This is a genomic window from Cytobacillus sp. FSL R7-0696 (genome assembly GCF_038006865.1).
Taxonomy (GTDB): domain Bacteria; phylum Bacillota; class Bacilli; order Bacillales; family Cytobacillaceae; genus Cytobacillus; species Cytobacillus kochii.
On record NZ_JBBOWA010000001.1, the window covers coordinates 1,441,789 to 1,499,459 of the forward strand.

45 protein-coding genes, 8 tRNA genes, 2 rRNA genes and 10 pseudogenes are annotated in these 57,671 nt (G+C 36.4%); 14 read left to right on the plus strand and 51 right to left on the minus strand.

Annotated elements, in window-relative coordinates; translation table 11 throughout:
* Window positions 1-209 precede the first annotated feature (209 nt).
* From MKX29_RS07570 to MKX29_RS07585, 4 genes and pseudogenes are all read right to left on the minus strand, one after another.
* A complete protein-coding gene (locus tag MKX29_RS07570; RefSeq protein WP_341104937.1) occupies window positions 210-1,040 on the minus strand; it encodes a nucleotidyltransferase domain-containing protein in 831 nt (276 codons plus the stop codon).
* 437 nt (window positions 1,041-1,477) lie between these two features.
* A pseudogene (locus tag MKX29_RS07575) lies at window positions 1,478-1,926 on the minus strand (hypothetical protein).
* A gap of 45 nt (window positions 1,927-1,971) precedes the next feature.
* Window positions 1,972-2,997, minus strand: coding sequence for a DUF3231 family protein (locus MKX29_RS07580; protein ID WP_341099387.1), 1,026 nt, complete (start codon window positions 2,995-2,997; stop codon window positions 1,972-1,974).
* A 376-nt stretch (window positions 2,998-3,373) separates the two neighbouring features.
* Window positions 3,374-4,111 carry a membrane lipoprotein lipid attachment site-containing protein gene (locus MKX29_RS07585; RefSeq protein ID WP_224938899.1) on the minus strand — a complete coding sequence of 246 codons (738 nt, stop codon included), beginning with the start codon at window positions 4,109-4,111 and terminating at the stop codon, window positions 3,374-3,376.
* A 628-nt stretch (window positions 4,112-4,739) separates the two neighbouring features.
* Between MKX29_RS07585 and MKX29_RS07590 the strand changes: the two genes are divergently transcribed.
* The gene (locus MKX29_RS07590; protein ID WP_341104939.1) at window positions 4,740-5,369 is read left to right on the plus strand and encodes a hypothetical protein; all 630 of its coding nucleotides are present in this window, start codon (window positions 4,740-4,742) and stop codon (window positions 5,367-5,369) included.
* Window positions 5,370-5,665: 296 nt separating this feature from the next.
* Here MKX29_RS07590 and MKX29_RS07595 read toward each other — a convergent pair whose 3' ends face one another.
* The 5 genes from MKX29_RS07595 to MKX29_RS07615 all read right to left on the minus strand — a co-directional run bounded on the left by MKX29_RS07595 (window position 5,666) and on the right by MKX29_RS07615 (window position 8,854).
* On the minus strand, window positions 5,666-6,454 hold the full coding sequence (locus MKX29_RS07595; RefSeq protein ID WP_340978788.1) for a hypothetical protein: 789 nt from the start codon (window positions 6,452-6,454) through the stop codon (window positions 5,666-5,668).
* A 228-nt stretch (window positions 6,455-6,682) separates the two neighbouring features.
* Window positions 6,683-6,850 (minus strand): heavy metal-binding domain-containing protein, encoded by a 168-nt coding sequence (locus MKX29_RS07600; protein WP_340978790.1) that lies wholly within the window; start codon window positions 6,848-6,850, stop codon window positions 6,683-6,685.
* A gap of 283 nt (window positions 6,851-7,133) precedes the next feature.
* Window positions 7,134-7,595 carry a VOC family protein gene (locus tag MKX29_RS07605; RefSeq protein WP_061792571.1) on the minus strand — a complete coding sequence of 154 codons (462 nt, stop codon included), beginning with the start codon at window positions 7,593-7,595 and terminating at the stop codon, window positions 7,134-7,136.
* Window positions 7,596-7,764: 169 nt separating this feature from the next.
* A complete protein-coding gene (locus MKX29_RS07610; RefSeq protein ID WP_136381325.1) occupies window positions 7,765-8,151 on the minus strand; it encodes a DUF6262 family protein in 387 nt (128 codons plus the stop codon).
* A complete protein-coding gene (locus MKX29_RS07615; RefSeq protein WP_340978798.1) occupies window positions 8,141-8,854 on the minus strand; it encodes a tyrosine-type recombinase/integrase in 714 nt (237 codons plus the stop codon). Before MKX29_RS07615 ends, MKX29_RS07610 begins: the two co-directional genes overlap by 11 nt.
* 4 nt (window positions 8,855-8,858) lie before the next feature.
* Between MKX29_RS07615 and MKX29_RS07620 the strand changes: the two are divergent.
* Window positions 8,859-9,056: pseudogene (locus tag MKX29_RS07620) on the plus strand (transposase); the annotation flags it as partial.
* Window positions 9,057-9,230: 174 nt separating this feature from the next.
* On the opposite strand, the gene MKX29_RS07625 reads toward MKX29_RS07620, so the two are convergent.
* The 3 genes and pseudogenes from MKX29_RS07625 to MKX29_RS07635 form a co-directional block, all read right to left on the minus strand.
* A complete protein-coding gene (locus MKX29_RS07625) occupies window positions 9,231-9,914 on the minus strand; it encodes a hypothetical protein (protein WP_340978799.1) in 684 nt (227 codons plus the stop codon).
* A 96-nt stretch (window positions 9,915-10,010) separates the two neighbouring features.
* On the minus strand, window positions 10,011-10,295 hold the full coding sequence (locus tag MKX29_RS07630; protein WP_340978801.1) for a hypothetical protein: 285 nt from the start codon (window positions 10,293-10,295) through the stop codon (window positions 10,011-10,013).
* Between the two features lie 204 nt (window positions 10,296-10,499).
* Window positions 10,500-10,910: pseudogene (locus MKX29_RS07635) on the minus strand (Tn3 family transposase); the annotation flags it as partial.
* A gap of 184 nt (window positions 10,911-11,094) precedes the next feature.
* On the opposite strand from MKX29_RS07635, the gene MKX29_RS07640 reads away from it, so the two are divergent.
* From MKX29_RS07640 to MKX29_RS07650, 3 genes are all read left to right on the plus strand, one after another.
* On the plus strand, window positions 11,095-11,703 hold the full coding sequence (locus tag MKX29_RS07640; RefSeq protein WP_340978803.1) for a TetR/AcrR family transcriptional regulator: 609 nt from the start codon (window positions 11,095-11,097) through the stop codon (window positions 11,701-11,703).
* Window positions 11,704-11,874: 171 nt separating this feature from the next.
* A complete protein-coding gene (locus MKX29_RS07645; protein ID WP_341104942.1) occupies window positions 11,875-12,549 on the plus strand; it encodes a YqeB family protein in 675 nt (224 codons plus the stop codon).
* A 53-nt stretch (window positions 12,550-12,602) separates the two neighbouring features.
* Entirely contained in the window at window positions 12,603-13,718 is a 1,116-nt protein-coding gene (locus MKX29_RS07650; protein WP_340978807.1) for a DUF418 domain-containing protein, read from the plus strand.
* A 983-nt stretch (window positions 13,719-14,701) separates the two neighbouring features.
* Here the strand turns inward: MKX29_RS07650 and MKX29_RS07655 are convergent.
* The 4 genes from MKX29_RS07655 to MKX29_RS07670 all read right to left on the minus strand — a co-directional run bounded on the left by MKX29_RS07655 (window position 14,702) and on the right by MKX29_RS07670 (window position 15,960).
* Window positions 14,702-14,914 carry a hypothetical protein gene (locus MKX29_RS07655; protein WP_095371110.1) on the minus strand — a complete coding sequence of 71 codons (213 nt, stop codon included), beginning with the start codon at window positions 14,912-14,914 and terminating at the stop codon, window positions 14,702-14,704.
* Window positions 14,915-15,052: 138 nt separating this feature from the next.
* Window positions 15,053-15,235, minus strand: coding sequence for a hypothetical protein (locus MKX29_RS07660; protein ID WP_066194368.1), 183 nt, complete (start codon window positions 15,233-15,235; stop codon window positions 15,053-15,055).
* Between the two features lie 94 nt (window positions 15,236-15,329).
* On the minus strand, window positions 15,330-15,647 hold the full coding sequence (locus MKX29_RS07665) for a hypothetical protein (protein WP_340978811.1): 318 nt from the start codon (window positions 15,645-15,647) through the stop codon (window positions 15,330-15,332).
* Window positions 15,648-15,807: 160 nt separating this feature from the next.
* Window positions 15,808-15,960, minus strand: coding sequence for a hypothetical protein (locus tag MKX29_RS07670; RefSeq protein WP_340978813.1), 153 nt, complete (start codon window positions 15,958-15,960; stop codon window positions 15,808-15,810).
* A 119-nt stretch (window positions 15,961-16,079) separates the two neighbouring features.
* Between MKX29_RS07670 and MKX29_RS07675 the strand changes: the two genes are divergently transcribed.
* Complete coding sequence (locus MKX29_RS07675; protein WP_326134924.1) at window positions 16,080-16,364, plus strand: AbrB/MazE/SpoVT family DNA-binding domain-containing protein; 285 nt, start codon at window positions 16,080-16,082, stop codon at window positions 16,362-16,364.
* Between the two features lie 94 nt (window positions 16,365-16,458).
* Here the strand turns inward: MKX29_RS07675 and MKX29_RS07680 are convergent.
* The 3 genes and pseudogenes from MKX29_RS07680 to MKX29_RS07690 form a co-directional block, all read right to left on the minus strand.
* A protein-coding gene (locus tag MKX29_RS07680) for an IS3 family transposase (RefSeq protein ID WP_224935613.1) occupies window positions 16,459-17,807 on the minus strand; the annotation gives its coding sequence in 2 pieces (ribosomal slippage) (window positions 16,459-17,363 and window positions 17,363-17,807; 1,350 coding nt in all).
* A 110-nt stretch (window positions 17,808-17,917) separates the two neighbouring features.
* Window positions 17,918-19,272: pseudogene (locus MKX29_RS07685) on the minus strand (IS1182 family transposase).
* 119 nt (window positions 19,273-19,391) lie between these two features.
* Complete coding sequence (locus MKX29_RS07690) at window positions 19,392-19,961, minus strand: recombinase family protein (protein WP_341104944.1); 570 nt, start codon at window positions 19,959-19,961, stop codon at window positions 19,392-19,394.
* A gap of 809 nt (window positions 19,962-20,770) precedes the next feature.
* Here MKX29_RS07690 and MKX29_RS07695 point away from each other — a divergent pair.
* Genes MKX29_RS07695 through MKX29_RS07705 form a run of 3 tightly spaced genes read left to right on the plus strand, consistent with a single transcriptional unit; the run spans window position 20,771 to window position 24,630 of the window.
* Complete coding sequence (locus MKX29_RS07695) at window positions 20,771-22,336, plus strand: spore germination protein (protein WP_095373807.1); 1,566 nt, start codon at window positions 20,771-20,773, stop codon at window positions 22,334-22,336.
* A complete protein-coding gene (locus MKX29_RS07700; RefSeq protein WP_341104058.1) occupies window positions 22,336-23,526 on the plus strand; it encodes a Ger(x)C family spore germination protein in 1,191 nt (396 codons plus the stop codon). The genes MKX29_RS07695 and MKX29_RS07700 overlap by 1 nt, the downstream gene beginning before the upstream one ends.
* 33 nt (window positions 23,527-23,559) lie before the next feature.
* Complete coding sequence (locus MKX29_RS07705; protein WP_281203336.1) at window positions 23,560-24,630, plus strand: GerAB/ArcD/ProY family transporter; 1,071 nt, start codon at window positions 23,560-23,562, stop codon at window positions 24,628-24,630.
* Between the two features lie 144 nt (window positions 24,631-24,774).
* On the opposite strand, the pseudogene MKX29_RS24475 reads toward MKX29_RS07705, so the two are convergent.
* The 3 genes and pseudogenes from MKX29_RS24475 to MKX29_RS07715 all read right to left on the minus strand — a co-directional run.
* A pseudogene (locus tag MKX29_RS24475) lies at window positions 24,775-24,891 on the minus strand (tyrosine-type recombinase/integrase); the annotation flags it as partial.
* A 56-nt stretch (window positions 24,892-24,947) separates the two neighbouring features.
* Window positions 24,948-26,705: pseudogene (locus tag MKX29_RS07710) on the minus strand (Tn3 family transposase); the annotation flags it as partial.
* Between the two features lie 186 nt (window positions 26,706-26,891).
* Window positions 26,892-27,305: a carboxymuconolactone decarboxylase family protein gene (locus tag MKX29_RS07715; RefSeq protein WP_116354206.1), complete on the minus strand. Its 414-nt coding sequence runs from the start codon at window positions 27,303-27,305 to the stop codon at window positions 26,892-26,894.
* Between the two features lie 132 nt (window positions 27,306-27,437).
* Between MKX29_RS07715 and MKX29_RS07720 the strand changes: the two genes are divergently transcribed.
* On the plus strand, window positions 27,438-27,878 hold the full coding sequence (locus tag MKX29_RS07720) for an Lrp/AsnC family transcriptional regulator (protein ID WP_116354207.1): 441 nt from the start codon (window positions 27,438-27,440) through the stop codon (window positions 27,876-27,878).
* Between the two features lie 171 nt (window positions 27,879-28,049).
* Here the strand turns inward: MKX29_RS07720 and MKX29_RS07725 are convergent, their stop codons facing one another.
* On the minus strand, window positions 28,050-28,619 hold the full coding sequence (locus MKX29_RS07725) for a cupin domain-containing protein (RefSeq protein ID WP_223254522.1): 570 nt from the start codon (window positions 28,617-28,619) through the stop codon (window positions 28,050-28,052).
* 198 nt (window positions 28,620-28,817) lie between these two features.
* Window positions 28,818-30,083: pseudogene (locus MKX29_RS07730) on the minus strand (DUF4158 domain-containing protein); the annotation flags it as partial.
* 285 nt (window positions 30,084-30,368) lie between these two features.
* On the opposite strand from MKX29_RS07730, the gene MKX29_RS07735 reads away from it, so the two are divergent.
* Complete coding sequence (locus MKX29_RS07735) at window positions 30,369-31,214, plus strand: AraC family transcriptional regulator (RefSeq protein ID WP_010731423.1); 846 nt, start codon at window positions 30,369-30,371, stop codon at window positions 31,212-31,214.
* A 139-nt stretch (window positions 31,215-31,353) separates the two neighbouring features.
* Window positions 31,354-31,689 (plus strand): annotated as a pseudogene (locus MKX29_RS07740) (recombinase family protein); the annotation flags it as partial.
* 276 nt (window positions 31,690-31,965) lie between these two features.
* On the opposite strand, the gene MKX29_RS07745 reads toward MKX29_RS07740, so the two are convergent.
* Entirely contained in the window at window positions 31,966-32,229 is a 264-nt protein-coding gene (locus tag MKX29_RS07745; RefSeq protein ID WP_373370967.1) for an AbrB/MazE/SpoVT family DNA-binding domain-containing protein, read from the minus strand.
* A gap of 270 nt (window positions 32,230-32,499) precedes the next feature.
* Here MKX29_RS07745 and MKX29_RS07750 point away from each other — a divergent pair.
* Window positions 32,500-32,871, plus strand: a pseudogene (locus tag MKX29_RS07750) (glutathione-dependent formaldehyde dehydrogenase); the annotation flags it as partial.
* A 283-nt stretch (window positions 32,872-33,154) separates the two neighbouring features.
* Here the strand turns inward: MKX29_RS07750 and MKX29_RS07755 are convergent.
* The 15 genes and pseudogenes from MKX29_RS07755 to sigW all read right to left on the minus strand — a co-directional run bounded on the left by MKX29_RS07755 (window position 33,155) and on the right by sigW (window position 51,814).
* Window positions 33,155-34,135 (minus strand): SDR family oxidoreductase, encoded by a 981-nt coding sequence (locus MKX29_RS07755; RefSeq protein ID WP_341104947.1) that lies wholly within the window; start codon window positions 34,133-34,135, stop codon window positions 33,155-33,157.
* Window positions 34,136-34,525: 390 nt separating this feature from the next.
* Window positions 34,526-34,690, minus strand: a complete 165-nt coding sequence (locus tag MKX29_RS07760) for a hypothetical protein (RefSeq protein ID WP_002006642.1) — start codon at window positions 34,688-34,690, stop codon at window positions 34,526-34,528.
* Between the two features lie 239 nt (window positions 34,691-34,929).
* A complete protein-coding gene (locus MKX29_RS07765; protein ID WP_000649059.1) occupies window positions 34,930-36,063 on the minus strand; it encodes a zinc-dependent alcohol dehydrogenase in 1,134 nt (377 codons plus the stop codon).
* A 263-nt stretch (window positions 36,064-36,326) separates the two neighbouring features.
* The gene (locus tag MKX29_RS07770; RefSeq protein WP_000043576.1) at window positions 36,327-37,859 is read right to left on the minus strand and encodes a Tn7-like element transposition protein TnsE; all 1,533 of its coding nucleotides are present in this window, start codon (window positions 37,857-37,859) and stop codon (window positions 36,327-36,329) included.
* A complete protein-coding gene (locus tag MKX29_RS07775; protein ID WP_000936538.1) occupies window positions 37,840-39,708 on the minus strand; it encodes a TnsD family Tn7-like transposition protein in 1,869 nt (622 codons plus the stop codon). The genes MKX29_RS07770 and MKX29_RS07775 overlap by 20 nt, the downstream gene beginning before the upstream one ends.
* An 11-nt stretch (window positions 39,709-39,719) precedes the next feature.
* Entirely contained in the window at window positions 39,720-41,411 is a 1,692-nt protein-coding gene (locus MKX29_RS07780; RefSeq protein ID WP_341104950.1) for an ATP-binding protein, read from the minus strand.
* Window positions 41,386-43,542, minus strand: coding sequence for a Mu transposase C-terminal domain-containing protein (locus tag MKX29_RS07785; RefSeq protein WP_000639389.1), 2,157 nt, complete (start codon window positions 43,540-43,542; stop codon window positions 41,386-41,388). The genes MKX29_RS07780 and MKX29_RS07785 overlap by 26 nt, the downstream gene beginning before the upstream one ends.
* Window positions 43,539-44,183, minus strand: coding sequence for a TnsA endonuclease N-terminal domain-containing protein (locus MKX29_RS07790; protein ID WP_227494627.1), 645 nt, complete (start codon window positions 44,181-44,183; stop codon window positions 43,539-43,541). The genes MKX29_RS07785 and MKX29_RS07790 overlap by 4 nt, the downstream gene beginning before the upstream one ends.
* A 52-nt stretch (window positions 44,184-44,235) precedes the next feature.
* A pseudogene (locus MKX29_RS07795) lies at window positions 44,236-44,378 on the minus strand (hypothetical protein).
* A 151-nt stretch (window positions 44,379-44,529) separates the two neighbouring features.
* On the minus strand, window positions 44,530-46,329 hold the full coding sequence (glmS, locus tag MKX29_RS07800; protein ID WP_341104954.1) for a glutamine--fructose-6-phosphate transaminase (isomerizing): 1,800 nt from the start codon (window positions 46,327-46,329) through the stop codon (window positions 44,530-44,532).
* Between the two features lie 487 nt (window positions 46,330-46,816).
* Window positions 46,817-48,163: a phosphoglucosamine mutase gene (gene glmM / locus MKX29_RS07805; RefSeq protein ID WP_251163618.1), complete on the minus strand. Its 1,347-nt coding sequence runs from the start codon at window positions 48,161-48,163 to the stop codon at window positions 46,817-46,819.
* Window positions 48,164-48,199: 36 nt separating this feature from the next.
* Entirely contained in the window at window positions 48,200-49,528 is a 1,329-nt protein-coding gene (locus tag MKX29_RS07810) for a CdaR family protein (protein ID WP_251163617.1), read from the minus strand.
* Window positions 49,521-50,363, minus strand: a complete 843-nt coding sequence (gene cdaA, locus MKX29_RS07815) for a diadenylate cyclase CdaA (RefSeq protein WP_095371070.1) — start codon at window positions 50,361-50,363, stop codon at window positions 49,521-49,523. Before cdaA ends, MKX29_RS07810 begins: the two co-directional genes overlap by 8 nt.
* Before the next feature lie 244 nt (window positions 50,364-50,607).
* Complete coding sequence (locus MKX29_RS07820) at window positions 50,608-51,237, minus strand: anti-sigma factor family protein (RefSeq protein ID WP_095371071.1); 630 nt, start codon at window positions 51,235-51,237, stop codon at window positions 50,608-50,610.
* 13 nt (window positions 51,238-51,250) lie between these two features.
* Window positions 51,251-51,814, minus strand: a complete 564-nt coding sequence (gene sigW, locus MKX29_RS07825) for an RNA polymerase sigma factor SigW (protein ID WP_095371072.1) — start codon at window positions 51,812-51,814, stop codon at window positions 51,251-51,253.
* 321 nt (window positions 51,815-52,135) lie between these two features.
* Between sigW and MKX29_RS07830 the strand changes: the two genes are divergently transcribed.
* Window positions 52,136-52,300, plus strand: coding sequence for an aspartyl-phosphate phosphatase Spo0E family protein (locus MKX29_RS07830; protein WP_095371073.1), 165 nt, complete (start codon window positions 52,136-52,138; stop codon window positions 52,298-52,300).
* 24 nt (window positions 52,301-52,324) lie between these two features.
* Here the strand turns inward: MKX29_RS07830 and rocF are convergent, their stop codons facing one another.
* The 11 genes from rocF to MKX29_RS07885 form a co-directional block, all read right to left on the minus strand.
* On the minus strand, window positions 52,325-53,221 hold the full coding sequence (gene rocF, locus MKX29_RS07835; RefSeq protein ID WP_224938864.1) for an arginase: 897 nt from the start codon (window positions 53,219-53,221) through the stop codon (window positions 52,325-52,327).
* Window positions 53,222-53,634: 413 nt separating this feature from the next.
* A tRNA-Lys gene (locus tag MKX29_RS07840) sits at window positions 53,635-53,707 on the minus strand.
* A gap of 5 nt (window positions 53,708-53,712) precedes the next feature.
* Window positions 53,713-53,787, minus strand: a tRNA-Gln gene (locus MKX29_RS07845).
* 79 nt (window positions 53,788-53,866) lie between these two features.
* Window positions 53,867-53,950 (minus strand) — tRNA-Tyr (locus tag MKX29_RS07850).
* An 18-nt stretch (window positions 53,951-53,968) separates the two neighbouring features.
* Window positions 53,969-54,044: transfer RNA gene (locus MKX29_RS07855), tRNA-Thr, on the minus strand.
* Between the two features lie 20 nt (window positions 54,045-54,064).
* Window positions 54,065-54,140: transfer RNA gene (locus tag MKX29_RS07860), tRNA-Val, on the minus strand.
* A 4-nt stretch (window positions 54,141-54,144) separates the two neighbouring features.
* Window positions 54,145-54,219, minus strand: a tRNA-Glu gene (locus tag MKX29_RS07865).
* Window positions 54,220-54,243: 24 nt separating this feature from the next.
* Window positions 54,244-54,316, minus strand: a tRNA-Thr gene (locus MKX29_RS07870).
* Window positions 54,317-54,347: 31 nt separating this feature from the next.
* Window positions 54,348-54,422, minus strand: a tRNA-Asn gene (locus MKX29_RS07875).
* Between the two features lie 19 nt (window positions 54,423-54,441).
* Window positions 54,442-54,558 (minus strand): 5S ribosomal RNA (gene rrf, locus MKX29_RS07880).
* 116 nt (window positions 54,559-54,674) lie between these two features.
* A 23S ribosomal RNA gene (locus MKX29_RS07885) occupies window positions 54,675-57,607 on the minus strand.
* Window positions 57,608-57,671 lie beyond the last annotated feature (64 nt).

Genomic DNA, 57,671 nt, shown 5'->3' on the forward strand with positions numbered 1-57,671 from the left:
AACAGGGAGATAAATTCTGTAGCTTTGAAATAAAGTTTGAGCAAAAAGATCTCGCAAATCCTTATTTTACGATAAATAAGAAGAATCCATTTGAAAAAAAGATTAATCAAAAAGGATTCTTCTTTAGCAGATTTAAGTTTGGTTTTTATAAAAAAGTTTGATCATTTTCTACCTGTGTTGCTCAACAATCGCGCCCGTTTGCGGAAGATTTATAATGCTTCAGTTTCATAAATTAATTCTTTTAAGTTGTCTACAGCTTGGTTTATTTTATCTTTATCCGTTGAAAGAAGGGAAACAATTTCATCAATACGTTTTTTATAGTTTATAGGTTTTATTGAAAAATCTTGAATCATGTCTACGGCCTTCTTTTCGTTGATGCAATACACCTTGTTTTTTGAAAAGATAACTTGATTCAAGCAAGAAATACTCCGAAAACAATGCCCCATCACGTATGAAATGTCGTTTTTATTCGCATTGGCTTCCATAAACATCAGGGAAAAAGAAGCTTCAAAGGAAAAGTATTGAATCATCGCTTCTTGAAATTTCTCGGGATAAGGTTCCGTTTTCTTTTTTAATTCACTTAACGTGCCTTCAGGGTAAGATAAAACATTACAAACAGCTAATTCCCCCATGTACATGGCATTCAAATAACCGTGAGGATGTCCTGTTTGATAATGAATGGATACTAGACCTGATAAACAATCGTCAATAACTTTACTGACTCGTTTAATATCACGAAAGATAAGATCTACATGATAACCCTGTATAACTAACCAGCCACCTCCATCTATCCAATCACCCCATTCACCTAAAGAAGTAATTAAATGCTCTTTTTTATCGTCATTAAGATTAAACGCTGCTTTTTCTATATCATTGGTATTAAACCCTTTTGATTCATCATAGTAAATTCCAATATCTATATCAGAATCTGGACTATGAGTTCCTCTTGCCCTAGACCCACCTAATACAACTCCTACTACACCTGGCAGTCCATCTAGTTCCTCTTTTATGTCTTGAATTATATTATCGACAGTTGCCATTATATTTCACTCCAATTTTATTCAATAATCTAGCCCTAATATGGCACACGCTTGTTCCGGAATTGCGCCCGATTGAGGAAGATCATTGCTGATTTTTAAATTTACAGAAAACCCTTCGGCAGTTGAATAATAATATTACGTGGTAGACCAAAACTGCAATTTAAAAAGGTAAGCATATGCTCACCTTTTTTTCAATGAGAAGTAGATTTTATTTTACTTATTACTTATATCAAAGAAGGTGTTCTTAATGAGTTTTTAAAATGAAAATTATTTGAACTTATTAAGAATGCCTTTCTAACTATAAAAAGTAAAATATGAAACAAGCGAATAAGGATATTCAAAGTACATCCCTCCACATTGAGTTTAGTGTTTTAACAACACTACAGTTAATTTTCACGAACCTACCTAAGATTATTAATAATACTTTTAAAACATTATTAAATCCTTTTATAACGGGTTAATACAATTCTTATAAATAAGCCAATGCTTATTCCTGGAATCAAAAACAGCATAGGTAAAAAAACAGGTCCGAGTAGTACCCCAAATATTTTTAAAGTTGAGGAATAGATTAATCCTACAGTTACGAAATAAGCACTAAAGACAAACGGGAGAAATGAATAAGATTTTGTTCCTCCTCCTTCATCTTTAAGGGCATCACATATTGCAAAAAAATATAAACACGGATAAAACATTAACCATTGATAATCAGTTTCTTGAATCGCTGTTGAAATGTCCCCTTGAAAACTAGAGATAATCGCTACATTAAAATTCGCTTGTATATTGATTAGAAATTCTAAGACTAATAACACGATACCCTTTACATATTTACCGTTTAATAATTGACCTAAGCTTGAAGAGCAATGCTCCAAAGCAATTTCCATTTCATTCTTATTACTCCTACATTTCAAATTGTTATTAGAATGAAGGCTAATTATTCCAGAGTATCTTTTTTCTTTGTTAATTGGTCCTTATCTTTTGTGGTAGGTGGCTGCTCCATCCATGCATTTTTAATCATTAGGTCGGCTCCATCTTTAGTATATTGAGCGATTTCAAGTGATAAGCGTTCATAATTTAGAATAAGGTCACTTCTTTGACTTGCAGCTGCTGCGGTTGCATAATTTCCCGTTCCTGCTGCGCTCATAAAACTCATGTGAAACATTGTTAACTTATCCGAAAATGGAGGTGTAGTTGAATCAGTAATAGCAATATCTGACGAAACAGGAGGCTGAATATCGTTATCAAGAAGTGATTTTGTAAATAAATCGACATGTTTTTTTGAAATATCTCTCCCTCTTAGCATCCATTGTTGAATTTCTTTTCTTGATGATGTTTGAGCAAAACTAATGGCTAACTTTGCTCCCATAATATTGGTTTGAATATTCATAAACAAATGGGATATTTCAACCGCATTTAGTGGCCTTTTGTTAGAAAATGGATTTAGCCCACTTAAATATTTTTTAGTGTCTATATAGTCTGTTTTACTTGGATAGGCAATATATGGCGCTCTAACAAATAATCCTTTTGAAAGAGCAATTTTTGAACTGCGCTCATACAATTCTGATGTTTCATTAAGACCTTCTCTATAATAGGCCCTTATATCATCTCTAGCACTCATAGAAACAAATCCACTGTAACCGAGCATTCCAATCTTAGCCATATGGTTGATATAGGTTAGCATAAAAGGGTCTGTATAGAGACGAGGTGCGTTCATATTCACATCATCATCATAAGTAAATCCTTTCGGCGTTGGAATCTGTTCCTCTTGAAATATGGTTGTTAGCTTTTCTATATGAGTAGATGAAAGGTCATAAGAAAATTGGACAATAGACCTAATTTCTTCATCTTCAACATGTTCTAAAAAATAACCTAAAACACATTTGGACATACTATCTTGAGTATAGCTAGTCCAAATTGAAGCAATTTCAGAAGCAGTTAGTTTAGTGTGATGTTCAGTCATATTGCATTACCTCCAAAGAATATTTTTATGGCATAGATTTATTCTTTGTAAGTAACCGTATATTATGACAAAGCTAAGGAGCATTATCCTTGGCTTTTTTATTCAGTTAACCTACATATATTAGTTTAAGAACAAACTTCACAACCTCTTCTCACTATGATTATAAATCCATTTTTCTTTAGGCTACTCCACAATATGGCCCGATTGTTGAATATCGTCATGTTATTTTTTACCATAAAATCCCTCTTCGGACAATGCATATTCAAAGGGGTAAATCTTCGCATCTTTTTTATAAATATCGCAACTTTGTTTTAAACATCGCATCTTTTTTACAAACGTCGCGATTTTATTTTAAATCCACACCTAGTCCTCCTTATTATTCTTGATTTTGTTCGTCAACGCTCGGATAGGGTCCCTCATATTGTCCGAAATTATATATTTTTTTATAAATGCCTTCTTTGTTTGAGAAGTCCATTTCTAGCAAAGATGATGCTTTAACCATCCAATAAATAGACGGCTGACTATAATTTTCACCTGGTAATCGTTCGTTGAATAATCGAATTTGATAAGTAAATTGTCTTTCAAGTCCTTTATCTCTCAATTGTTCTTCCGTTAAAATCAAATTACTTTCTTTCAGATAATGAATAAAGTCTATCATTTCCATTCTCATATCTACATTATTATCAATGACTAAATCAAAGTTAAATTGATTGTTGAAAAAAACCACTTCTTCTTTTCCATCTATTTCATAATTAAACCCACGCTTTTCATTATCTGGTTCAAAAATATGCTTCATTAAATCTATTTTTGTTTTCGTATCCTCATAATAATAACGGTCTTTTCCGTATATCGTTTCTACCGCTTCCAGTATCGTTTCCGCTTTCGGCATCGCTTCGATATCATGCCAGTGATACGCTGTTATCACTCTACCGTCTTCGGTTTCCCCTTCAATTGATTTTGTATCAGGTTTGATTTCTTTACTTTCGGTATTTTCAGGTTGGGACACTTCGGTGACGACTTCTTCACCCGCTTCTACTTTCTTTTTTTTTCCTTCCTCATCTCCGCACCCCGTTAACAAAAATAAAGCAACTGTAATAAATATAGCTTTTTTCACTTTTCTAATCCCCTTATCCTTTTAATCTACCTATCTGTTTTTAATTTCATTATAGCTTAAAGGTCTAATTAAAAAGGATAATTTCTTGACAAATAAATATACAGCACCCATACATTTTAGTAGACATAACTGCTTATTATCGGCAATTGCAAAAAGCCAGAATCCTTGTGGGAACTGGCTTTTCGTTTGCGCTTTTGTTGGCCATGAAATATACATTCAAAAATTCATTGATAAAGCACGATTTGTTCTTTTTAAAGAATGAATGGAAACATGCATAATTCCTCGCCAACTTCCCTTATTGCCGACCTTTTTCTTAAGAAAAAAACCACCTTAAGGTGGCGGTCATTAACGAAAGGATTGCTGTTTATTTTGCTTTTTTTGTTTTCTTCGGTTTCAATGGAATACCATGTTTTTTACTATTCTCACGTATTTTTTTCGCTAACTCTTCTGCTTCTTTTTTGGTCAATTCCATTCGGCTTTTCCTCCCTAAATCTCTTTTACTAAAAGTTTGGTCAACAATGAATCTTTTTAAACATACCTCCTCTCTATCTCTCATATACATGAAATAAATCTAGAACACTATGACACTGTTCTAAAGCAAACCAAGCGAAAAGAGGGGATTGTTTTGTTGAAAGAAGGGGAGAAAAAGAAAAGACAAACACGTTCAGATAAAAAAAGAGATATCAAACCGACGATTTCCATTGACTTAAAAAATTGTATTTATCAATTGTCTTATATCACCAATCAACCAGTAAAAGATATTGTAGAAATACTTTGTGAGAAAGGTTTGCAGTCGAGAAAAGTCATGGAATACTTGTCTCAATATTTCAGAAGAGATTACCAGTTTTTCAAAACTAGGTTCTTTGGACAACTCGAAAGGGAGTCGCTACAAAGAAAGTATCAATCGCCTAAAAATGAACGGGTCTCGGTTCGATTCACGCAATTGACGTATGAGGACATTCGCAAGCTGTCTGACGCCTTAGACGTCACACCATCCAAAGCAACCGCTTTATTACTAGATGCCAGCGTACGGAATGCGAACTTATTGAATGCCATGGTGAAATTATTCTTGCATGAGCAACTCGATCCCTCACGTATGGATGAATTAAAACGTGTTATGAAGTATGTAAATAAGAATAATCCTTACAACGAAGAAATATCGTGGTTCAATCTATTGTCCTTTATTTTTGACGAGGTAAAAGATACAACCACGAATGTAAAAGTAGCCATTAATAATTGGTTGAACAAAAAAGAGTAAATTACACTACAATTTTTAGTTATTTAACCTACCTTCTTACTATTAACAAAGCAATAATTAATGAAGTATGAATTAATAAGACACTTAAAAGAGCTATTGCATACATAATATCAGTTGATACATTCAAAAAAAACGATATTAAAAAAAATAGGACAGCCGACATGATTAAGACTAAAGAAAAATTCACAAAAACTAACTTCATAAATTCACCACCAATTCAGATTTATGACAATATTATAACCCTTTCAAAACAAATCAAAAATAGGTCTGAGAACCGTATTCTCAGACCTATTTTCTTAATACTTAACAGTTAGAGCATATGAAACTGTATCTACTGTAGAACCAGGGGTAATACCCAAACCTGGAGGATATACTCCCACAGTTGGTGTGCCTGATACACGCTTATGCCCATACTCTACTTTAATATTCATAGTACCATTTTTAGATTTAGGTACATAAACATACTGGCTCATAAAGCCTTTATGTTTTGTATTACTAGTAGAAGCTCTTAAATCAAATGAACCCGCTACTCCTGAACTCGCTGCCCAATCACTAGGTGCTGTTTTTAATGCATAATCAATCCATCTTCCATTACCTTGTTGATCTTGAGAATATCTATGTTGATGCTGTGTCACCTTTCCACTACTAGTTGGTAAATAAAACCCTGCGCTTGAAGGAAAGCCAAAAGTCATTTTGTCTACAAGATTATTCGATGGAGTTTTAAGCCATTTAAAATTACCATAAATAAAAAATTTATCATCATTTGTTCGGTCACTAGTTACCTTGTAAGCAGTTGCATATAAGGTCATTGTTTTAGATGGGATAGTACCCGCAACATCAAAGTCTGCGTCCACTGCTCCTTTATCTTCAATAGTAGCCTCATCCTGAACAAGTTGTTTAGCTACCTCAATCGGCAATTCATTTATTTCTTCTGATGTATGTCCAATTTGTAATAAGTAATTAAATTCTTCTGTAGTTAGTATCTCAGGTTCAACATCTGGAATAACCTCTGGTTCTTCAGCAAGAACAGCATTGCCGATAAATAGGATAGAAAAAAACATGAAAACACTAAACAACTTTTTCAAATAGTACCACTCTCCCTTAAAATAATTAACCACAAAATTACTTTAATGGAATTGGTTTTATTTATCAAAACATTTTTTGTATTTTGAATATAAAAAATAAAAAGAAATTAACTACGCTTCAGATTGGCTCTGAGACGAAATTAATTTCTTTCAAACGGGATAATATCTTTAAATTTAAATGATTTTTGATTTAAAAATAATAAAGCAGCCATTAAGGCTGCTTCGTGGTTATTGATCAATCAATTTAATTACAGTTCCATATCCTGTAACCATAACATTTTTATCTTGATTAAAAAATTTAGTATCATAACGAAGATGGATAATCCCATTTCCTCCTATGTTTTCAGCGTATTCTATCAAATTTAAATTAACTTTATCCAAAGCTTTTATAATCATGTCGTCTTTTTCCTTTGTAAACCTGATGAATCTTTTATCTTCTATAGGAGATGTAGCATAAGTATAGTAAACATTTAATATCTCATATTTTTCTTTAATATCTCCTGTTGGGGTAGCGTCAGAAAAATGCGGTTATCTTAACTTAGATGTGAGAACTATTAGAATATCAATGGTTCTCACATCATTTACATATATTCGATGTAAAGGTTTAAATAAGTTTGATTATTTATGATGTCTTATAAAAATAAATTAACGCCACCGGTAGCTTGAAAAACTACTTTTTCTATTTATTTGTATTTAATTTTTCCCACTCACTTAAATACATCCGTTTTGTTATTTTATTAGGATTTTCGAGTTTACAAATCAATTCCAAACTATTACCATCAGGGTCATTAAAATGAATTTTAGCGTGAGCATAGTTATCATGTGCCATTACAAAAGGTTCTACTGGCTCAAAGCCAAAAGCCTCCCTTGGTTCACATCCTTTACTTTTGAGCCAACTAACCGAATTTTTTAATCCTTCTAACGATACTTGAAATGCTATGTGTCTTATTGAAGGATGATATTCAAGTTCTACCTTATCGGTTTCCCATAAGCCCAACCAGCTTTTATTTTTTTCAATCCATAAAAATGCCAAACTATCCTCTACGCTGTGGTCAAACTCTAAACCAAGTTCTTTATAAAATTCGATAGACCTTTTCAAATTACTTACTGGTAAATGTGCTTCGTATAATCCTTTAATCATTAATAAAACCCCCTTGTATTAATAATACAACCATATAAATTTATTACTTCAGAGAATAGTTATAAATTCTCTACAACTTTATATGTAGAATAAAGAATGATTATATTTTACTCTACAAACATCCATTAGCACACTAAGGAAAACCGATACAATAGTAAAGTTCTTATTCTTAAAATTTGTCATAGACCATACCACGTAATTTCAATAATTCATCCTTCAGACGTTTGTTTTCTTCTTCAAGTTTTTTTATTCGATTATTTTTAGCTACGATAAGCGAATCTTTATTGGCATCCGTCATATTACGTTTTATGGTTTGCGGTGTATTTAACCCTTCTTGCTGCTTTCGTAATCTTTCTATTCGGTTCCGTATTTCTTGATTGTTATAGAGAAAAGCCTTAGATACACCTGATTCCATGGCAACTTGATTAAAGTTAATTTTAGCCTTCGTTTTGATAAGACTTTGAATAGCCTTGTCTACCTTTTGAGCCGCCTCTTGGCTTTTCATCTGGGCATGTTTTTTTACACCTTCGGTATTTCTAATATGCTTACTTCTCATGAGTGCGTTCCTCTCCAATATATTCGCGACCTTTTTTCCCGGCAAAATGATGAGTTGTACCATTTTTCAAAGTTTCTAGAATAGGCTCTAGTTGATCTAGAGTGGTTTGATTCTTATCTATCCATACTTGTCGCCCTAAAGCCCTGCCTCGCTCAATTACATTTTTAACTTCCGTAATTTCCATTTCAAATTGGGGAATGAATTCGGGTGTAGTACAGAAATTACGACAAGACAGACATGGGTTCGCTTGAGTGGGACATGGCTGCTTAATAGGTTTCATACAATAGCCAAGCTCCATCTTCACAGCGTCTAAATTATGGCGTATATATTCCCATTCAATGATATCTTCATTCTCAATATCCGAAAGTTCAATTTTAACTGGACGTTTACTTTCAATGTCAACCCGAAAAATACCTTGTTTTGTAGCTTCTTCCCAAGAATTACGCATGGTAGTATCGAGAATTTTTGCATAATGCAAGGTCATTTCTGGGGAAGCGTGTGCCATCCATTTTTGAACATGCAATATGTTCATTCCGTTATTAAGAAGCTCTACACCCTTGGTATGCCGAAAGGCATGATTTTTGATAAAAAAGGGCTTTCCTGAATCGTCAACTATTTTTTGTTCTCCAGTAAAGCGCTTCAAACTTCTGCGAATGTCATAATAATTATAGGGTCGTCCTCTTCGGATACCTTCTAGCTGCACAAATCGCCTATCTAAGGCAGGAAAAATGCTTTATAAATACAGAAAAGAAAAAGTGGAGCGAAGCTTTGCAGATTCAAAAGAACTGCATGGGCTTCGCTACTGCCGGTTGAGGGGTAAGGCTAATGTGAGCGAACAAGTGTTACTCACAGCAGCCTGCCAGAACATGAAGAAGATTGCCACACACCTAGCCCGGCTGGGCTAGGTGTGTGAGAACCTTTTTCTCTATGGTTAACGGTAGATTTATATCAAAAGTTTGACCCAAGAAAAAAAGCTTGTAGAGAAAAACATAGGGTTTCTCTACAAGCTGGAGCCGATTAATCGGCTCTTTTTTGTGTTATGACCGTCTAGGAGTCTTTTTGGAATTGAAAATAAATATCTATCGTGCTGCTCTAAAGAAGCTATTATTTACTTTATCTAAAGGTTGACTAACTTTAATAGAACGCAAATCTGTTCTTCCTGCATTTCTATATATGTTAGTTACCTGCTTATAAATTGTTCTTTTGTAATACGCACTATAGCTAGCAAGATAATAAGTACTTGTATAATCTGGTCCCGCAGTATCAACGACAGCAGCAGCAACCACACCGGAGAAAGCCCCAGTAATAGCAGCCGTTGTTGTGTCTTGAGATAAAACCAATCCTCCCAATGCTACGAGCGAGCCGACAGCAGCAGCAATAGAATATTTTACAGAATTATAGACATTGTGTGCAAAGTAATTATTATAAGTCCCACCCCAACGCCCGCCAGAGCCTTGATCGGGGATAACAAAAGGTGTAAACACATTCTCGTTCTTACTAGATTCCACTAAACTATCTGCCTGTTTAACAGCTTCTTCTAAATAACCAGGATCAGCGTTATACTGTTCTGCGCCACCTACAAATTCAACTTCAACACCATCAATTTCCAAGAAAACACTATTATCATCAATAACAACAGTTTTCTCTTGGGTGTCTACTTCAATTGGCTGATCATTCGATACAACATTTTCACTCGCATTAGCCGGAATTGCTAGACTTAAAACCATAACAGTTGAAAGCCCTAAACTTAAAAGTTTCTTCATAATTCCCCTACTATTTTTTATATTCTATATTTTCTGAATATAATTAACATTTTACTAGTAAAATAGGAAAAAAACTACATTTTTATAAATATTTTTTTATTTTGGAAAAATCTCAAAACCAAAATCTAAAATTAAGTATGTAACGAATACTATTCCTAAAAGTGCTAATGACGCTTTATTCTTTTTGAAATAACTATTTAAACCAACGAAAATTAGAGATAATATTAAAAACAATCTGAAGTAATTAAAAGATAAATTTTCACTAAGATCAAATTGATAAATAAGCCCAACCACTACAAAAGCAATAGTGAAAATACCCCCTAGCACTTTTACTATTTTCAAAAAGTGGTTAGAAGTAGGTAATTCGCTTTTTTGTTGCATAATATCTCCTCCTTTATAAATACACGTTTTTAATTATAGCACAAAATATCGATTTCCCAGTTTTTTACTTTTCATCACTATAGCTTTAATTATCCCCCTCGAAGTCCACAAAGGTACACGTTTTCAGACAGGGGTAGCGTCAGGAAAATGCGGATTTACAACGCTAAGCACATTTCCAAGACGATTCCCCCATTTTTAACAACGTTAAGACAGTTTTAGTGGTCTTAGAGAATCTAACGCAACCATTTTTTCAGAATTAAAACGGTACTCTCCTAGTAAATTGATATGCTCCCAGCCTAAAGGAGACATATGATGTAACAAGTCTTCATTAAAATTACCTAACCCCTTTTGGTATTCAACTGCTTTTGTCAGATGTAGAGTATTCCAGACACTAATGGCGTTGATAATTATGTTTAAAGCACTGGCTCTTTGCAATTGATGCTGTATGGTTCGTTCCCTAAGCTCTCCTTGTTTTCCGAAGAAAATAGCTCTTGCCAGTCCATTCATGGCTTCTCCTTTATTCAATCCTTTTTGTATTTTTCTTCTTAATGATTCATCCGAAATATAATTCAAAATGAAGATTGTTTTTTCTATTCGGCCCATCTCACGTAAAGCTCTAACTGTTATATGGTAAATATCTAAATTCATAATTAGGTGATTTTAACTCTATATTGACCAACGAAACATTTGGCGAATCACTTTGGTGTTGACAGGAATAAGAAATATGTGTGAAAATAAAATTGATTGAACGACCAATTTTAAAAACGAACAATCAATATAATTTTAGGTGGAGATTCTATTGGGAGACAAACAATCTTTTATTGCTGAAGCACGAAAAGAACAGATTATTCAAGCTTGCATTGACACACTTGAGGAACTCGGTTATACAAATGTCAGTTTAACTAAAATAGCTAAAAAAGCAAAAGTGAGTACAGGATTAATTTCATATCATTTTTCTGACAAAATGGATTTGATCAGTCAAACTTTACTGTACTTGCTTAACAAAAAATTGGATTTTATTAGCAGAAAGGTGGTTCAAGAAGAAACACCTATTTCGCAATTAGAAGCATATATTGAAGCTAGTTTGGCTTATCAAGTAGCTAACTATAAAAATAATATCGCATTAATTGAAATTGTCTTTAATGCTCAAAATGAAGAAGGGATTCCTTACTATAGGGTAGATAATGAGGAAGAAGAGGATCCATTAAATACATTTATCAAAGAGATTTTAATTGAGGGACAACAGAAACAAGAATTTTCTAATGAATTCGATGCTGAAATGATCTGTGTCCTAATTCAAGGAGCAATTGAAGAAAGTATGCTTAAACATAAGAATTCCTTTAATTTTGAGAAGTATAAGGATGAGTTGATTAAAATAGTAACAAAAATAGTCATGATACATAAATAGAGCCAAGTCTGCAAATTAAAGGCTATACATTTTAAAGTTTAATTGGCTATTAGAACAATTTATTACTTTATCTAAACTTGATTCTATGTCATGAATAATTTCTTGTTGCAAATGTCAAAATACCGTACAAATCTTAGGTTAAATATTAAAATGTTGGAGGTAACAACCTTAATGAAAAATACAACAACAATTGGTATGGGTTTCTTGGAAAAATTGATTACCGTATTATTTCCTATTGTGTTAGGAATGATAGGGTGGTTCCTTCCAAAGTTGCTGGAATTCATAAAAAGAATACCTATCTTTTCCGATCAAAAAGTCATTGAGTTTTTACTTTCATTCAACCTTTTCTGGGTATCTATTATCTTGATGTCCGTAGGTGGAATTATAGGTGTTCTATTATCACTAACGGTCTATAGTGAAGCGTTGAAAATGATCGTAGGAGATCAAGAAATACTGATCAATAAAGATGATAAAGAAAAGAAAATTAGAAAATCTGAGATAAAAAATATCTTTATGGAGGCTAATACAGTCGTCATTACGGGTAATAAAGGCCAAGAACTTTTGAGTGAAAAGACAGACGTTAAGAAGGAAAAAATACGAGATATTTTCCTGAACCATCACTACCCTTGGAGTGAACAGGACCCATATGTAGATCAATTCAATCTTTGGACTCTAGAAGATCATACATTTGGAAAAAACGCCTATGATATCTTATATGATCGTAGAAATGCAATTAGAGAAGGAGATAAGAAAAAGGCAAAAAATTTAAAAATGGACTTAAATGAGTTAGGAATAATTGTGAAAGATCAGGGTGAGGATCAATATGTACGAAAGATTCAAGGCTAAACAAGTATTTATAAAAGACAAAAGAAGATTTAGTGTAAATGTAGGTGGATTATATGGATAAAAATCGTTACTTAGCACCGGACATTGGCCGTGGCTTTATGCTGTTGCTAATCGCTGTAGCTCATGCCCCTCTTTTTCACAAATTGAAAGAGGGAGCTAATGAACCTTCAATCTTAGATCAATTCTTTAAGGCGTTTGTAGTGACCTTTGTCGATGGTAGAGCGTTTGTTATGTTTTCTTTACTATTTGGGTTTGGAATAGCACTAATGGTTAAACGTCAACTAGATAAAGGGTTGTCTGTAAATGAGTCAAAGCGTTTATTGCGTAGACGCTCTCTCTTCATGATCCTATTTGGCTTCATACATCTAGTATTTATCGGTGGAGCAGATATTATTGCTTTTTATGGACTAGCTGGACTATTAATAGAAGGGTTGATTTTTAAATCGGAAAGATTTAAGAAAAAAGCTCTTTTTGTTATTGGTGTACTGTCGTTTCTAACCATTTCAGTTGGATGGTGGTTTCTCTCTTTGTCTCAGGAGTTATCACTTGAAGAAGCAAATGTTAATTACTTAGAGATGGTGATAGAAAATGCTATTGCATTTCCAATTACTGTTCTCGTTCAACTATTATTTTTTCCCTTCCTTTTTGTTATCCTTTTAGGCGTGCTAGTAGAGAGAAAGACATGGATTTCTCACCCAGAACAACATAAATTGAAATTGAGAAGGATCGCTTTAACCGGTATTCTCATTTCAGTAATTGGGGCCAGTCCTTTAGCTGCTACTACTGTTGGTTTATTGAATATGTCTGATGAATTACTTGCAGCATTGCATATTTTGCAAATAGTAACAGGTATAGCTGGTGGCATTGGATATGCCTCCTTAATTGCACTATTTGGCATAGCCGCACCAAAATTAATACCTAAAATAACTAACTGGCTTACTACTGTTGGAAGAAGGTCACTAACCTTTTATTTGTATCAAGAAGCCTTGTTAGTACTTCTATTATCTCCAGTAGCATTTGGATTAGGTAGTAAGCTAGGATATACTGAAATCATCATTACTGCGATAGTAATTTGGATAACTGGTGTGATTATTGCCTCATTCTTAGAAAATAAAAGAGTACCGGGTCCAGCAGATGCGTTATTAAGAAGGTTGGTAAATCGTTTTTAAAGGAAGATTGTTTGTTTATTAATGAATAAAGTAAAATATTGAATTGGAGGAATTGGAACATTATTTGTTACCTCTAGATTAAATTCTTGCCCCATCTTAAAAAAGCGATCAGTAATTATGGCCCTTAAACAACAAATACGAGGGCTATAAGATGCTATGAAAAATGTGGATTTCAAAGAGTGAAAATATTCCATCTCGTGAGCTTCACGAAAGGTGAGTATTAAGACTAATGGTTGATGTATATCGAAATAAAGTTTCTCCTTGAAACGAACAGCTTTTTAATTCCATTAATATAGATCTTCCACAAAAGGGCGCTTTAATGGAGCAATGAAAGCCTAATTTCTTCACTTTAAATTGAGAAATTAGGCTTTTAATATTGAAAATTTCCTTAACGTTGTAAATCCGCATTTTCCCCAATAGGAGCAGTCAACTTAGGAGTGGAAGCTCTGCCTTTTTCATATACTTTGATTTTTGTTAAACACTTTATAAGCGAGTGATGCCCAACCACCCTGCTGAGGCAAAATTCCTGTAATGTCTACACCATAATTATTCTTTTAAGACACTTCCAACCTGATCCATCCCGCCCTCCAACAAAATACGATTTTAAGAAGTATAACACAATTCCGAAATCTTTTTTCATTTGTTCATCTTTACACCAAAAAACGCCCCAACTTTTTAAGTAGAGACGTTAATTTAGAAGTATTCATTTGAACTAAGGTAGGTCACCTTACAATGTCAGCTAGAATTTATTGATTTTGATTGGTAAAACAAATTGAATTGTAGCTTTGAAATAAAGTTTGAGCAAAAATATCTCGTAAATCCTTATTTTACGATAAATAAGAAGAATCCATTTTAAAAAAAGATTGATCAAAAAGGATTCTTCTTTAGCAGATTTAAGTTTGGTTTTTATAAACAAGTTTGATCATTTTCTACCTGTGTTGCTCAACAATCGCGCCCGTTTGTTGAGCAAAGTTTAATACTATTTAATCTTTTTTATCTTGATTAAGTGTTTTAATTACTTCAGTAAGTTTCTCGTTTCTTTCACGGTCTAATTTGGTCTTTTCATTCATGAACTTAATTACTTTAATTACAAAATAAATGGCAAAAACAATAGCAATTAGATAAAAAACAATAGGTAAAAAAGTTAAAAGAGCAAACATACTATCTGATGCAAACAATGTATGACCCACATCCATATTAATCCCTCCTAAACAGTTAGCTAGATATTAAATATCATACAGTATCTTCTTCACAAAATGGCCCTAAAATGAAAAATGAGCGCTTATCCTTGTGCTAGAATAGCGCCCGTTTGCTTAAATGTCCCAAGAGTCATTTTACAGTTTATTCTTTTGTCTTTCCTTTCCAAATAAGTGAAAAAAACTGATTTCAAATATAATAAACGCTACAACAAGACCACCAAGGTATGGGTACGGAGAATCGATTGTTAAGAATAAGACCAAAGCCAAAACAAAAGCTATGATACCAATAACTACTGAGTATTTGACATATTTACTCAAGTCATAGACCTCCTTTCGTATCAGAACATCTGACTAAAAAGTATTCATGTTATACAGGTTATTCCAAACTGCACCCTTTTCAGGAAGACAGTTATTACGAATGACTCTCTTCTTTTTTGCTATAAATTTCATACGCAAAATAACCAAATAAAAAACCTATTCCAGGTCCCCAAGTCATTGCAGATAGTAAGGAAATTGGTGAAAATATACTTAAAAATATAGCAATAGCAAAACCAATCATCATTCCGAATGGTATTAAGCTATCCAATAAATTTTGAGGGTCTTTCGTTTTTTTCTTACCCAGGGTGCCTTTCTCATATTTATGCTTCATTCTCAGAATTACAAATACTGCAATCCCACCCACTATTACAAGAGGCAATATGGCACGCGCAATATCCAATGCTAAACCCATATTATAATCCCCCTTTCTTATGCTTTTAAATTGATTCAATTTTAACCTAGTTCATTCAATTAAATGGCCCGATTGCGGAATGAAAAATTCCTGCATTGATACAGGAATTTTAATCAAACTTTATTATAAATTATCGAAATTTTTCACAAATTACCAGACTTTATTTTAAATCAACATGAATCCATTCATACGCTTTAATTCCTATATACCAATCAGGATTTTTCTTAAATTCATAGTCGCTAATGAGAAAGCTACCTCGTCTCAAGCCCATACTTCCTTCGGTATTTAACTTTGTCATTATCACTACTTTCATTTGAGTTCTCCTTCCTTGTGTAACTTTATGTAAAAAAAGGTATAATTAACTTATCAAATACCAACATTTTTATGATAACTACCTATTTATCTATAAATAATATAAGAGGTGATTCCATTTTGAAAAGTACAGGAATTGTAAGAAAAGTAGACGAGCTAGGAAGAGTTGTAATCCCAATTGAATTAAGAAGAGTAATGGATATTAACATTAAAGACCCACTAGAAATTTTCGTAGATGAAGATCAGATTATTCTTCGTAAATATTCACATGCACGTGCATGTATGATTACAGGGGAAATAAGCGATAGCAACGTTGAACTTGCTGGCGGAAAAATCGTATTAAGTACCGCTGCAATTCATCTACTTCAAGAAGAATTAAAGGATTACATAACTGTAAATGCTTAATCGTACATACTAAAAGGAGGACCTAGTCCTCCTTACAGACCGTAGACAAACCCCACCTTTGTGTAGTGACCCCTAAAAGTTAGACACAGTTATTTCATGAGGCAACTTGTTCAAAATGAGTTCGGTATTGTACCGGACTCATTTTCAATTTTCCCTTTAACCGTTTCCTATTATAGTATTCTATATATTTTTCTAATTCTAGTTTAAAGTGGTTCACACTTTCAAATTCCTTAAAATAAAGCAATTCTGACTTCAGTATCCCAAAGAAGTTTTCCATTACAGAGTTATCGTAACAGTTACCTTTACGTGACATACTCTGTTTAACCCCTTTTGCTTGAAGCAAGTTGCGATATTGGTTCATTTGATAATGCCATCCTTGGTCGGAATGCATGAGTAATTGATGCCTTTCTGGTAAGGATTCTAATGCTTTTTCTAACATGTCCGAAACTAATGAATACGTTGGTCGAGAACCGATGGTATACGTAATAATTTCACCATTAAATAAATCTAATACAGGCGATAGATACAGCTTTTCACCAAATAGCTTGAATTCTGTAATATCTGTTACCCATTTTTCATTCGGTGCGTCCGCACTAAATTGACGGTCTAAATGATTTGGCGCTATTTTACCGACTGTGCCTTTATAAGATTTATACCTTTTCATCCGCACTAGGCATCTTAAACCCAGCTCTTTCATGATTCGTTGAACCTTCTTATGATTTACTTTTTTCCCACGATTCACTAGCTCATCCCGAATACGACGGTAACCGTAACGACCTTCATGTTCTTCATAAATGGCTTGGATTTCTCCTTTTATATCGGTGTCTGGATCAAGTCGATTCATTCGTTTTACTAAATTATAATAGGTGCTGCGTGGAATGCCAGCGAGTTTTACGAGTGACTTCACCGAATACTTATGCCTTAACTCATAGACTACTTGTGCTTTGTCTTGTTTGGTGATTTTTCCTTGTTTTGAACTAAGGCATTCAACTTTTTTAAATACTCATTTTCCATTTCCAGTTGTTTTATTCGATTTTCTAGTGCTTCAAAAGAACGGTCAGTAGAACTTTGTTTATTTGAATCTTTTTTCATGGATAGACGCCCCTGTTCCTGTGACTGAAGGGCATCTATCCCTTGTGTTTCAAACTTTCTTTTCCATACAGCTAGAGTGGAATGCGCTGGGATATTAAAAATAGCTGCCGTTTCACATAGAGAAGTACCATTTTCAGTCATATATTGTAGTACTTCTAGTTTAAACATTTGTGTATAACTTGTACAACGTTTCACCAATGCCTCTGCACCATTGTAGTTGTATTGTCTTACCCATTTAACAATCGATTTGTGATCTATTCCAATAGATTCTCCAATTTCTCTGTAACTTTCTTTTCCGCTTAAATAGCGAGTCACGGCTTGTAGCTTCATTTCCGCAGTAAATTTGGACAAAAAAACTGCACCTCCAATAGTTGTAGATAGTGTCTAACAATTGGGGTGCAGTTCATTGCATTAAAGTGAAGGTGGGGTTTTCTGTTATTTTAAAAGATCTGTCTTCTTTTTCAGCTTGGACATGGTCCTCGCCATGTCCAGTTTGCCAATTTTTTTAGATTCATGGCAGCGAACGTAAGCATCGCCTGCATTGAAACTTTTTTAAGACCTCTTAAGGTCGTCCAACGCATGCCATGCTTTTCTTTTGCGTCCGCAAAAACTCGTTCGATTGTTTCTTTGCGTTTCGCATATAGAGTTTTATTAAGTTCGGTATGTCTCAAATGATCTACTTCATCTATGTAATCCTGCCATACATGTCTATGAATCATTTTGGTGTGATTCTTACTTTGCGTACAACGGTCTAACAGAGGACAGTCTTTACATTCCAAAGGATTTGAAGCGTATTGCTTGTACCCGTCTCTTGTTGTCGTACGGTAAGGTAGAATTTGTCCTTCGGGACATAGATAGGCGTCAAAATATTCATCGTAAACGTATTCGTATTTTCTAAGATATCCGTCTTTCGTTCTCGGACGTGTATAAGGCATAACAGGTCTGATGTCTTGGTCCATTAAGAATTTAGCGATGTGTGGTGTTTTATATCCTGCATCAACAGCGATTGAATGGGGTTTACCGACTTTATCTGTGACTTGAGTGACGAGCTTGTCCAACATCCGACTATCGTGAACATTCCCTCCGGTGACCAGTGAACCTGAGATAAACCCACGGGAATCGCTTGCCGTATGAAACGAATACGCAAATAGTTTTTCGCGTTCATCTTTTACGTAATAACCACTTTCAGGATCTGTCGTGCTAACTTTTATTTCTTTTGACTCTTCTTTATTCTGCGGGGGGAAGGGCTTTTTTCCGTGTTTCTCACGGTCGATATTGATCTCTTCATCTAACTGAGCCTGATACGTTCTGGTTTCCACTCGGGCTATTTTTTTTCAAATTTCTTCTTATTAGCGTTCGCTTTTACATGAGTAGAATCAATAAACGCAACGGATGGATCGACTAAGCCCTTGGTCATCGCTTCTTTTAGAATGCGATAGAAAATTGATTCAAATAGATCTGTATCGTGAAAGCGTCGTGCGTAGTTCTTACCGAAAGTTGAAAAATGAGGAATCTTCTCGGTGAACCCATAGCCAATAAACCATCGATAAGCCACGTTGGTTTCGATTTCCTTTATGGTTTGACGCATGGAGCGTATGCCGAAAAGGTATTGTATGAAGACCATTTTAATAAGAACAACGGGATCAACACTCGGTCGACCATTGTCTAAACAATACTTATCTTTTACCAGGTCATAAATGAATTCAAAGTCAATCGATTGTTCAACCTTCCTGACCAGATGATCATCTGGAACAAGTTGATCCAACGCAACCATTTCAATTTGATTTCTTCCATCTTCAACGTGTTTTGATAACATTTTATATCCCCCACAAAAAATCGATTCCATACTATTATACAAAAAAAGCTTGTAGGCTTAGTGACAGGGTTCCTGCTGTAGACCGCAAAGTAAATTTGAAGAAATAATAAAACGCACCCCTATTTTTTTATTTCTTCAAGTTTTCTTCTGTTAACTTCCCTATATAAGGAACCTTGAGATATTCCTGTTGCCGAGACGATCTCCTTGATAGAATATTCTTTACTATCATACATCCTAAGCGCGACAGTAAGCTTTTCTTTATCCAACTTGGGTCTACCTAATGTTTTCCCACGCCTTTTACTTGCTTCAAGTCCTTCCTTTACTCTCTCAGCAATAAGGTTTCTTTCTAATTCTGCAATGACACACATCATTTGGAACATGGCTTTGCCTGTAGAGGTTCTTGTATCCATATTTTCTTTTAAAGAAATGAATTGCACCCCCATCTCTTCTAACTGTTGAATAATGTTGAGGATATCCAATGTTTTACGTCCTAAACGGGAGATGCTCTCCACTACAACTGTATCGCCTTTCCGGATGACATCAAAAAGTTGGTGAAGTCCTTTTCTATCTTTAACTGTACCAGTGAATTTCTCCTCAACTATTTTTTCACAACCATATTCATTAAGCATACCAATTTGCCGATCTAAATTTTGGTCAATAGTAGATACCCGAGCATAACCAATTATCATTTGTAACCTCCAATAAACTTGTATATTTTTATTTTACTAGAGGGGCACTTATTGTAAAGGTATTTGATAATACTTTTGGTAATTATTTTTGGTAACTGCTAATCTTAATAAAATCAAAGGGTAACAGGGCGATGGGGGGACATTACAAAAACACTGGTTTTTGGTAATCTAGTTGAGTAAAAAGTTTATTAATTTAGTGTTTAAAATTTATGTGTGCTTGAGTGTGATTAAATTTACCTCTCAAACACGTTAATTATTCAAAAAAAGGGCTATTTTCTTGAATAAGAGAAGGAATTATTAGAAAGTGAATTCGAAGCTTAAGATTTCCCTATGTATAATAGGATTTGAAAAGCATTGATCTTAATTATTAATATATTGCTCTTTATGTCTAGCTCTTGGTTTTGTGCCAAGGACATTTTTAATAATGTCTTCACTCATATGTATACCATGCTTATATAACCTATTTTGTTCTTGTTATTTGTTCGTCTTCATTGAAAAAATGTAATAAGACATATTTTAGCCCAAGCCTGGAAAAGAGAATCTTCCCCTGCATACGGAAAAAAAATAATATTTAAACCAGCCAATATACCCAATAACCATGAAAAATTCATATTAAGAGCTATCATCATTTTATTAACTTTGTTTGATCCACCTTACTCCCCACCTTTCTATATTAATAAATTCCCAGTAAATTAATGTAATTCGCGCAAAAATCATTAACATATCATTTCCAAAAACGGCACATATTATTAGTTATAAAAGCCATAATAACAGTATAAAAAACAAACTTTTCTAGGATGGGTTAAACTATGCGTTATTTAAAAATTAAATCCATTATGCAAAAAATGAAGCAAAATACTAAATGGACACAGGAAGAACAATTTAATAATTCAATTTTGTTCTCATCGGATGTTCATAAAAATGAAGAAAAACTAAAACAACTGTTAGATTCAAGTGATGATATCATTTTTCATGATTTCATCATTCCATTACATGACGGTCGCACATTGAAAGCTCTACTAGTTATAGTAGACGGGTTAATTGATGAAGATGCCATTCGCAATAATGTATTAGAGCCACTGACTAAGGAATCTCTAGATAGCACTATGGGAGAAGAATTAAAACAAGTAAAAGAAAGAATTTCTATTTTTAACACAAAGAAGGAAAATAATCTAGAAAAATCTGTATACCAAATACTGAAGGGAAATACGTTACTATTACTGGATGGGTATAGTGAAGGATTACTGCTAAATGCACCAGGGTACGAGGTTCGAGCAATCTCCGAACCTCAATCTGATCGAGCTGTGAGAGGAGCACATGACGGATTTATTGAATCATCACCTACTAATATTGCATTGTTACGGCGAAGAATCCCACATCCTTCTTTACAGTTTGAAACAATTAAAATTGGTGAATATAGTCAAACGGATATTACAATCGGATATGTAAAGGACATTGCGGATCCAAAATTGATTGAACGGATCAAACAAAGATTAGAACAAATTAAAGTGGATGAGATAAATAATTCAGGGGAAATCGAACAATTCATCGAAGACCATCCCTTTTCAATCTTCCCTACGATTGGAAATACAGAACGTCCTGACAAAGCTTCAGCCTTATTAATGGAAGGAAGAATTGTGATCATTGTAAATGGGGATTCGGTCAGTTTGTTTGTTCCATCCCTATTTCTTGAAAATATAAAAAGTATAGAAGATTACAGTTCTCGACCCTATTATAGTTCCTTCATTCGAATGCTGCGTTTCGTGTCATTTGTAATCAGTATTTCTTTACCAGGCATTTATATTGCAGCTATTAATTTTCATAAGGTGATGATTCCATCTGATATGATTGTCCCTATTATTCAAGCGCGAGAGACGGTCCCATTCCCTCTAGCAATGGAAATTGCCATGATGATTTTAATGTTTGAAGTTGTCCGTGAGGCTGGTGTCAGACTTCCTCAACAAATTGGCTCAGCGTTAAGTATTGTTGGTGCTTTGATTCTGGGACAAGTCTCAGTCTCAGCCGGACTTGTTGGTGCACCGACCATTATTGTTGTATCCATATCGTACATTGCTGCATTTGTTATCACCCCAATTGCAGACGTCACCGCACTTCTTAGGATAGGATTATTTATTGCTAGTAGCTTATTCGGGGGATATGGACTAATTGTCGCCATGCTCGGTTTATTAACACATATGATCTCTTTAACATCGTTTGGGATTCCATTTATGGCGCCATTTGCACCTTTTTATTTTCAGGATTGGAAAGATTCACTGATTCGTTTGCCGTTGAGGTGGAAAAAACAGCGACCAAAAAGTATACCGAATCAGCGTAAGACTAGAATTAGATCATTACCTAAAACAGGTGATAAATGATGGTAAGGATACTAACTATCATCCCATTATTATTTTTATTAACCGGCTGTTGGAGTAGTCAAGAACTTGATAAATCAGCACTTGTACATGGGATAGGGTTGGATAAATCTGACGGACAATTACGAATTAGCGTCGAAATCATAAAACCAACTGGACCAAGTGAACAAGGTGGAGGAGAGGGGGGCGGAGGAAATGGCCAAAATATTCTATTAGAAAGAGACGCGGACTCATTGATACAAGGCGCAAGAGAATTCATAAAAGATGCGAAACGTCGGCTTTATTTTGAGCATACTCGTTTATGGGTGATTGGTGAGGAATTAGCAAAAGATAATTTTATTGACTACCTTGATGAAAGCAGACGCGATCAAATGTTTCGTTTGAATAGTTATCTTTTCATTACAGAAGAAAAGCCAATTGATATTTTGGGTACTTCTACACTTTATGAAGATCTTTCTTCGGCAGAAATAGTTTCTGCTTTAGAACAAACACAATATATTGCTGAATTTACATCCGTAAAAATGTATGAATTTTATAAGTTAATTGAGGGCCCTATTCCTAATGCCTATTTGCCGATAATTCGAACAAGAAAAGAAAAGGGTAAAGCAATTACTTCAATAGACGGCACTGCTGTTATTAACACTTATAAAATGGTCGGTAAACTGAATACAGATGAAACTGTTGGGCTGAATGTCCTTTTAAACAAGGTAAAAGGCGGAAGTAAAACTGTATCTCGAGGTAAAACTGTATCTCTGAATGACAAGGAGAAGATCTCTGTAGAGATAAAGAAATTAGAAACGGAAATAAATCCAACATTAGATGGTAATCAGCTTGAAGCATATCTGAAAATCGAGATAGAGGGAACTTTAGCTGATAATACTACGAATAGGAATATAAATGATCAATGGATAAGTAAAGTTGAAGAAGAAGTATCAAATCAGACTGAAAAATCCGTACGTTTAACTTTGAATAAGCTTCAAAAGGTAATAAAGACTGATATATCAGGAATTGGACTGGAAACCTACAGAAAATATCCTAAACAATGGAAAAATGTCCAATCTGAATGGAATGAGATTTTTTCTAATGCAGATATAATGATTGATGTTCATACAAATATTACTCATCAAGGTCTTATTAATAAAAGTGTAGAAAAAAATCACAAAAAGCCTTATAACAACCCTTATAAACGATAGATTCTATGGACAATGAAGAAGGAGATTACTGATATGTTAACGAAATGGGAGACACTTTTTTTATTAATAATGACGCTTCCAATCATGGGACATGTCGTGATTCTTCCGTTAATGCTCGATGTTGCTGGGAGAGATGCTTGGATTTCCATAATTATATCACTTCCGGCAGCATTTACGTTGGCAATCTCCATTTATCGTTTGAGACTTAAATACCCAAAACAAAATATTTCTGATATGCTTCACAATTTATTAGGAAAACCTTTTGGAGTGATGATAAAGATAATTTTCATTATCTACTTTTTATTTTTAACAATTTTCTCGTTTGCTTTGTTAGTTGATTTTATCTACATTGCCTTTTTTCCTGAGACACCACGATTGGCTATACTGGTCTGGTTTTTGTTATTCTTTGTTTATGCAGCTTCAAAAGGTATTAAAAGAATTGCATTAACGGCAGGAATACTAGCAATAATTGCTATGGCGACTGGACATACAGTCACGATTTTGGACAGACCAATGAAAGATTGGAGTGAGCTCCAACCTATATTTGAGTTTGGTTGGAATCCAATATTATGGGGATCTTTGATAATTTTAAGTATATGGGTAGAATTATTACTACTTTTATTTCTACCCATTCAAAACATTCGTGAAAAACGAATGTTTTTACTATGGAGTATTGGAATTTTGTTAAATGCACTTATGATGTTTTCAACAACTATAGGTAGTATTACGATTTTCGGATTAGGTCAGGCTGATAATTCTGTATACCCCGCATTAGAGTCAGTACGAATTATTAGTTTAGGATTCATTGATCGTTTTGATATTTATGGATTACTATTAATGGCTGTAGGGACATACATACGCTGCAGTCTATACTTCCGAATCGCTTATGATATAACTGTATCAAAGGTTTCCTCAAAGTGGATAAGACGATTTGGATTTACGGGGTTTGTTTTACTCGTATTCCTTGGTACGTACTATTTATCAAAAGAACATCTTCGGCTAGATAAAACATTAGATATTTACGCATATATGATTGTCCTGTTTCCTATTCCATTTTTGTTACTAGGTATCTCTTATTTAAAAGGAAAAACAAAGCAGAGTTAGCTCCCAAAAAGGGAAAAGTGATGCTTACCTTATGTCTTAAGTTTTGCAAAAATCATTGCTAGATAAGGGGGTATTTTCAGAGTTATGATTTTAAAAGTATAACTATCAGTTGATAAAAAAGTAAGCAAGGCAAGCACCCTATCATTGTGCAGATACATCAATACTACGGGGACTACATACCGTTTTAATTTCAGCTAGATTGGACAATTCACCTCGATCACGTATATGAATTTTTCTCGCATCAACCTCAAAGTCCTCAAGCTAATATCTTGATGGGATATTAGCTGGCTTTTGTCACCGATCAAAATGATAAAAAACTACGACACCTTCAACTTAATAGGTATTCGCTGATTCATATTGAGTTCAAAAGTTCCGTATGGATTGACATGATGATAAAATAAAGGTGTTAATCCCCTAAAATCTTCTGGAGTCATTTTCTTCAACCAATATTGGTTGTTGTCATAAAGAACCTCTTGTACCATTAAGGTATTCATATAGACTAAGCAATTTTGCAGCAATTGAAGTGATAAGGCAGACACCTCTTGATCTTCTATCGAATTGGAACGAATCTCACTGTTTTTCCCATAGAAAATATAAGTATTCACTGAGTTCCATTGTTCCACTGTATTTAATCCTTCATGGATCTCTCTTCGAATCTCTTCATAGTGTAAATAATCACATAAAAAGATCGTTTTAATCGCTTTTCCTAATTCACATAAAGCCTGATAGGTTGGATGTTTCGTATCCCTTGTAAATCGCTTTAATATGGATTCGGCAGAAGCAGTACCTAACCGTAGAGCAGTTGCAAACTTAATGATTTGTTCATACTGTTGCCGAATAAGATCCCAGTTAATCGGTCTACTTAAAACCTGTTGTAGGTGAGGATATTCCTCATTCATGCCGGATTCTGGACGATATAGCTTTTGAGATCCAATATTTTTAAACCGTGGCATCAGTTTAAAACCAAGTAGATGACAAAAAGCAAATGCAACGACACTTTGTCCGTGTGTATCGACATAATTTCTGTCAACCTCCATGTCCGTACAGTGACGAAGAACCCCTTCCATCATTGCTGCCACCTCAGAAGAAAGGCAGGACTTAAGCTGAGAATAGATACAAGCTGATTTTCGATCTGTATGCCAATAGATCATGACTCCATGCTTCTTATAACGAGGATGCCATTCTGAAAGCAAGTTCTGATCAAAAGAGCCAAAATGTTTTGAATCGGAAGCACATGCAGTGGTAGCTTCTCCCCATACCTCTTTCATTCGATTGTAGATGATATGGTTGGTAACCTCGGCGTTGGCTTTTCGCAAATGATCCTTATGAATAAATTTTTGGCGTATATATCGAAGTTCTCGATAACTATCTAGATGGTTTCCAGCAGAAACTGTTTTCAAACCTGTATTCGTTCCTAATCCAAATAAACTTAGAAGAAGCCTTCGTTGGACGGTTTCTCGATCTAAAATCTCCCGATTGGCGGTGGTTTTAAAGTTTTTGGTAAACTCCGTATGAAAATCTGTTTCTTTTAGTAAATCCAATAGGTTAATGTCGGTCCAACGGTTCTTAATCTCCTGTTTAAGCATCGTCACATGTGGAGGTTCTGGTTGCTTTTCGAGTGGAGTGACTCTAATCCATCCTTTATTATTTCTGGTAGTAATGGCTACTTTTTCGTTACTATGATCTCCTAGCCCTTGATTCAATAAATGGAGTTTATCTTTCATCAACTGTAGAATATCTTCAATAAAAGGCTCTACATCAAGTGGTGCTTTCAGTGCTTGAAAATATTCTTCCTTGTTCTCTTCAAAATCTTGAGGGAGATCTTCATCTGGGTTTCGATATCGATCAGCACCCTCAATCCAAATTTCTTTACACCGAAGTCGAGTGCGAAGCGATTGGATCACTGCAATTTCATAGTTGATTCGATTTACTCTTTCTATCCCTTTGCTGTCTGTCTCGACAATGACGTCTTTCCATTTTGGCTGAATTACGCCTTCAATGGGAACTTCATCACCAGCAGCAAAATAACGCTGCCCACTTTCCCCATACTCTCGAATTAGTTGTAGCTTTGAAATAAAGTTTGAGCAAAAAGATCTCGCAAATCCTTATTTTACGATAAATAAGAAGAATCCATTTGAAAAAAAGATTAATCAAAAAGGATTCTTCTTTAGCAGATTTAAGTTTGGTTTTTATAAAAAAGTTTGATCATTTTCTACCTGTGTTGCTCAACAATCGCGCCCGATAATGGAATGAATAGAATATTAATTTAAAGGTTCTAATTTCATCATTGCACCAAAATATTGTGAAGCAGTTGTAAAAGAGATAAATGCACATAATTCACTTATTTCCTCTTCAGTGAAATATTCTTTTAAAATATCAAAAGATGAATCAGCTATGTCACCCTTTTGTTTTAAAAAGACTTCTGCAAATCCTACTGCAATAGAAGTTTTTTCATTAAACTTATCTGGATCAGGTTTTCCTTTCGCCTTACAATACTCACATCCGTTACTTTGGGCTAATGTTCTCCTTACTTGTTCCTTTAATTCAGATGTTAGTAGTCCATCTTTTTCTAACACATTTCCTAACTGATTCCATCCTTCCATTACTTCTTTATTATGCCCCAATAGTCTCTGAAAATGTGTTTCCCCGAAATTAGATCCAACAATCCTTGCCATATAGGTACCTCCCTGTTATATTTAATTACAAATTAATTATAAAAAATAAAATCACTAAAACAAATTAAATTTATAACGATTATCAAATTAATCTTTTATAAAATTAACGATTATTGGGGATAGACTTTAAAAATGAAAATAGATGATATTGATAAAAAAATTTTAGATGAACTACTTAATAACAGCCGTCTATCAATGAGCGAGCTTGGGAGAAGGGTGAATCTGTCCTCCCCATCAGTAACAGAACGGGTAAGGCAAATGGAATCATTTGGAGTTATAAAAAAATATACTTTAGAAGTGAATTATGAAAAATTAGGTTTACCAATCCAATGCATAATTGAAGCAACAGTTAAAAATGGTGACTATAAATCTTTTAAAAATTATATTGAGAAACTTCCAAACGTCGAATTCTGTTATCGAATAGCAGGAAGTGCGTGTTATATGCTTAAAATGCAATTTGAAACGTTCGATAAAACAGAAAAGTTTATTGATGAAGTAAATCCAATCGCACATACTGTAACACATTTTATTTTTTCACAAGTTTCAACATATTTAAAAATTAATATGGATTGATAAGTTTTCAGTCAAAAGCAATACTCTTTATTTACCAGACAGTTAATTGAAATAGCATGCTTAAATAATAATGGAAATTCTTGAACGAGTTCCTGCTTATTCCACAAAATGGCCCGATTCTGGTATAACCTTATTCAATAATTGCGCCCGATTCCAGAAGACTATAGATTTCTAACCTTCGGCATCTGCCTTTGTTCTATGAACAGTACCAAAAGGATGATTAGGTGGTGCATAAATTGAATAAAGCTTTAACGGTATATTACCTGTATTGGTTACATTATGCCAAGTATTGGCAGGTACTATAATGGCAAAATCATCACCCGCATTTCTTACAAAATTCAGGTTATCTTTACTCTTACCCATCTGAACAAGTCCTTGACCTTCCTCAATTCGTAGAAATTGATCAACCTTAGGGTGAATTTCCAACCCTATATCATCTCCAACGTCAATACTCATTAAGGTCACCTGCAAATGACTTCCGGTCCATATAGTATCTCGATAGGTATTATTTTGTTTAGCAGCCTGATTGATATTTATTACAAAAGGTTCTTTTCCATGGTCATTTAATATGGAACTAGTATATCCCTGAGTGTTTGGATATGACCAATATTGATTTGCATAGCGCCTAGCATATGACATATTTCCATAGCCAAGACCAAACATATTATCATGATTACACATTTGCCCATTACTATAATAAGTGTTCGAATAATAAGGATACATATAAAAAGGGTTATTCATTAAAACATACCTCCAAAGATATATGATTATAAACCCATCATATGTCCCGCGGATTTAGAAGTTCATTGCTAATTCTTATTCCGTTATCTGGCCCGATTGCGGAATGAAAAATTCCTGCATTGATACAGGAATTTTAATCAAACTTTATTATAAATTATCGAACTTTTTTACAAATTAGCAGACTTTATTTTAAATCAACATTAGTTGGATAGCCTCGATAATCGGCTGATGAACTTGATTATTTGAGCGAAAAGTAAGGTTGTTTAAAATTTTAGAAAGGGACTTTCGATAATGACCTTGGTAAGAAGCGTGCATTTTCGTATAGATTTTTTCTTTGTATTCCCGGTTATTTTTTGTCATGTCCTTAATAATATCCCGAATCATATCAGAGCTAACAATAGGGAATAGAGTATCTTGAATGACCCCTTCTGGGTTATCTACGGTCGCTTTTAATAAATTGACAATATGTTTATTTTTCCCTTGGACTCTTTCTAATTCTTCTACTGCTTCTTTTCGGGTTGTATTTTTGGCCTTATTTCCGAATTTTAGCGCAATTTCATCCAATAAATCAGCTAAATAATCAATGACTTCCTCATGACGATGCGAAAATAAAATGGCAAGAAGGGTATAGCGTATAGGTGCAGGGTGAGCACGCAATTCCGTTACGGTTTCTGTAGCTGCACGTAGTCGATATTTTTTTACTAGTTTAGGAGACATCTGTTTACATAAACCATCAGGGATTTGAAGATGTTGAATGGCTAATAGTTTTTTGATTTCCATTTCCATCGTACTTACACTTGGTTTGCCTGGAGAGGATAGCAACTGGCGAAAGGTTAAAATGTCGTTGTTTTCTTCATCAGGAATTTTAGCTTCGAAATAACCATCGGACCCTTCATCAGAGTGTGATTCAAGAAAGGCATCTAATCGTGAACAGGTCTTAGGAGAAAGTTGTTGATAGGTCATTTTATATAAATTCTTTTCAAAATGATCGATAGCAGATTCAATCATTCGCTTCAAACTTCCTAATGAAGGAGGTTCAACTTTCCACGTACGAAAGAAACTGTATGCTTGATTTTTCAAGTAGTCGGTATCATGTGTAAACTGAACCTGTTCTCCTAACCACTCTGCGAAGAGATGTTTGTCGTTTGCAGTAAGTTCTCGAAATCCAAAAAGGTTACGTATTGCCTTTCGATGTTCCGTATAACTTCTTTCTTTTCCACCCCAACCATAGTTGTCAAAAAAGTCCTCTACCGAAGCATCTACTTGATCAGCTACATGTTGGACAACTTCTTTGGGCACATCTTGCTTCTTGTTAGGAAACTGTGCTTCCTGTTGGAAATATTTAAGAAGGACAGCAAACCCTAAACGGTTTGCGCTTGTTTTCTTACTTAGCACTAAGTGATTTTAATTTGGCAATAAACTAAAATGTTCATCGAGTTCATTTTGATTCCAATTTCTCTTCAATGGTTTCCCTCTTCTCACTATGTCATTTTATAAACAGTATAAATTTCGACATAGTGAGCTATCAACAATACTTATCGAAATTATCAAAAAACAACTTTACTTTTATTGGAAATAATCTTGCGGACTAGAGCAGCTACCCTGTCACTAAGCCTATCGGAAGGAAACAAATAGTTTGTCCTGATTCTATCAAAAGGTTTATTTTTTGATACCAACATTTTTAGGCATGAAATGTCGGCAATTATTATCTATTTTGTTTTAAAGTAAATATTGAAAGGGAGTAAACTTATGGATTGGCTAGAAAGAATGAACAATGCGTTAAACTACATTGAAAATAGCTTGAATGAAGAAATAGACTACAAAGAGATTGCAAAAGCAGCTAATTGTTCTGAGTTTCATTTTTCAAGAATGTTCTCTTCAATCTCAGGTATATCGCTATCAGAATATATTAGACGTAGACGGTTAACACTCGCAGCATTTGAAATTCAAAAAAGTGATATTCGGATCATTGATGTGGCAATTAAATATGGTTATGTTTCTTCTGATACTTTCTCACGTGCTTTTCAAAAAATGCATGGAGTAACCCCTTCCAATGCTCGTAATAGAGGGGTACAGTTAAAAGCCTTTCCCAGAATTTCCTTTCAAATTTCTATTAAAGGAGATACCGAGATGGAGTACAGAATTGAAAACCTTGATTTTGAATTAAGAATTGTTGGAAAAAGTAAGCCAGTAAAAACAAGCAGAGCATTTAAAACAATCCCTACGCTTTGGAACACTGCGAAAAAAGATGGATTTATGCAAGAACTAGTAGATATGTCATGGGAAAATCCAAAATGCACGCTTGAAAGCCTTCTGGGGGTTTGCGGAAAAGAAGCTGCCATAACAGATGAACAATTTTCCTATTTCATGGGCGTAAGATACGATGGGGAATCCCCAGAAAATATGGAGACGCTTATTATTCCCGCAAGTACATGGGCAGTTTTTCCGAACATAGTGGATGCATGGAAACGTTTATATTCCGAGTGGGTCCCTACCTCCGAGTATGAACTTGCAAATTTACCGTGTATAGAATGTTATTACGGTCCGAAGCATAAACCAAGACACGAACTCTGGGTCCCTGTTATCCCGAAGTAAATTACATATTCAGTAATAGAATGCTGTTTATGGAGTAACGAAAAAAGAGCCTAATTTCTCAATTTAGGTGATGGGAAATCAGGCTTTTTATATTGGAAATTCCTTATCGTTGTAAATCCGCATTTTCCTGACGCTACCCCAGTTAGAAGAGATGGGGGTGCAATTCATTTCTTTAAAAGAAAATATGGATACAAGAACCTCTACAGGCAAAGCCATGTTCCAAATGATGTGTGTCATTGCAGAATTAGAAAGAAACCTTATTGCTGAGAGAGTAAAGGAAGGACTTGAAGCAAGTAAAAGGCGTGGGAAAACATTAGGTAGACCCAAGTTGGATAAAGAAAAGCTTGCTGTTGCGCTAAGGATGTATGATAGTGAGGAATATTCCATAAAGGAGATTGTCTCGGCAACTGGAATATCACAAGGTTCCTTATACAGAGCAGTCAATAGAAGAAAGCTTGAAGAACTAAAAAAATAGGATTTTATTACTTCTCCAAAGTTACTTTGCGGTCTACAGCAGGAACCCTGTCACTAGGCCTATTATAGCTCCATAATAGGTAGCAAAAAAAGGAGCCCATATAGTTAAATCTCCATTTGTTGAATCCACTTTAAAGTTAAAAAAGGTATAATTCAATATTAGTGGGAAAAGCATTAATAATATAACAAATGTTATTGCACTACTTAATATAATTTTCTTATGCTCATAAGCTTTTTTCATTATTCCAGTAATTTTCAATTGACTCTTCTTCTTTCCTTATACTGTAATATAGTCTTTTAATTCTTCTTGAAGTAGAAGAATTGCAGCAGTACTTAATACGATCTTTCCATTAGCAAGTTCAACATTGCTATCGCTTATCTGTCCCGTAATTATACAAGCTCGTGCATGTGAATATTTACGAAGAATAATCTTATCTGTATCAACGAAAATTTCTAGTGGGTCTTTAATGTTAATATCCATTACTCTTCTTAATTCAATTGGTATTACAACTCTTCCCAACTCGTCTACTTTTCTTACAATTGTAACTTTAAAATAAAGTTTGATCAAAAACGTTCGACAAATCCATATTTTACGGTAAAAGAAAAGAATCCATTTTGAAAAAAGATTGATCAAAATGGATTCTTTTCTTTTTGAATGAACATTCCTTTTTATAAAAAAGTTTAATTAAAACTCACATAGAATCCTTTAATCTAAAAGGAATAAAACGGTGCAACTTTTTTGTAAACGGTATAACTTTCTTTAAAACGGTACATCTTTTTTATAAACGGTACGACTTTATTTCAAATCCACAATTGTGTAGGTATTGACGAGAATAAATCATCTTTGGAGATTCTTGAACAAAAATTAAAGTTGCCAAGGTGGAACCCTTGGACCTATTCAAATTTCTACAAAAGCTGTGCAAAAATATGGAACGGTCCAATTAATAGATGTTTATGGGGGCAACTATAATGTGTTTCCATTGGGTTGAGTTAGGAATATCAATCTGAGAATGGGACTGGCATCAGTCATACATTTTATGCCTGAATCTTTTGAAAAAATAACGAATAACGAGTTTGACCCACATACAAAGTGGCCCTTGGATAAGCAAGTCATGGTTATCAAATGTTTAATAATCGTGAGGACGACTGTATAAAAGTCGTTTTAAAACCGTTATCCTATTAGTTTAAATGGATGAATTGAAAGTTAGCATAATTGCGAACCCTAAGCGAAATGTTGAATGGACTTCCACACTTTGTATAGAAGTCTTTTTGTCTGTTATTATTTAGATTATTGGATAATTCAGCTCGTAACTTGGGTAGCAATAATATGGTGGTCTCAGTCCTATTTTTGGCATGGGCCAGGAATCCTCCATATAGACCATCCTTACTTTTTCATTTGAATGGTTTACTAGCAATAGCTTTACTTCTGGATTAAATTCATATCTCAAAATGGTAACCCCCTTCCATTAGGAATGTGTGGATTCTCCCCCATCAACATGAAGAACTTGACCAGTAACAAAACGAGAATCATCAGAAGCAAGATAGACAAAGGTTGGTGCGAGTTCAAATGGATGGGCAACTCGTTCCATTGGATTAAATGCTCCATATACAGCGACTTGGTCTGACGAGAAACTTGCTGAAATAAGTGGGGTCCAAATTCGGCCGGGGGCGACGGCATTGACTCGGATCCCTTGTTTCACGACATTTTTAGCCAAGGCACGTGTCCAACCAACTATTGCGCCTTTTGTGGCCGTATAATCAATCATTTGCTGCTCACCTACATACGTCACCACTGAAGAAGTGCCAATGATTGAGCTGCCTGGTTTTAAATGAGGAAGCGCTGCCCTTGTTGTGTAAAAATGAGAGTATATATTAACTTTGAAGGTGTCATCGAATTGCTCATCTGTAATGTCAAGCAGACTTAGTTGTTGGAATTGGATACCAACGTGGTTACAAAGAATATCGAGACGTCCAAACGTATTTACTGTTTGTTCTACAATGGAGATACACTGTTGTTTGTCTCGCAAGTCCCCAGGCATTAGAAAACAACGTTGTCCGAGTTGTTCAATCCTCGTTTTTGTTCTATTTGCATCCTCATGTTCATCTAAGTATGAAATAGCAACATCTGCGCCTTCTTTAGCAAACGCAATTGCTACTGCTGCACCAATACCACTGTCACCCCCTGTAATAAGTGCTACTTTTCCTGTTAACTTTTCACTCCCTTTATAGTTCGGGTTTTCGATAATTGGAAGGGGTACCATCAATTTTTCCACTCCGGGATGGCGCAGCTGGCGCTGTTCAGGTAAACTTATCGGAATTTCTTCGTAACGTGTGATTTTCCCATAGTTAGGGTACATGGGATAAGGTTGAGTTTTCATGTTCGCTTTAAACATTTGTTGCATTTGCTTTATTTGGTCTAATTGACGACTTTGATCCTTTTGATCCATGGAAACCTCCTATAGAAATAATTTTCTTCTATAGAATGTTTATGTTGTTCACTACAAATAAATTAAAAAAGTGTGAAAAAAGTGGTTTACTTTCAACACAGAAGCTTATTCTTCCTCAAAAGAGACACCTTTTTTCTTTATTGAACTGAGCTTTAGGACAAGGAGCTTTACTCAATATTCTACCCCTTTAACGGATCAACTTATTTTTACTTAACAGTTCTTTAATCCCGGCTACCTCAAGAATAGTACCTAAAAAAATAGGTCAACCAGAAAAAACCGGCTAACCACATAATACGATTTGACCCTATTGCTGAATAACAAAAAATACGTTTTGTTGTTCCACAAATTCTTAATATCATGAAGTAATTCTGTAGAGATGTTCAGTTTCCATTAACCAATCTCGGCGAGCAACGAGAGTTCTAAATGTGATAAAGTCGCTCTTTTTGCATCCTCTTTCAATTGATTCCATGGACTGTTTGTAGAACCTTCTGATACCTCGAAAAGTTGATTCACGCTCTCTTTTTGATTTTCATTAAGTAAGTTATGATAAATCATACGATAAGACCTTTTTCGAACATCATTGGCTGCATCTTTTAAAGTATTGTAGATGGGAAGTTCATATTTTTAATGTATTAGCTCTTCAATTGCTACATTGACTAGGTCAGCAGGTTCGTCTTTACTGTATGCGAGTTTATTCATTGTATCTATCAATTACTTTTTGACCTTCTTGGCTAAATGGTCGAATAAAAAGACTTCTATACAAAGTATGAAGTCTTTTTGGAAAGAGAAGAGGATTACGGTTTTAAAACGACTTTTATACATTCATCCTCACGATTATTAAAAATTCGATAACCATGACTTGCTTCTTCAAGGGACATCTTGTGTGTGATAATATCTCTTGGGTCAAATTCGTTATTTGTTATTTTTTTAAACAATTCTGGCATAAAATGAATGACTGGAGCCTGTCCCATTTTAAGATTAATATTTCTAATCCAAAATGCACCTAATGGAAATAGATTATAGTTACCCCCGTAAACACCAGTCATTTGCACTGTCCCATACTTTCGGACAGCTTTAGTAGAAATTTGAATAGGTCCAAGGGTTCCGCCCTGCAGTTTGAATTTTTGTTCCAGAAACTCTAGGGGTGATTTCTTTCCGTCCATACCTACACAATCGATGACGACATCTGCCCCACCATGTGTGATCTCTTTTAAATGTTCGCCCATATCAGGGTATTTTGTGAACTCAAATACCTCAACATTGTTCATCTTTTTCGCATGATTGATCCGGTAATCCAAGTAATCAACTGCTATTACACGCTTTGCACCTTCCATCCAGGCAAATTTTTGTACCATCAACCCAACAGGTCCGCATCCAAGAACAATAACTGTATCGCCTGATTTTACACCTGCATTTTTTACACTCCAATAAGCTGTTGGCAGAACATCCGATAAAAAGAGCAGTGACTCATCCTCCAATTCGCATGACTCCGGGATAACAAAGGGAGTGAAGTTTCCAAAAGGGACTTTTAAATATTCAGCCTGACCACCCGGATGGTTACCGAACTTCTCAGTATAACCAAAGTATCCGCCAGAATCATAATGAGGGTTTGAGTTATCACATTGGCTTTCCATTTCATGTTGGCAATAAAAGCAATGTCCACATGAAACATTAAAGGGAACGACAACACGGTCTCCCTTTTTTACTTTTGTGACTTCAGGTCCAACTTCTTCCACAATACCCATTGGTTCGTGGCCAATAATATATCCTGGGGGTAATGGCATGTTACCTTGATATAAATGCAAATCAGATCCGCAAATAGCAGTAGAAGTAATCTTAACTATAATATCGTCTTTTTTTTCTAATTTTGCATCCTCTACTTGATTAACCTGTACATGATTTGGTCCTTGATAAGTTACAGCCTTCATAAATGCAGGGCCCTCCTATTTCTAATACTGTTAACACTCTTAACTATTGTCAACAAAGAAAGTAAATAATATACTTAGTCACTCTTAGCGTAATTGTTTTATGTAAGTTAAAGAAGTCGCACCGTTTTGATTACGAAGTATTGGTGATAGCTCTCGAATTAGTTATTGTAAGTGTATATAGCGTGAATTAATTCGGGGAAATATTTGGATTATTCTTTGAGGGAAGAGGTATTTCATTTATTCCTTTACTCAAATCTTCACTGCTATTCTAACTTATTTAATAGAATTTCAGCCTTATGCTTAACCCCTTTAGAACTGTGTTTAGCTTTCATCACTGTAACCCTACTCTCCTCAATACTTTTCAGCGACTTACTTGTCCACGTACCACTATCATTCACAAGGTTTACTAACAATCTATCATAAATCGATTTCCAATCATTTATTGCAAGTGATGATAAAATTAGCATTGATAAAGAGCGATCTTCTCGCTCAACTTCAATAATATTGAATTTCTTCCCACTTATCATATATACTTCTGCAATCACATAACGTCGTTTCGTGATATTATCACTCAATTTCGTAAATCTGCGGTCTCCAATTCCCTCTGGTAACACATCTATAAATGCTCGTATCGCACTTACTTCTGGATATTGCTCCATTATTCTAAGGACATTAATGAAATCTTGCAATTCACCTTGTACTTGAATTTCAGATAACATTTGATGTTCTATTCCTCTTGCTAGTTTTTGACCTCCAGTGTCTGCTGTAGATCGAATTGAATCATTGCTGCCATAGTATTTCTTAGTATTTTCATCTTCTTTCGTTCGCTGCTTTGAGGAACTACTTTTAATTCGTTTGATTTTGGGTACCGATGTATATTCATGTTTCAACTGATTCATTTGTACAAGATCAAAGTCTTCTGTAGAACCATCTACTTGTTCATCTAATGTAAAGCCCTCTTCATCACCCTGTCTATTTAGAAAACGATAAGTGTATTTCTTTGCCTCATTGGATTTCTCTTGATTTTGTATTTCTGGATGCGAAATCGAAATATGTTGGTACGGAATATCTTTATTTTTCACATTAACAATTTGTAATACTGTACACGTGTTATTCTTCTCCTTTACACGAGCTGTTATTGTAATCGGTTGTGTAAAGTTCCATTCGAACTTCAAAGTCTTTTCCTGCAACCAAGTAAATGCTATATTTTCATAGGCTTGTCGTAGGTCTCGATTCGTTAGCAACCACACCAATTGATAAATGAACGTTGTCTTTGTGTATTTCAATTCATATTGTGATGAAAAGCTAAGATGGATTTTATTAGGTTCATATGTTTCTGTGAAGAACTGAGGAAATGAATTCGATTCAAACAAGCGATATAAAAGGAAGCCGTTCGGAGCTAAAATGCTACGCAATACTTCAATGACTGGTAAAATCACATTCTTTCCATCAAAAGAGAACACGAAACTACGGGAGGTTGCAGGATCACTGCTTCCTTGAATAGACCAAGGGCGTTCGTGAAATTTAACTTTATTAGGATAAATAGTCATATCGATTTCTTGTACACTTTCAGAAACTTGACTAGCCGTTATGATGCCATCAGTATAATAATGTTGGATTGCTAAGCATGGTAATGTACCCCAATCCATTAATATACCTTCTGTACGACCTTGTGAGCGAAAATAAGCTTTGATTATCATTTTATGATCATATCGAAATGGCTCACCAATCCATATTAGTTGTGCTTTTTCACCTTTAGCAAAAGGCCAAGCTAGTTTAACCTGTTGTTTGCTCATAACTTTTCACTTCCTGTTTTGTTCGTAAATACTCTTCCAAATACGGTTTTATTTCGTGAAAATGATGTGACTTAACAGCGCCAATACGCTGTACTTTCCATAATAAAACTGGTTCTTGCTCCAGCAACATACGATCAATAATTTTACAGCATCGTCGAATCTGAAACTGTTGTATAGATTCCGTAATTTTATTTAGATATTTTTCAGTTTGTGGCAGCTTATCAAGATGTTTCTCCAAATTTGATAAGATTCCTAGACGTTTCCCAATTATCGAAATCGTGATACGTACGGGCTTTTCCAGTTCAATTAATTCTTTGTAAAGCTGTTTAATTTTAGAAAGATATTCTCGATCACGTACGTCCCAATTGACAATTGATTTTGGCTTTTCCTTCGCCTGAATTATAGGTAACTGTTCAAACAGCCATTCTTTATCATTTCGATATAAGTAAATATATTCTTTCGGTAAACATTGACGAATTTGTGTTCTCGAGTAACTTGGATATTGCTGCATTCCTTTTAATAATTGCTTTCGATACATATGTAACATTGGTGGGAAAACTTTATCAGGTAATTTCTCTATTTTCTCAACTGAGGCAAGATGTCCTTTAACTGTTTTCGAATCCACGCCAAGCATTCTAGCTAATGCTCTTATACTGTAGGTTCCATCAACTGCTAATTCATGTAATTTAGCCTTCCAGACATCTCCATACGCTTTTGTACGTCCAATACGATATTTATCTTCAGATAATCTATCAGGACCCTTTCTAGCGTAAATAAAGCCACAAGAGCATTCAAACGTGCCAATGGGTGCATTTGATTTAAAATCCCTTGTAACATTTACTTCATGAATCACAAATTCCTTATAATGATTAGCTGCTTTATTTAAACAGGGCCATGGGCCACTACCGAAAGGACCTGTATCAGCTTCAATTTGTAAAAAGGACTCCAAATCTTGTTCTAAGAAATAAAGAATAAGCAAATGACGGAAAGGATGTACATGACGTTTTAGATTGCGTGTAATGACCTTCAGCCAATTGTATTCATCATTTACATTGATTGCTGATTCGTACTCATCTAAAAAGCCTTTTGGGAACTTTGATTGAAATGCTTTGTATAGCTCCTTTTGCCGAATTCGATTAGACGTTGTTATTAAATTACGCTCCCGTAAAAGAACACGATATTTAAGATTAATAGATTCTCTTGAAAATTGATGTATTGGAACTTGCAGCAGTTGATAAGCCATCTTTGCTAAAGCAATTTGAATGGCTATAAACTCTTTTAGTTCAACTTCTTGAATCATTGATAAGTTCATTAGCTTTTTATCAAATCGAATAAACTCAATTCGACTTTGCTTTGAAAAATCGATAGGATACTTCATTAATTTCAGTTCATGATGTGCACAGAAATCAATCCCTTGTAGCTGGTGCTCACGATGAAAATAGGGTTCTCCATGTTGCTCAATATCATTAGTTGCACACTCTGGGCAATAAAAGAGTCCATTCTTTCTGCAAATGCTTCCTGCAACTATGCCAAGTCTTGTATAAAGTCCTTTTCCATCTACTTGAACATCTTGTAGAAGTTCTTTCTGGCGTTGCTTGGAAAGAAACGAAGCATAGTAAGGGTAGATCGTATGCTTAGCTAATAAGCTTTCAACAGAATAGTTGGAGCCTAATTGCTCAGCTAATATAGAAAAATGACTACCAATCTCTACACTCGGTATTACAGAACGACTTTGAAACACTTCTTCCAATGTATCTTTGTAATCAATATTTCCACTGTAAAAGTGATATCGCGCAATCGCCGAATATATCAATTCATCTGGATATGGATCCGTAAAGAATGGCAGCATTTGATTCCCTCCTAGTAGAATTCCTTCAAAGGATTTTTAATGTATCCATTTGCTTTCAATAATTCATGAGGATGTTGCTTTTTGTCCAATGCTCGCTTTCTTAGCGTTAGTAATGGTAAAACCTCTGCATTTTTCACTTTTGGCTTATCTTTTTGTTCCTTCTTTTGTTGATTTAATGCAATCGCCTGCTGAATTACATCTGATTTAAGCTGGTGAAAATCAATATCAAGTGGATTTTCACCGACTATTTTTTGTACGAGTTTTTTAATGTCGTTATCTTTCAAACTATCAAAAATATCTAGGGCTGCCACTTCGACACTTAAAGTTTCTATAGTGTCTTGGCGTTTATACTGGATTGTATTTTGGCGTTCCCTAAACGCTTCTTGAATACGCCCTGTAACTTCTGTATTTCGCTTATGATTCAGCATTATTTCATCAAGGTTGATCATGATATCTTCATATTTCGTCATTTCAGCCAAATTGTTCTTCTGAATAGCTGTCATCATCGGTTGAATCATTTGCATATCGTCTTTGGCAGTCTTTTTTAATACTTTTGGTGTAATAATTTCATTCGGATTATCCTCATCAAACAATGCTCTTTCTTGTGCTAGAATAAATAAGTTTACAGCAACAGAAGTTATCCCTTGGCATTCATAATAAAATGCCTTTTTCGTTTCCTCTGTAAGCTTGGATTGGGTTTTTAAGCACTGTAATTCCCAAAGCGTTTCTAGGAAGAACTCCCATTCTTCACTATCTTCCGCCATACGATCCCAAATAACTGCTTCACTTGCAGCACGTCTTGCCTGTCTGAAGTTTCCTTTGAATAGTTTTTGCGCTTTAGAAGTACCGATTAAGACTGTTGGAATACCAACTGTATTGGACAACGTTACAAAAAAATTAAGCATTTCTTCCTGATCGTTTTTAGAATGTAATAAGTGCTGGATTTCATCAATTACTAGAACACCGATACCATACATGCTTGCCAGTGATGTCATATGCAACAGCATTGTCGATGTCACCCGGTTTAGGTACCCGAATTTTTCAAGATATCGTGTTTCTAGTAAATCATCAATCGCTTTAAAGAAGCTTTTACAAAGGGTAGATAAGCTTCCGTCATAAGGACAGTCAATTTTGAGCCATACAATTTGGGTTCGATTAAACGGTTGTCCCTTATATTCTTCATGCTTGATCACCTGTGGATACATAAGCAAAAGACGTTCAATTGCTGTTGTTTTACCAATTCCAGAAATACCGATAATGGATAAGCTATCGGCAGTTGAACGAATATAATTTAGTCGTTCATCTATATATTTGTGAGCCGTTTCCTCTTCCTCACGCAATTCATGCAACACACGAACACGTTCTAGAAATGTTCTATCTAATGGGTTACGCGCTAAATAACCTCGCCGAATCAATGTAGACAATCGACGTTCTACCTCGAAATGAATCGGTAACGGCTGGATAAAATTTTTCACACGTTTTAAGACGTGGTAACGAATATTCGTTTCACTTAACTTATCTTGATCACTAATTCGTGGGGTCACCATAAATCGCTCTAGCACATCATCCTCATTGAATATAGGTGGAAGAGCTTCGATGAAGGGATTATTGGTATATTCACTTAAAAGTTGCTCCTTATAGACACCTTTCTCAAAATCTCCTTTTAAGACAACCATGTCATTTGTCTTTCCCAAATTCCTCATCTCGCTTCTTCTTTAGTTTTTCCATAAGACGTGAGCTTGATTTCTTAGGTGGTGTTTCATCAATCTTCTCTTTTGTAACGAAGTCGATTACTTCAGCTGCTTCACTAACTTTATTAGGTGATAAATCAAACTTTTCAGTTTCACGGTTTAACTGTTTTTCAACATCCTTGTTATCACGAATAGCAGCTATTTTAGCTTTCTTACTTGTTGGTTGATTAAAAGATTGTTTTTTGTTCTTCACAGCTTTTTTAATAATTTCTTCCAATGCAGCATCAGTATTTACTGTGAGCTGAATTTGATTTGTTCGTTCCATTTCTTCTAGTTCATTCCGAAGTTGTTGTTGGAAGACAATTTCTTCTAAGAAGTCACCTTTATATTGCTGACTAGGTTCTAATAAAATACATGTTTCAAAATCCATTCCGTTATCGTGAGGAATATAGATTTTTTCAATATGTCGCGGATCATAAACGATTTCTAAACTTCTATTTTTCAACTTCAAATACCATTGCTCTTCAATCGCTTGGCGAGAACCATATAGAAGGTTTTTAAACTTGATTCCAGCTCTTGAAACTGTCGCTTTTCCTCTTGGAAGCACGTTCAAACGAAGTACATTTCTATCAACTTTTCTTAGTCTTCCTTTACGATTTTGAATGCCCCAATTCCATAAGTTAATTGGCGTTGGCACTAGTCCATCAGCTACCATTTCTTTTTCAACAGGATATTTATCAATGACCTTTTGGTTATGATACAGCGCCATTGTAATAATTAGAGATGTAAATTCCTTTAAATTCAGAGTAGCATTTAAGCGATAATCCTGATCTCCTCGTTCTCGATATTCCTTTTGAATTGCTCCGGGAGCTTTTTGCTTTACCTTCCCATTAAACGTACGGAATTTCCTTTCAACAATCCCTTTCAAATCCCCACGATAAGCTGTAGTATTCTCAATTTTAAGATTAAGATTATTAATTAAATTCTCTACCGAATACCCTTCAAACTCACCTCGGTCAGCAATAATAATTTCAGGTAAATGATGTGTTGGCCATTGCTCAGGAGTAATATCAATTCCATATTGCTTACAAAATTCTACTTTATCTGCGATCATATTATCTAAAGCCATCATTGCACCAATCCATGATGGACCTTCTAGTCCAACATAAAGACCTGTAATAATACGTGAATACACATCAAGTACTGCATAAATAACTGGTCGCCCAATTACTTTATTTACATCAAGCGAACTAACCAAGTAAATATCCGCAATGGTAGCATCAACTTGAAATCTAGTACCTGGACCATTTGTTTCCGATTTAGAGTCACTTAAAATAGGGCGATATTTCAATTCATATTCTTTTGTACTTTTACGGAACTGAATATCTTTTTTTGGGTCTTCAAGTTTTTTAAACCAATAGTAAAATTGATGATATGAGGGAATTCGAGTGGCATCCCAAATACGGTACTTCATCTCACCATTTTCCTTATAGCGATCAGAATAGAAGTCACGCAGAATGAAATTATAAACATCTTTCAACGAATAGTTATTTGAAGCTCGGTAATACTTGTTAATGGCGTGTTCAAATTGAACTTTTACTTCATCCGTAATATTAATACCTGTTTGATATTCATTACTGATACTCACCTTTCGTGGGCGACCTACCTTAGCTTTATTTAAAGTTTTTGTTTTACCTTTTCCTCCCGAATTCGAGTAATCAGGGAGCATTGCATTTTTCGTCATACCTCGCTGCCAATAACGGCTAAGTAGCTTTTTTATTTTCGTAGAACTTGTTCCACTTTCATCTGCAATTTCTTTTATTTTCTTTTCACGACCACCTTTTTGAAGCAATGCTTCCATGTGTTCTAAACAATAATGTTGAATAATCGACCAACCCTCATCTCTTTTCTGAATTCGAAGGTCGGATAATTCACTATCTATTATTACTTTTGCAAATGGATCGCTAATCAGAAGTAATTCACCTTGCTGGATTTCCTCTATTAGATTCGAATATAATTCCTTTTTCGGCATGGAACTAATTGCATCAATATCAACAATAAACACATGAAACTCTTCCATCTCAATGATACGAATCCGTTTAGAATCTACTGTATATTGAAGTACTTGATTAATATAAATCATCCATATTTCACCTTCTTCAAGTTGCTTTCATCAATATACTTAATTTCAATCGACTGCTCTAAATCCAATGGCTTTTGCAAATCAATGACAATAATTTTTCTAGCAAGTAAGTGATAAAAAAGCGTAACACCACTACCAATTGGCAGGTGTGTATCTATATCGAATTCATTTGTAATTGTTCTTATGCTTGCCGAACTATCTAGCAATCTACTTAGTAATGACATAACCAAGTCTTCAATGTTTTTCGCATTCAATTCTTGAAACACATCATAGCTACAAATATCATAATAATCGTGAATATAGCTAATGTTTCTCGCAATTATTTTATTGATTTCTTCTTCTGTTACAATACCCCAATCAATTCCTTTACGCTTCCAATATTCTCTTTCAATTTCGAACTTCTCAAGTACATTCTCTTTTAATAACTCATCTTTCATTTTAATTGTACGTGCGACTTCATGAATCCCTTGCCCTTTATTAATTGTCAATAAAAAATCCGTTGTCATTACAATAGGCTCTCCGTTTTTCGGATTTCTAGGATGCTTTATTCCAAGTTCATCTGCTATCAAAAGCGTTTCTTCTTGAGGTAATAAAGGAAACTGCTCTCTTATATCTGTAATAACATCAGAAAATTCAGTCAAGTAAAAGTAGTTTCGCTCTAAGTCTGATAAAAATTCGTGCTGTCTACTAGTTTTAATGCCTTTTAACCTCGTTGACCGACCTAATGAGGAAACATCTTGAATCTTTAGCCATGGCCGGTAGTCTGTACCTGTTCCTGTACCACGACCTTCTTTGATCCATTTTTCCACTGTAGATGTTCTTTTTCTTTTGGACATAAAAACACCCCTTTAGACAATCATATCCAAAGGGGTAAAACGGTGCAACTTTTTTATAAACGGTTAATCCTTTTTTAAAACGGTCAAACTTTTTTATAAACAGTTAAACTTTATTTTAAAACTACAAATTCTAAAATCCAACAAAATCCTCTTATTCAACAGTTACCGACTTAGCCAAGTTTCTTGGTTTATCTACGTCACAGTCACGGTGCAGAGCAGCGTAATAAGAAATCAACTGCAATGGAATAACTGAAACAAGTGGTGAGAGCATTTCGTGTACTTCTGGGAGGACGAATGTGTCACCGTCTTGGTTTAGGCCTTTCATTGAGATGATGCATGGGTTAGCTCCACGTGCGACGACTTCTTTAACGTTGCCGCGGATGCTTAGGTTAACGCCTTCTTGTGTTGCCAGGGCGATGATTGGTGTACCGTCTTCGATCAGAGCAATGGTACCATGTTTGAGTTCTCCTCCAGCAAAACCTTCTGCTTGGATATAAGAGATTTCTTTTAGTTTTAATGCGCCTTCAAGTCCTACGTAGTAGTCAATACTCCGGCCGATGAAGAAGGCATTTCTTGTTGTTGATAGGAAGCTACGTGAGATGTCTTCGAAAGTTTCTTTTGAATCACATAGTGTTTCCATCGCATTTGCAACAATACCTAATTCTTGGACAAGGTTAAATTCTAATTCACGTCCTTTAGCAATCGCTGTGACCTCCGCTAAGATTGCTAATACCGCTACTTGGGCAGTGTATGCTTTTGTAGAAGCGACAGCAATTTCTGGTCCAGCATGTAATAAGAGCGTGTAGTCTGCTTCACGGGATAAGGTTGAGCCAGGGACATTTGTAATCGTTAATGCTGGGTGTCCCATTTCTTTCACACTAACTAATACCGCACGGCTATCAGCTGTTTCACCACTTTGTGAAATAAATATGAATAACGGTTTTTCTGATAGCAACGGTGTGTTATAAACAAATTCACTTGAGATATGCACTTCAACAGGAACTTTCGCTACTTTTTCAATATATTGCTTACCGACTAATCCAGCATGGTAAGACGTACCGGCAGCGATAATGTAGATACGATCCGCACTGTTCATTGCATCAAGAATCTCTCCATCAATCGCTAGCTCTCCTTGGTCATTCTGGTATTTCTGAATGATCTTACGAAGAACAAGTGGTTGCTCATCGATTTCTTTTAGCATGTAGTGAGGGTATGTTCCTTTTTCAATATCGCTTGCATCAAGTTCTGCTGTATAAGGTGCACGTTCAATTGTTTCCCCTTTAAGGTTTTTAATTGTTACACCATCTTTTGTCACCATTACCATTTCTTTATCCATGAGTTCTACATATTGATCTGTGATTTGAATCATTGCCATCGCATCAGAAGCCACGACATTGAATGCTTCTCCTAAACCAACTAATAATGGACTTTTGTTTTTCGCGACATAGATTGTGCTCTTGTCTTCATTATCTACAAGCGCAAAAGCGTAAGAGCCTTTAAGCTGTTGCAAAGTTTTGCGGAAAGCTTCTTCAGTGCTGAGTTCTTTAGCAAATTGATCAATCATTTGTACGATAACTTCAGTGTCTGTTTCACTTTTCAACTCTACACCTTGTAAAAATTCACGTTTCATCTGTTCATAGTTTTCAATCACACCGTTATGAACAAGTGTGTAACGACCTGAATTACTTTGATGAGGGTGTGCATTTTCTTGACTAGGTACACCATGTGTTGCCCAACGTGTATGACCGATTCCTGTATTCGCTAAAACTTTTTCGTCTACAATCGCACGAAGGTCAGCAATTCTGCCTTTTTCTTTAAAAACTTGCACGCCAGCTTCATTAACTACTGCAATACCTGCCGAATCATAGCCTCTATATTCTAGCTTTTCTAAGCCTTTTAATAAAATTTCCTTTGAATCTTGGTTACCAATATATCCAACAATACCGCACATACTTCTTCCTCCTAATGTAGAAGGGGCAAGAAGCCTTTAAGGGCGTACTTGCCCCTTATCTCCGTATTTTTTCAATGTGAAAGCAAGGCATGACATAGATGCCTTTACGTCCTTTATTTATGGCATTCATCTCTCTTTGTCCATTAGGTTACCCTAATGATTTAAAGACATGATTACGGTTGTGCTTTTCAACCGGGAGGTACCCGCCGATGCTTCGATAAACCTCCTCCTCGTCAACTAACCTTCCATATCCGTTCAAAGGTTAGCCCGGGCGCTTTAATTATGAAAATTGCTCTTCTAAACCACCTTTCTTTTTTATATACAAAAACATGATAAGCATAACCGATACGCTGTTGAAAGTCAACGAATAACCATCAATTAATAGGTATTTTTTACTATAAGTGGAAGTTCGCCATGCTTTTTTCATACATAAATAAAATATGCATAAGAAAACAGAAGCGTTCCCTTATGCATCAATATTACACGCTTATTTCAGTCCCATTTCTTCTTCTACAACAGCAGCAATACGGTTTACATATGCTTCACAAGCCTCTTCTGTAGCTGCTTCTGCCATGACGCGAACAAGCGGTTCAGTTCCTGAAGGACGGACAAGAATACGTCCATCACCATTCATTTCTTTTTCAACTTCACTAATAACAGCTTTAACCTTTTCATTATCTGTTACATGGTGTTTATCCGTTACTTTAATATTGACGAGCTTTTGTGGGAACTTCTGCATTTCTTTCGCAAGCTCTGAAAGTGATTTGTTTGTCACCTTCATAATGTTCACTAGTTGTAAACCAGAAAGGAGTCCGTCACCTGTCGTGATATGATCAAGGAAGATAATATGGCCAGATTGTTCGCCACCTAAACTATAACCACTCTTCTTCATTTCCTCTACAACATAGCGGTCACCGACTGCCGTTTGCACACTTTTCATCTCATTTGCTTCTAATCCCTTATAGAAACCGAGGTTGCTCATTACTGTAGAAACAACGGTATCCTCTTTAAGTCTACCTTGTTCTTTCAAGTACTTCGCACAAATGAACATGATTTGGTCTCCATCTACCACTTGCCCTTTTTCATCGATAGCTATTAAGCGATCACCATCACCATCAAAGGCAAGCCCTACATCTGCTCCTCTTTCTTTCACAAAAGCAGCTAAGGCTTCTGGATGTGTAGAGCCCACTTCCTCATTGATATTTAACCCATTGGGTGAAGCACCCATCATCGATAAATCAGCATCCAAGTCAGCAAATAAATGATTTGCTAAGAATGAAGTCGCTCCATGTGCACAATCTAAAGCGATATGAATGCCAGAAAAATCATCATCAACAGATTGCTTTAAGTATTGCAGATATTTCTGTCCGCCTTCAAAGTAATCATTCACTTGTCCAAGATCACCACCAACTGGTCGTGGTAGGGAATCATTCTCCATGTCCATTAGTTCTTCGATTTCATTTTCCTGTGCATCTGAAAGCTTGAAGCCATCTGGACCAAAAAACTTAATTCCATTATCCGCAACAGGATTATGGGAAGCAGATATCATTACGCCCGCTTCTGCATCTAATGCTTTCGTTAAATAAGCCACACCTGGAGTAGAAATAACGCCCAGTCGCATCACTTCTGCGCCGATAGAAAGAAGGCCTGCTACCAGTGCATTCTCAAGCATATGTCCTGAGATTCTTGTATCTCTCCCAATTAAAACTTTTGGGCGTTCTTGATCTTTTGTTAATACATATCCACCAAATCTACCTAGTTTAAAGGCTAACTCTGGCGTTAACTCACTATTTGCCACTCCGCGAACGCCATCCGTACCAAAATATTTTCCCATTATTAATCGCTCCTTCACTTTCCTCTGCTGTTCCATCTATTCTTTTTCTGTAATATTGATTGTTGCCGTCTCACTCTCAAGTTGGGACTCAACACCAGGAGGTGCGTCTAATTGAATATTCACCTCATGTTCTCCAGGATCAAGGCCAGATACATCTATAGATAGGGTAAAATCACCTTTACTTAAACTATTCATATCCTTTTCATTACCAGAAACCTTCAAGCTTGTCTCACCTTCATCAGGGCTTTGAAATGTCACATCATATTGGTCGTCTAAGCCTGTGATTGTTATCGGCATGCCTGAATAGGTTCGATTCACTGTTTGTTCATTTGCGGCTTGTTCCTGCTCTTGTTCTTGTACTTGTGATTCTTCTTCCTCACTGCTGCTATCTTCTGGTGCTTCTTGTTCCTTAACAGTCACATTGGCATTAACCGTCACTTCTTTAGGATCAACACTAGTAATTCCGTCAGAGATGATCACAGGTAATTTTATTTCCTGATCTTTATCGAGTTTGCTTAAATCGACCTCTACCCTAACCGTTTTTACATCATTTAGAACATTTTCTGGAGCAAAAATGGTTGCTTCTGTTTGGCTGAGTTTAAGAGAGTCTAACTCAACTCCCGAAGGAAGGCTCCCGGTTTCAACAATATCGATGGGCACCGTCTTACTTAAACGCTTCACATCGACCGAAACCTCCACCTCACCTGGATTTACATCTACATCTAATTTATTCATATTACGATCGAGCACATTAATCGCGGCTGTTTCTGTAAATGATTCCGTTATAGAACCTTTTGTATTAACAGTTGCTTTGACATAAGCAATCGATTCAATCACATTTTTGGCACCTGTTATTTTGACAGTACTAGGTTCAGCAAGTGCTGCTTCGGCCTTGTAACCTTCTTCAAGTAAACTATTGTTAAATTCTGCTTCCACATTGAACTCTTCAGTTACTTTTTCATCAATTGTTACATCTACAGTAGAAGGGTCAATTATATATTCAAGCTTATCGGATAGATCTTTAATCCCTACCTCTACTTCTTGTCGACCAATTTCTGCATCTGATAAGTCCACAAACACTTCAAAGTTCCGCTGTGCCTTCGCATTTTCCAAATGGCTCCTTGGGCCATCTAAAGTAACAGCCACTGTTTCTGGAAGTCCGGAAACGACAAGATTATCTGTATCATAGTAAGCTGTGAGCGGAACATTTTCAATGACAGCTGAGCCATCATCTCCAGGTACATTGATACTTCTATTATCGTTATTCGTATCATAAACCGAATCAAACAGGAGCAGAGCAATTAATAAAGCCACTACCTTCATAAACCATCTGGTATCAATGAGCTTATCAATATATTTATCCATTTTTCTTTCCCCTCCAGTTCCAAAGAGTGGAAGAAGATTGTTTTGATTTAGCTGAGTGAATAAGCTTCTCATTTAAAAGTTCTTTGAGCTGATCGAGTTTCAAATCGCGTGTAAGTTCACCATTTTTCGCTACAGATATTCCACCTGTCTCTTCAGACACAATAATGGTGATACTATCTGTTACTTCACTAATTCCCATCGCTGCTCTATGTCTAGTACCTAACTCTTTAGAGATAAAAGGACTTTCTGATAAAGGCAAGTAACATGCAGCAGCTGCAATTTGACTTTTCTGTATAATAACGGCGCCATCATGTAATGGTGTATTGGGAATAAAGATATTAATAAGTAATTCTGATGATATTTTGGAATGCAATGGAATACCAGTTTCAATATAGTCACCCATACCAGTTTCACGTTCAATCGAAATTAGCGCACCAATTCTCCGCTTAGCCATGTAGTCAACAGACTTTACAATTGCAGTAACTAATTGATCCTGATCCATCTCTTCTTGGTTGCCACTTCTAACGAAGAATTTACCCCTACCAAGCTGCTCTAGTGCACGACGCAACTCTGGTTGGAAGATAATAATAATGGCTAGTACCCCCCATAAGAGAACCTGTTCCATCATCCATCCTAAAGTTTGCAAATGAAGGATATCACTTAAAACCTTTACAATCAGAATAATAAATATCCCTTTGACTAATTGGACGGCTTTCGTCCCTTTAACAATCATAATTAATTTATATATAACGAACCAGACAAGGAGAATGTCTACTGTATTCGCTAAAAGCCTTAATAAAGGTAAATCTGTGAAAGATAAATCTAAAAGCGACATTTTCCTTCCTCCAAGTATTTATTTCCACCATTAAAATAGTCGTTTAACCTACTTATTATACCATATTTCTAATGAAATCCAATTTTCTAGTTATGTATACAATCGTGAACGTTATTAAAATATATCCTACATTTTTATTACTACATATGCAAAGATTAAGCGAATTATTAACAAATTATTACATATTCACACTTCTTTGAACAAAGGAAAAAGCCACCGCATTATAGCAGTGACCTATATTCCCTTACTCTTTTTCATCCTCTTGTGTAACAGTCGAGATTAAACTTTTACTTGTATTTTTAATGTGATACCATAACCATTCAAAAAGCTGGTCTACTTCTTTTATTTCTCCTGTGACGTTACCAGCGGAGGCTAAATATTGCTCACCATTAATGACCGTTGCATCCCCTTCGACTTCACCATTTATCTGCAAGTTCCCATTCTTAACAACAACATCTCCCTTGACCACTTCTCCTTCTGGGACAATGACCGTATCGTTCTCAATCACTAGATTAGATTGCTTGGAAACAGACAATGCACTTTCTTGATTCCAGGCAGATAGAACACTTCCAGACATTAAGATAAGAAAGAGCGATGCTGCAGCAAGCATTGGGTGCTTCCTGAGCCACCTTTGTGCACCTACTTTTTTCTTTTCCTTAGGCAGTCGTGCCATCACATTCTCAGTAAAACCTGCAGGCGCTTGGAAATGTGACGTACTCTGGACAAAGGCAATCGCTCGTTTTAGTTCATGAAAATGCATGCGGCATTCTTCACATTGCTCTATATGTGTTTTGAGTAATTGTTTATGCTCATCTGTTATTTCTTCATCTAAATATTCATGCATATATTCAATAATTTCTTCATTACATTTCACTGAAATCACCTTCTTATACGTAGCGTAATTGCTTTCTTAAAGCTTCTCTTCCCCTATGAATCCTCGTTTTTACAGTGCCTAATGGTAGATCTAAGGTCTCACTGATTTCATTCAAGGACAGTTCTTCAATGTACTTAAGCACGATGACCGATCGATATTTTTCCGGTAGCTTCGAAATTTCCATTTGTATGGTTTCCTGCAACTCCATTTTTTCTACATCTTCTTCAGGTAGTTTCGTACTCGCGGGAATTTGTGAGTACATATTTAAACCGTCTGTTCCTGCTACTTCCGCGTCCAAATAATAGTCAGGCTTTTTCTTCCTGATCCGGTCAATACATAGGTTTGTTGCAATGCGATATAACCATGTTGAGAACTTTAAGTTCGTATTGAAGCTTTGTATATTTACATATGCTCGTAAGAAAGCTTCTTGTGCAATATCTTCAGACTCATGTTGATTACCCAACATTCGATAACAGATATGATATACTCTGTCTTTGTATATTTCTACTATTTCAGCGTAAGCATCTTGATCTCCTTTTAATACTTGTTTAATTCTTTTCTTCACCAACAATTCCATCTATTTACCCCCGCTCTATGCGGCTTATCGATAATCATTTACGAATCGATAGCAAAAAGGTTTCACATATTTTTTATTAGGTTCCTATTCCTCCATAAGTACTTTGGTTATATAAGAGTTATCACATAATATTTTAACAAATTTTAACTAAAGTAGTTTAATTAATTTTCATACTGGGTATAAAGGATTTAAAACCAGTGTGTTGACGAAGGAAAAAAGACCTTCCCTTCAATATTTTTGCTCCAACGAACAAGAGACCATACATTTAAAGATTGTCTACGTGCTGGAATAAAATTTTCAAATGGAAAGGACAATGATCTCATGTATACGGAGGAACTATTAAAAGATATTGAAATCCACAGAGCTAAAATGGTTGAACTTGCTTCTATTTCTTCATTTTCAAACCACCAAGTTCTTAAAGCGAGCATTGAATTGGACAATCTAATTAATAGATACTATACATTAACATTAAAAAAAGAAGCTTGAGTCGATGCTCAAGCTTCTTTCACTTTATAGTAATTTTTCACCGAATAACGAGCCCATTAAGGCCACCGCTGCATCAGCTGTTTTATTTCTTTCATCTAATATTGGATTAACCTCAACAAATTCGGCCGAAGTAATCATTTGAGATTCTGCCAGTATTTCCATAGCAAGGTGGCTCTCTCGATAACTTATCCCCCCCATAACTGGTGTACCCACACCAGGTGCATCAGATGGATCAAGACCATCTAAATCTAGCGAAAGGTGAACACCATCTGTTCGGTCTTGTAAATAACTAATCGTCTCTTCCATTACCTTCGGCATCCCTAAGCGATCAATTTCATGCATCGTAAAGACTTTTATTCCCTTGGCTTTAATTAAATCCCTTTCTCCTTGGTCCAAAGACCTTGCTCCTATAATCACAACATTTTCAGGCTTTAACTTCTTATGGACTCCTCCTACCTCTAATAACAACGGATGCCCATACCCTAGAGCGACTGCTAAGGACATCCCATGAATATTACCGGAAGGCGAAGTTTCTGCTGTATTTAAGTCCCCGTGTGCATCGTACCAAATCACACCTAAGTTATGATAATGCTGTAATAAACCAGCTAATGTACCAATAGCGATACTATGATCCCCTCCTAAAACTAGAGGAAATGCTCCTTTTTTTACTACCCCATCAACTTGATCGGCTAAGATTTTAGTCTTTTCTGCAATTAAGTCCAAGTTTCTTAAACCTGTTTCCTTATCTATTTGTTCAGTCGACCTACCTATTTCAATATCACCTAAATCATCAACTTGGTGATTAAGTTGTTGTAATCTATTTTCAATGCCCGCATATCGAATGGCACTTGGCCCCATGTCTACCCCTCTTCGTAATTGTCCCAAGTCCATCGGCATACCAATAATCGAAATGTTTTTCATTTAGTTGCTCCCCCTACTAAAGAATGAATTCTCTCTCTATTGTAAACGGTTACATTCTGTTGGTTCAACTGTGCAAAATTTTGTATATCTATACAAAAAAAGGGCATTTATTGGGTTAATTACTGTGGTCAGGACCGTACAACACAAACGGAGAATGATATATTTCTTAACACAGCTTGCAATTACAAATCACCGAAAATAGATGCGCTTAGTTAAGTTAGAGAAATGGTACGAAGAAAGGCCATTTGATATCTCATACAAGAAGTATGTATACACTTTTGATGATTTATATGTAATGTGAGTAATTTCGATGGATCGCCGCAAAATTTGGGTTTTTCCTTATGTTTGAACTCATGGAGAAAAATACAAGATAACAAATAAAAATCCTTAAACATAAATGTTTAAGGATTAAGTGAGCCATGAAGGACTCGAACCTTCGACCCTCTGATTAAAAGTCAGATGCTCTACCAACTGAGCTAATGGCTCGAAAATGGCTGGGCTAGCAGGGATCGAACCTGCGAATGACGGAATCAAAATCCGTTGCCTTACCGCTTGGCTATAGCCCATCGTATGTAAAAAAACAAAATAAAAAGGACTAATTATATTATGTCCGCTTTTTGGATTTTCATTCAAATAAAATTGAAATGGTGGAGGGGGGCAGATTCGAACTGCCGAACCCGAAGGAGCGGATTTACAGTCCGCCGCGTTTAGCCACTTCGCTACCCCTCCGACATAAATATATTAAAATGGTGCCGGCCAGAGGACTTGAACCCCCAACCTACTGATTACAAGTCAGTTGCTCTACCAATTGAGCTAGGCCGGCCCATCTATAGTAAATTGAAATGGTGGAGGATGACGGGATCGAACCGCCGACCCTCTGCTTGTAAGGCAGATGCTCTCCCAGCTGAGCTAATCCTCCAAAATGGTGACCCCTACGGGATTCGAACCCGTGTTACCGCCGTGAAAGGGCGGTGTCTTAACCGCTTGACCAAGGGGCCAAAAATATTTAAAGTTCTTACCAGAGCTTCCAACCGGGCTCGAACCGGTGACCTCTTCCTTACCATGGAAGTGCTCTACCTGCTGAGCTATGGAAGCATCAGCTAAATATCTTTGATTTTGTTTAAAATGGCTCCGCAGGTAGGATTCGAACCTACGACCGTTCGGTTAACAGCCGAATGCTCTACCACTGAGCTACTGCGGAATAATATGATAATATGTATGCCCGGCAACGTCCTACTCTCACAAGGGGACAGCCCCTAACTACCATCGGCGCTGAGAAGCTTAACTTCCGTGTTCGGTATGGGAACGGGTGTGACCTTCTCGCTATCGCCACCGGACTTATTAAAGACATTTATTATTATAACGTCTTTTATGAAAATTTCAAGAGAAATTTTAAATCATTCTCTGAAAACTAGGTAATGTTGAAGAAGATATTTATTGAGTAATCGCCTGTTTGGTTAAGTCCTCGATCGATTAGTATTAGTCAGCTGCATGTGTCGCCACACTTCCACCTCTAACCTATCAACCTGATCATCTTTCAGGGATCTTACTAGCTTGCGCTATGGGAAATCTCATCTCGAGGGGGGCTTCATGCTTAGATGCTTTCAGCACTTATCCCTTCCGCACATAGCTACCCAGCGATGCCTTTGGCAAGACAACTGGTACACCAGCGGTGCGTCCATCCCGGTCCTCTCGTACTAAGGACAGCTCCTCTCAAATTTCCTGCGCCCACGACGGATAGGGACCGAACTGTCTCACGACGTTCTGAACCCAGCTCGCGTACCGCTTTAATGGGCGAACAGCCCAACCCTTGGGACCGACTACAGCCCCAGGATGCGATGAGCCGACATCGAGGTGCCAAACCTCCCCGTCGATGTGGACTCTTGGGGGAGATAAGCCTGTTATCCCCGGGGTAGCTTTTATCCGTTGAGCGATGGCCCTTCCATGCGGAACCACCGGATCACTAAGCCCGACTTTCGTCCCTGCTCGACTTGTAGGTCTCGCAGTCAAGCTCCCTTGTGCCTTTACACTCTACGAATGATTTCCAACCATTCTGAGGGAACCTTTGGGCGCCTCCGTTACTCTTTAGGAGGCGACCGCCCCAGTCAAACTGCCCACCTGACACTGTCTCCCATCCCGATAAGGGATGTGGGTTAGAATTTCAATACAGCCAGGGTAGTATCCCACCGACGCCTCCACCGAAGCTAGCGCTCCGGCTTCTAAGGCTCCTACCTATCCTGTACAAGCTGTACCAAAATTCAATATCAGGCTACAGTAAAGCTCCACGGGGTCTTTCCGTCCTGTCGCGGGTAACCTGCATCTTCACAGGTACTATAATTTCACCGAGTCTCTCGTTGAGACAGTGCCCAGATCGTTACGCCTTTCGTGCGGGTCGGAACTTACCCGACAAGGAATTTCGCTACCTTAGGACCGTTATAGTTACGGCCGCCGTTTACTGGGGCTTCGATTCAAAGCTTCGCGTGAGCTAACCTCTCCTCTTAACCTTCCAGCACCGGGCAGGCGTCAGCCCCTATACTTCGCCTTGCGGCTTCGCAGAGACCTGTGTTTTTGCTAAACAGTCGCCTGGGCCTATTCACTGCGGCTCATCAAGGCTTTAACACCCTAATGAGCACCCCTTCTCCCGAAGTTACGGGGTCATTTTGCCGAGTTCCTTAACGAGAGTTCTCTCGCTCACCTTAGGATTCTCTCCTCGCCTACCTGTGTCGGTTTGCGGTACGGGCACCTTATTCCTCGCTAGAGGCTTTTCTTGGCAGTGTGGAATCAAGAACTTCGGTACTAAATTTCCCTCGCTATCACAGCTCAAGGTATGTGACCATGGGATTTGCCTCATGGTCCCTCTAACTGCTTAGACGCACATCCAATCGTGCGCTTACCCTATCCTCCTGCGTCCCCCCATCACTCAAACAGAATACGGTGGTACAGGAATATCAACCTGTTGTCCATCGCCTACGCTTTTCAGCCTCGGCTTAGGTCCCGACTAACCCTGAGCGGACGAGCCTTCCTCAGGAAACCTTAGGCATTCGGTGGATGGGATTCTCACCCATCTTTCGCTACTCATACCGGCATTCTCACTTCTAAGCGCTCCACCAGTCCTTACGGTCTAGCTTCAACGCCCTTAGAACGCTCTCCTACCACTGAACATCAACGATGTTCAATCCACAGCTTCGGTGATACGTTTAGCCCCGGTACATTTTCGGCGCGGAGTCACTCGACCAGTGAGCTATTACGCACTCTTTAAATGGTGGCTGCTTCTAAGCCAACATCCTGGTTGTCTAAGCAACTCCACATCCTTTTCCACTTAACGTATACTTTGGGACCTTAGCTGGTGGTCTGGGCTGTTTCCCTCTTGACTACGGATCTTATCACTCGCAGTCTGACTCCCATGGATAAATCTTTGGCATTCGGAGTTTGTCTGAATTCGGTAACCCGATGAGGGCCCCTAGTCCAAACAGTGCTCTACCTCCAAGATTCTTACGCATGAGGCTAGCCCTAAAGCTATTTCGGAGAGAACCAGCTATCTCCAAGTTCGATTGGAATTTCTCCGCTACCCACACCTCATCCCCGCACTTTTCAACGTACGTGGGTTCGGGCCTCCATCCAGTGTTACCTGGACTTCACCCTGGACATGGGTAGATCACCTGGTTTCGGGTCTACGACCACATACTCATTCGCCCTATTCAGACTCGCTTTCGCTACGGCTCCGTCTGTCCAACTTAACCTCGCATGTAATCGTAACTCGCCGGTTCATTCTACAAAAGGCACGCTATCACCCATTAACGGGCTCTAACTACTTGTAGGCACACGGTTTCAGGATCTCTTTCACTCCCCTTCCGGGGTGCTTTTCACCTTTCCCTCACGGTACTGGTTCACTATCGGTCACTAGGGAGTATTTAGCCTTGGGAGATGGTCCTCCCTGCTTCCGACGGGATTTCTCGTGTCCCGCCGTACTCAGGATCCACTCTGGAGGGAACGAAGTTTCAACTACAGGGCTTTTACCTCCTATGGCGGGCCTTTCCAGACCTCTTCGTCTATCTCGTTCCTTTGTAACTCCGTATAGAATGTCCTACAACCCCAAGAGGCAAGCCTCTTGGTTTGGGCTAATCCCGTTTCGCTCGCCGCTACTCAGGGAATCGCGTTTGCTTTCTCTTCCTCCGGGTACTTAGATGTTTCAGTTCCCCGGGTCTGCCTTCCATACCCTATGTATTCAGGTATGGATCCTATCCCATAACGGATAGGGGGTTTCCCCATTCGGAAATCTCCGGATCAAAGCTTACTTACAGCTCCCCGAAGCATATCGGTGTTAGTCCCGTCCTTCATCGGCTCCTAGTGCCAAGGCATTCACCGTGCGCCCTTATTAACTTAACCATTGTTCGGCTTGCGATAAGCTACGCATTTCGGCGTCAGCTCACTCGTCAACATCCTCATGTGC

What these genes read in the sequence shown, in the direction of transcription:
- MKX29_RS07570 (WP_341104937.1), bottom strand. Translation starts at nt 1,040, where the DNA reads ATGGCAACTGTCGATAATATAATTCAAGACATAAAAGAGGAACTAGAT.
- glmS (WP_341104954.1), bottom strand. Translation starts at nt 46,329, where the DNA reads ATGTGCGGTATTGTTGGATATATTGGTAACCAAGATTCAAAGGAAATT.
- MKX29_RS07630 (WP_340978801.1), bottom strand. Translation starts at nt 10,295, where the DNA reads ATGCAACAAAAAAGCGAATTACCTACTTCTAACCACTTTTTGAAAATA.
- MKX29_RS07700 (WP_341104058.1), top strand. Translation starts at nt 22,336, where the DNA reads ATGGTAAGGATACTAACTATCATCCCATTATTATTTTTATTAACCGGC.
- MKX29_RS07775 (WP_000936538.1), bottom strand. Translation starts at nt 39,708, where the DNA reads ATGCTGCCATTCTTTACGGATCCATATCCAGATGAATTGATATATTCG.
- MKX29_RS07735 (WP_010731423.1), top strand. Translation starts at nt 30,369, where the DNA reads ATGGATTGGCTAGAAAGAATGAACAATGCGTTAAACTACATTGAAAAT.
- MKX29_RS07670 (WP_340978813.1), bottom strand. Translation starts at nt 15,960, where the DNA reads ATGAAAGTAGTGATAATGACAAAGTTAAATACCGAAGGAAGTATGGGC.
- MKX29_RS07780 (WP_341104950.1), bottom strand. Translation starts at nt 41,411, where the DNA reads ATGAGGAATTTGGGAAAGACAAATGACATGGTTGTCTTAAAAGGAGAT.
- rocF (WP_224938864.1), bottom strand. Translation starts at nt 53,221, where the DNA reads ATGAAAAACATTTCGATTATTGGTATGCCGATGGACTTGGGACAATTA.
- MKX29_RS07760 (WP_002006642.1), bottom strand. Translation starts at nt 34,690, where the DNA reads ATGATTTATCATAACTTACTTAATGAAAATCAAAAAGAGAGCGTGAAT.
- MKX29_RS07645 (WP_341104942.1), top strand. Translation starts at nt 11,875, where the DNA reads ATGAAAAATACAACAACAATTGGTATGGGTTTCTTGGAAAAATTGATT.
- sigW (WP_095371072.1), bottom strand. Translation starts at nt 51,814, where the DNA reads ATGGAATTGTTGGTGAAGAAAAGAATTAAACAAGTATTAAAAGGAGAT.
- MKX29_RS07605 (WP_061792571.1), bottom strand. Translation starts at nt 7,595, where the DNA reads ATGATTAAAGGATTATACGAAGCACATTTACCAGTAAGTAATTTGAAA.
- MKX29_RS07705 (WP_281203336.1), top strand. Translation starts at nt 23,560, where the DNA reads ATGTTAACGAAATGGGAGACACTTTTTTTATTAATAATGACGCTTCCA.
- MKX29_RS07610 (WP_136381325.1), bottom strand. Translation starts at nt 8,151, where the DNA reads ATGAGAAGTAAGCATATTAGAAATACCGAAGGTGTAAAAAAACATGCC.
- MKX29_RS07725 (WP_223254522.1), bottom strand. Translation starts at nt 28,619, where the DNA reads ATGAATAACCCTTTTTATATGTATCCTTATTATTCGAACACTTATTAT.
- MKX29_RS07690 (WP_341104944.1), bottom strand. Translation starts at nt 19,961, where the DNA reads ATGATAATTGGTTATGCTCGGGTATCTACTATTGACCAAAATTTAGAT.
- MKX29_RS07625 (WP_340978799.1), bottom strand. Translation starts at nt 9,914, where the DNA reads ATGAAGAAACTTTTAAGTTTAGGGCTTTCAACTGTTATGGTTTTAAGT.
- MKX29_RS07665 (WP_340978811.1), bottom strand. Translation starts at nt 15,647, where the DNA reads ATGGGTTTAGCATTGGATATTGCGCGTGCCATATTGCCTCTTGTAATA.
- cdaA (WP_095371070.1), bottom strand. Translation starts at nt 50,363, where the DNA reads ATGTCGCTTTTAGATTTATCTTTCACAGATTTACCTTTATTAAGGCTT.
- MKX29_RS07650 (WP_340978807.1), top strand. Translation starts at nt 12,603, where the DNA reads ATGGATAAAAATCGTTACTTAGCACCGGACATTGGCCGTGGCTTTATG.
- MKX29_RS07830 (WP_095371073.1), top strand. Translation starts at nt 52,136, where the DNA reads ATGTATACGGAGGAACTATTAAAAGATATTGAAATCCACAGAGCTAAA.
- MKX29_RS07755 (WP_341104947.1), bottom strand. Translation starts at nt 34,135, where the DNA reads ATGGATCAAAAGGATCAAAGTCGTCAATTAGACCAAATAAAGCAAATG.
- MKX29_RS07810 (WP_251163617.1), bottom strand. Translation starts at nt 49,528, where the DNA reads ATGGATAAATATATTGATAAGCTCATTGATACCAGATGGTTTATGAAG.
- MKX29_RS07600 (WP_340978790.1), bottom strand. Translation starts at nt 6,850, where the DNA reads ATGATTATAAAAGCTTTGGATAAAGTTAATTTAAATTTGATAGAATAC.
- MKX29_RS07720 (WP_116354207.1), top strand. Translation starts at nt 27,438, where the DNA reads ATGAAAATAGATGATATTGATAAAAAAATTTTAGATGAACTACTTAAT.
- MKX29_RS07580 (WP_341099387.1), bottom strand. Translation starts at nt 2,997, where the DNA reads ATGACTGAACATCACACTAAACTAACTGCTTCTGAAATTGCTTCAATT.
- MKX29_RS07770 (WP_000043576.1), bottom strand. Translation starts at nt 37,859, where the DNA reads ATGAGCAAACAACAGGTTAAACTAGCTTGGCCTTTTGCTAAAGGTGAA.
- glmM (WP_251163618.1), bottom strand. Translation starts at nt 48,163, where the DNA reads ATGGGAAAATATTTTGGTACGGATGGCGTTCGCGGAGTGGCAAATAGT.
- MKX29_RS07765 (WP_000649059.1), bottom strand. Translation starts at nt 36,063, where the DNA reads ATGAAGGCTGTAACTTATCAAGGACCAAATCATGTACAGGTTAATCAA.
- MKX29_RS07695 (WP_095373807.1), top strand. Translation starts at nt 20,771, where the DNA reads ATGCGTTATTTAAAAATTAAATCCATTATGCAAAAAATGAAGCAAAAT.
- MKX29_RS07785 (WP_000639389.1), bottom strand. Translation starts at nt 43,542, where the DNA reads ATGATTTATATTAATCAAGTACTTCAATATACAGTAGATTCTAAACGG.
- MKX29_RS07655 (WP_095371110.1), bottom strand. Translation starts at nt 14,914, where the DNA reads ATGGATGTGGGTCATACATTGTTTGCATCAGATAGTATGTTTGCTCTT.
- MKX29_RS07715 (WP_116354206.1), bottom strand. Translation starts at nt 27,305, where the DNA reads ATGGCAAGGATTGTTGGATCTAATTTCGGGGAAACACATTTTCAGAGA.